The organism is Candidatus Hydrogenedentota bacterium, assembly GCA_019695095.1.
Lineage (GTDB): Bacteria > Hydrogenedentota > Hydrogenedentia > Hydrogenedentales > SLHB01 > JAIBAQ01.
The window spans coordinates 1-42,630 of the sequence record JAIBAQ010000030.1 but is presented as its reverse complement, the minus strand read 5'-3'; the positions used below and the strand labels follow the sequence as shown (position 1 = coordinate 42,630).

Annotated in this window: 35 protein-coding genes and 1 tRNA gene; 22 read left to right on the top strand and 14 right to left on the bottom strand. The window is 57.3% G+C overall.

From position 1 onward, the window contains the following. From K1Y02_07515 to K1Y02_07480, 8 genes are all read left to right on the top strand, one after another. Positions 1 to 266 (top strand): hypothetical protein (locus K1Y02_07515; GenBank protein ID MBX7256195.1); only part of this gene is annotated, 266 nt, incomplete at its 5' end. Positions 267 to 350: 84 nt separating this feature from the next. Then, positions 351 to 1,277, top strand: coding sequence for a radical SAM protein (locus tag K1Y02_07510; protein MBX7256194.1), 927 nt, complete (start codon positions 351 to 353; stop codon positions 1,275 to 1,277). Positions 1,278 to 1,390: 113 nt separating this feature from the next. Next, the gene (locus K1Y02_07505; GenBank protein MBX7256193.1) at positions 1,391 to 3,766 is read left to right on the top strand and encodes a hypothetical protein; all 2,376 of its coding nucleotides are present in this window, start codon (positions 1,391 to 1,393) and stop codon (positions 3,764 to 3,766) included. Positions 3,767 to 3,771: 5 nt separating this feature from the next. After that, complete coding sequence (locus K1Y02_07500; GenBank protein MBX7256192.1) at positions 3,772 to 4,680, top strand: metallophosphoesterase; 909 nt, start codon at positions 3,772 to 3,774, stop codon at positions 4,678 to 4,680. 154 nt (positions 4,681 to 4,834) lie between these two features. Further along, complete coding sequence (pgsA, locus tag K1Y02_07495) at positions 4,835 to 5,452, top strand: CDP-diacylglycerol--glycerol-3-phosphate 3-phosphatidyltransferase (GenBank protein ID MBX7256191.1); 618 nt, start codon at positions 4,835 to 4,837, stop codon at positions 5,450 to 5,452. Continuing rightward, complete coding sequence (gene alr / locus K1Y02_07490) at positions 5,452 to 6,585, top strand: alanine racemase (protein ID MBX7256190.1); 1,134 nt, start codon at positions 5,452 to 5,454, stop codon at positions 6,583 to 6,585. The genes pgsA and alr overlap by 1 nt, the downstream gene beginning before the upstream one ends. Beyond that, entirely contained in the window at positions 6,582 to 7,118 is a 537-nt protein-coding gene (locus K1Y02_07485; GenBank protein MBX7256189.1) for an NYN domain-containing protein, read from the top strand. Before alr ends, K1Y02_07485 begins: the two co-directional genes overlap by 4 nt. 6 nt (positions 7,119 to 7,124) lie before the next feature. After that, positions 7,125 to 7,946, top strand: a complete 822-nt coding sequence (locus K1Y02_07480; GenBank protein MBX7256188.1) for a DUF72 domain-containing protein — start codon at positions 7,125 to 7,127, stop codon at positions 7,944 to 7,946. On the opposite strand, the gene K1Y02_07475 is transcribed toward K1Y02_07480, so the two are convergent. From K1Y02_07475 to xseA, 11 genes are all read right to left on the bottom strand, one after another. Then, the gene (locus K1Y02_07475; protein MBX7256187.1) at positions 7,929 to 10,097 is read right to left on the bottom strand and encodes a glycosyltransferase family 39 protein; all 2,169 of its coding nucleotides are present in this window, start codon (positions 10,095 to 10,097) and stop codon (positions 7,929 to 7,931) included. The genes K1Y02_07480 and K1Y02_07475 overlap by 18 nt on opposite strands. A 14-nt stretch (positions 10,098 to 10,111) precedes the next feature. Beyond that, positions 10,112 to 10,948, bottom strand: a complete 837-nt coding sequence (locus K1Y02_07470; protein ID MBX7256186.1) for an NAD(P)-dependent oxidoreductase — start codon at positions 10,946 to 10,948, stop codon at positions 10,112 to 10,114. A 6-nt stretch (positions 10,949 to 10,954) separates the two neighbouring features. Continuing rightward, on the bottom strand, positions 10,955 to 11,191 hold the full coding sequence (locus K1Y02_07465) for a CDGSH iron-sulfur domain-containing protein (GenBank protein ID MBX7256185.1): 237 nt from the start codon (positions 11,189 to 11,191) through the stop codon (positions 10,955 to 10,957). Between the two features lie 13 nt (positions 11,192 to 11,204). Beyond that, positions 11,205 to 11,771: a hypothetical protein gene (locus tag K1Y02_07460; protein MBX7256184.1), complete on the bottom strand. Its 567-nt coding sequence runs from the start codon at positions 11,769 to 11,771 to the stop codon at positions 11,205 to 11,207. A 55-nt stretch (positions 11,772 to 11,826) separates the two neighbouring features. Further along, positions 11,827 to 13,227, bottom strand: a complete 1,401-nt coding sequence (locus K1Y02_07455; protein MBX7256183.1) for a PDZ domain-containing protein — start codon at positions 13,225 to 13,227, stop codon at positions 11,827 to 11,829. Beyond that, a complete protein-coding gene (locus tag K1Y02_07450) occupies positions 13,217 to 14,590 on the bottom strand; it encodes a trypsin-like peptidase domain-containing protein (protein ID MBX7256182.1) in 1,374 nt (457 codons plus the stop codon). Before K1Y02_07450 ends, K1Y02_07455 begins: the two co-directional genes overlap by 11 nt. Before the next feature lie 167 nt (positions 14,591 to 14,757). Next, on the bottom strand, positions 14,758 to 15,228 hold the full coding sequence (locus tag K1Y02_07445) for a helix-turn-helix domain-containing protein (GenBank protein ID MBX7256181.1): 471 nt from the start codon (positions 15,226 to 15,228) through the stop codon (positions 14,758 to 14,760). Positions 15,229 to 15,333: 105 nt separating this feature from the next. Next, positions 15,334 to 15,909, bottom strand: a complete 576-nt coding sequence (locus K1Y02_07440) for an RES family NAD+ phosphorylase (protein ID MBX7256180.1) — start codon at positions 15,907 to 15,909, stop codon at positions 15,334 to 15,336. 28 nt (positions 15,910 to 15,937) lie between these two features. Next, complete coding sequence (locus tag K1Y02_07435) at positions 15,938 to 19,234, bottom strand: hypothetical protein (protein MBX7256179.1); 3,297 nt, start codon at positions 19,232 to 19,234, stop codon at positions 15,938 to 15,940. A 141-nt stretch (positions 19,235 to 19,375) separates the two neighbouring features. Further along, positions 19,376 to 19,693 (bottom strand): exodeoxyribonuclease VII small subunit, encoded by a 318-nt coding sequence (locus K1Y02_07430; protein MBX7256178.1) that lies wholly within the window; start codon positions 19,691 to 19,693, stop codon positions 19,376 to 19,378. Next, entirely contained in the window at positions 19,686 to 21,038 is a 1,353-nt protein-coding gene (gene xseA / locus K1Y02_07425; GenBank protein ID MBX7256177.1) for an exodeoxyribonuclease VII large subunit, read from the bottom strand. The genes K1Y02_07430 and xseA overlap by 8 nt, the downstream gene beginning before the upstream one ends. A 147-nt stretch (positions 21,039 to 21,185) precedes the next feature. Here xseA and K1Y02_07420 point away from each other — a divergent pair, with 147 nt between their 5' ends. Next, positions 21,186 to 21,992: a flagellin FliC gene (locus tag K1Y02_07420; protein ID MBX7256176.1), complete on the top strand. Its 807-nt coding sequence runs from the start codon at positions 21,186 to 21,188 to the stop codon at positions 21,990 to 21,992. 132 nt (positions 21,993 to 22,124) lie between these two features. On the opposite strand, the gene K1Y02_07415 is transcribed toward K1Y02_07420, so the two are convergent. Together K1Y02_07415 and K1Y02_07410 are read right to left on the bottom strand one after the other, a co-directional pair. Beyond that, positions 22,125 to 24,071 carry a protein kinase gene (locus tag K1Y02_07415; protein MBX7256175.1) on the bottom strand — a complete coding sequence of 649 codons (1,947 nt, stop codon included), beginning with the start codon at positions 24,069 to 24,071 and terminating at the stop codon, positions 22,125 to 22,127. An 87-nt stretch (positions 24,072 to 24,158) separates the two neighbouring features. Next, positions 24,159 to 24,503 carry an STAS domain-containing protein gene (locus tag K1Y02_07410; GenBank protein MBX7256174.1) on the bottom strand — a complete coding sequence of 115 codons (345 nt, stop codon included), beginning with the start codon at positions 24,501 to 24,503 and terminating at the stop codon, positions 24,159 to 24,161. 229 nt (positions 24,504 to 24,732) lie between these two features. Here K1Y02_07410 and K1Y02_07405 point away from each other — a divergent pair. From K1Y02_07405 to K1Y02_07365, 9 genes are all read left to right on the top strand, one after another. Continuing rightward, positions 24,733 to 24,808, top strand: a tRNA-Ala gene (locus K1Y02_07405). A 202-nt stretch (positions 24,809 to 25,010) separates the two neighbouring features. Beyond that, positions 25,011 to 28,046, top strand: a complete 3,036-nt coding sequence (locus K1Y02_07400) for a LamG domain-containing protein (protein MBX7256173.1) — start codon at positions 25,011 to 25,013, stop codon at positions 28,044 to 28,046. Positions 28,047 to 29,135: 1,089 nt separating this feature from the next. Next, positions 29,136 to 29,300, top strand: coding sequence for a hypothetical protein (locus tag K1Y02_07395; protein MBX7256172.1), 165 nt, complete (start codon positions 29,136 to 29,138; stop codon positions 29,298 to 29,300). 198 nt (positions 29,301 to 29,498) lie between these two features. Further along, on the top strand, positions 29,499 to 30,377 hold the full coding sequence (locus tag K1Y02_07390; protein MBX7256171.1) for a radical SAM protein: 879 nt from the start codon (positions 29,499 to 29,501) through the stop codon (positions 30,375 to 30,377). A gap of 33 nt (positions 30,378 to 30,410) precedes the next feature. Continuing rightward, positions 30,411 to 31,703 (top strand): radical SAM protein, encoded by a 1,293-nt coding sequence (locus tag K1Y02_07385; GenBank protein ID MBX7256170.1) that lies wholly within the window; start codon positions 30,411 to 30,413, stop codon positions 31,701 to 31,703. 479 nt (positions 31,704 to 32,182) lie between these two features. Beyond that, positions 32,183 to 33,154 carry a zinc ABC transporter substrate-binding protein gene (locus tag K1Y02_07380; protein ID MBX7256169.1) on the top strand — a complete coding sequence of 324 codons (972 nt, stop codon included), beginning with the start codon at positions 32,183 to 32,185 and terminating at the stop codon, positions 33,152 to 33,154. 2 nt (positions 33,155 to 33,156) lie between these two features. Continuing rightward, positions 33,157 to 33,945 carry a metal ABC transporter ATP-binding protein gene (locus K1Y02_07375; protein ID MBX7256168.1) on the top strand — a complete coding sequence of 263 codons (789 nt, stop codon included), beginning with the start codon at positions 33,157 to 33,159 and terminating at the stop codon, positions 33,943 to 33,945. After that, the gene (locus tag K1Y02_07370) at positions 33,942 to 35,279 is read left to right on the top strand and encodes a metal ABC transporter permease (GenBank protein ID MBX7256167.1); all 1,338 of its coding nucleotides are present in this window, start codon (positions 33,942 to 33,944) and stop codon (positions 35,277 to 35,279) included. Before K1Y02_07375 ends, K1Y02_07370 begins: the two co-directional genes overlap by 4 nt. Further along, entirely contained in the window at positions 35,276 to 36,187 is a 912-nt protein-coding gene (locus tag K1Y02_07365) for a metal ABC transporter permease (protein MBX7256166.1), read from the top strand. Before K1Y02_07370 ends, K1Y02_07365 begins: the two co-directional genes overlap by 4 nt. A gap of 32 nt (positions 36,188 to 36,219) precedes the next feature. Here K1Y02_07365 and K1Y02_07360 read toward each other — a convergent pair whose 3' ends face one another. Beyond that, complete coding sequence (locus K1Y02_07360; GenBank protein ID MBX7256165.1) at positions 36,220 to 37,458, bottom strand: MFS transporter; 1,239 nt, start codon at positions 37,456 to 37,458, stop codon at positions 36,220 to 36,222. Positions 37,459 to 37,916: 458 nt separating this feature from the next. On the opposite strand from K1Y02_07360, the gene K1Y02_07355 reads away from it, so the two are divergent. From K1Y02_07355 to K1Y02_07340, 4 genes are all read left to right on the top strand, one after another. Then, a complete protein-coding gene (locus K1Y02_07355) occupies positions 37,917 to 38,705 on the top strand; it encodes an SGNH/GDSL hydrolase family protein (GenBank protein ID MBX7256164.1) in 789 nt (262 codons plus the stop codon). 104 nt (positions 38,706 to 38,809) lie between these two features. After that, the gene (locus K1Y02_07350) at positions 38,810 to 40,180 is read left to right on the top strand and encodes a DUF1573 domain-containing protein (protein MBX7256163.1); all 1,371 of its coding nucleotides are present in this window, start codon (positions 38,810 to 38,812) and stop codon (positions 40,178 to 40,180) included. Positions 40,181 to 40,199: 19 nt separating this feature from the next. Then, positions 40,200 to 42,065, top strand: a complete 1,866-nt coding sequence (locus K1Y02_07345) for a carboxypeptidase-like regulatory domain-containing protein (protein ID MBX7256162.1) — start codon at positions 40,200 to 40,202, stop codon at positions 42,063 to 42,065. A gap of 237 nt (positions 42,066 to 42,302) precedes the next feature. Continuing rightward, on the top strand, positions 42,303 to 42,630 hold a 328-nt coding region (locus K1Y02_07340; GenBank protein ID MBX7256161.1), incomplete at its 3' end, for a hypothetical protein.

Sequence of the window (42,630 nt, the reverse complement as noted above, 5' to 3'; positions counted from 1 at the left end):
GAGTGAACATCCTCGAAACGGTGTTAGGTGCGGCCGATCTCGTGCCGGGCGGAAAAGAAGTTGCCGACTTTCTGCGTCAAGGCGGACTTCGAATACGCCTCAAGGGCCCCATCGACAACCCGACCCCCACCTATGACTTCAAGGGCAACGTGACGGGGATTGCTCAGGAGGTCCTGAAGGCAACGGAAAGCGGGAAGAACGCCGTAAAAGACGAATTGGTGAAGGGCGCTACAGAAGCACTCAAAGGCATTCTCCAAGGCCGTTGAAAGCGGCGTTCTTTTGGAATCCCGGCGGTGTCTGTGATACCATTTCGCTCGAAAACCCCACGCTTTTTATAGGAGATCGCTTCGGTGAGGCACCCATTACCCGAAATGCCCCCGCGTGTCCAGATTCAGACGCAAGCCGGGTGTAACGGCCGCTGCATCTTCTGCCCGAATGAGGAAGTACTCAAGTCGGATTTGGAGCATGGCCGCATGCCTCTCGATCTGTTCAATAAGATTATTGACGAGTTGGCGCAGCATCCCCCGCGGCGAGTGGGCATGTACATGCAGAACGAACCGCTGCTCGACAAGCGCATGCCGGATCTTGTGCGTACCGTGACCGAGAAGATACCGAGCACGAAGTCGCAAGTAATCACCAACGGCACCTACCTGTCGAAAGAGAAAGGCGAAGCCCTCATTGACGCGGGTTTGAAGCAACTGAAGTGCAGTCTTCAGTCTCTCGATCCGGAAACCAACCGCGAGATCATGGGCTACGACAGCACGAAGGTGATCGAGAACTGTATCGAGTTCCAGAACACGATCAAGCGTAAACGGTCTGACATCGATTTCCGCGTTTCGATGGTAGTCACCAACAAGAACATGCACGAGATTGAGAAGGCGCGCCGATTCTGGAAGAAGCACGGCGTGCGTCTGGTCACTTCGGCGTTGGAGAATCGGGGCGGAAACATCAAAGATGCTGACCAGCTTAACGTGGGTGAAATGCGGTCCATGGGGAACTGCATTCGTCCGTCGCGCGACATGATGATCCTCTTCAACGGCGACGTGCCCCTGTGCTGCGTCGATTGGCATCGGACCGCCATACTCGGCAACGTGGAAAAGCAGAGCATTCGCGACGTGTGGCACGGCCAGTTCGTCGAGAAGGTTCGCGACGGCCTGGGAGAGGGCAAGGCCGAAATGCTACCTGACATATGCGTTGGGTGCGGCGAAAGCGCGTGTCCCAATCTTCATCGCCGCGGGTTGCGCGGCATTCTCAGCCGCATTGCCGCGGCATTCTGACCCAATCCCATCCATCCAACGATTTGCGTGAGCTTTCCTTGTGCGTGTGACTCGGGGTATTCTTCACCGGCCAGTCGTTGCGCCACTCAGATGCGCTTGAAAGGAAGGCTTCTATGCACGTGCTGATACTGTTGGCTTTGGGAACAGTCATACAGGGCCCCGGAACAGTCTGGTCGGACGCCTTCGAGGCAAGAGATACCGGAATTGCTGTGGCATCCTCTGGCGATTACCACATCTGGGTTTGGGTCAAGGGCGATGCCGAGGGTGTCGTGAAGCTCGGGGACTCGCAGCTTAAACTTGCAAAGACCTCCAGTTCGGATTACGTCTGGCAGAATCTTGGCCTTGCTCCGTTACCCCAAGGAACGGTGAAGGCAGAGTTTCCCGATAATGTGGCTGTCATCGTCGCCACGACTGACGCCGCTTACGACCCCAAGGCCATTTTGCCGTATCTACGCGTTAAAGATACTCCCGAGACTGTGGGTGACTCGCGCGCGGCTATCGAGCGTTTTACAAATACCGTTTTTACGATGACCCCCTTCGAAGGAAAGCAGCAGTGGGAAGGGTATGCCAAAGGTCTGCGGCGGCGCTTCAAGGTTTCCTCGGGGTTGTGGCCATTTCCCGAACGTACGCCACTCAACGCAAAGGTCTCCGAGGTTGCCCGTCACGATGACTACATCGTGGAGAAGGTTGCCTTGGAGGCGTGGCCCGGATTCCTTGTAACGGGCAATGTGTATCGCCCTGTGGGTGATGGCCCCTATCCGGCTATCGCGTGCCCGCACGGCCACTGGGATAAAGGCCGGTTCGAAAACGACGAGAAGTGCAGCGTGGCGGCGCGCTGTATCACGTTCGCGCGCATGGGCATGGTCGCGTTCAGCTATGACATGGTTGGCTACAACGACAGCCGCCAGTTTTCCAAGGATTGGGGCCACAAACCTCCCAGCGTGCCTATCGAGCAACGCCGGCAAGAGGCCCTCTGGGGCATTCACCCGTTTGCGCTCCAACTGTGGTCGAGTGTGCGCGTGCTCGACTATCTTGAAGCCTTGCCCTACGTTGATCCCATGCGCTTGGCCTGCACGGGCGCTTCTGGCGGCGGCACCCAGACCTTTGCGCTCTCGGCTATCGACCCCCGTGTAAAAGTGTCCGCGCCTGTCAACATGATTTCGCACACTATGCAGGGCGGCTGCATGTGCGAGAACGCGCCCATCATTCGCTTTGACGCTTCCAACATGGAAGTGGGAGCCCTTGCGGCGCCGCGTCCGATGCTGATGGTGTCGGCGTCTGGTGATTGGACGAAGACCACGCAAACGGTCGAGTTCCCCGCCATACGTGGCGTCTACGAGTTTTACGACGCGGCGGACCGCGTCGAGAATGCGCCGTTCGATTTCGGCCACAACTACAACAAGTCCAGCCGAGAAGCGGTGTATCGTTTCTTTGGTAAGTGGCTATTGAACGAGACCGAAAAATACGCTTCATTCACAGAGCCTGCCTACGAGATGGAGCCCATCGAAGCGCTCCAGAATTTCCCCGGAAAGGATGCTCCCGCCGGCTATCCCGACGCTCAGACCGTCGTGAAGACCATCATCGCCGCGGATAGAGCCAAGTGGGAAGCAACGCTTCCCAAGAACGCGAATCAGTTTGAGGGTTTCCGCTCATTGGCGGCGCCCGCGCTCGACGATATCGTCGGCGGTCAAGTGATGACGGACAATCGCGGCGGCATCAACAAGCTGAACGTTGAGAAACTCGGAGTTGTAGAAGGCGACACATACACGCTTGAACGCCTAATCGTTCGCAATGATCTCATGGGCTCTGTGTTGCCTGCGCTTCTATACCGGCCCAAGGTAGATAAGCTGACGGGTGGCGTGCTGGCCGTGCACAGCGACGGCAAAGCCGCCTTCGCAAATACCGGACAAGGTGGACCGGGAGACCTGATCAAGGGACTGTTGGCAAAGGGTCGTGCCGTGCTGACACTTGATGTGTTCCTCACCGGTGAGCACAATTCCCCGACTCAACGTACCGTTCGCGTCGAAAAGAGTTTTCCGGATACGTTTCTGCCGACTGACACGGCCTATCGTATCCAAGACGCCACCGTGGGAATTGCCTATCTGCGGTCGCTTCCCGAATGCGCTGCCAACGTAAGCGTTATCGGTTTGGGCGATGCCGGCGTGTGGTGCCTGTTTGCGACAGCGCTCGCGCAGAGCCGCGACGAGGGAAGCGTGCGCGCACTGGTCGCCGACGTTAATGGGTTTAATCCCGAAGACGACACCGCATGGGTGAAGGGTCCGTATATGCCCTGTATTCGTGCCGTGGGTGATGTAACGACGGCCGCGACGCTTGCGGTTCCCGCCCAGCTTACGCTCTGGAATGCGGCGGCCACGGATTCGTGGAGCAAGGCGTTGGCAAGCTATTCCGCCGCGACTGGCAAAGAGGCCGCGTCGCTTCTTAACGCGGGCAGCCCCGCTGTCGATGCCGTAGTGGCTGCGTTGCAGTAGGCTCAATGGACACGCCGGTACTCCAAGCAAGCGATGTAAGTGCAACGGACAAAGCGCGGGATACTCTGCTGCAGGTCGCGGACCTCCATTTCTGGAGCCTGACGGCAAATCCATTGCGTCTGCTGAACAAGCGTGCCTTGGGTATACTCAACGTGGCCTTGCGGCGCCGCCACGAGTTCGATGCGGAGCGTGCCTACGCGCACATCGAAGCTTTGGTGAACTGCTCGTGCGGACAGTTGTTGTTGACGGGTGATTTCGCCTCCACCTCGCTCGACGAGGAATTCGAACAGGCACGCTGCTTTGTCGAAACGCTCGTCAAGCGCGGGTTCAAACCCTACATACTTCCCGGAAACCACGACGTCTATACGTTTGAATCGGTGCGCGCGCATCGTTTTGAACGTCACTTTGGCGAATACCTGCCTCGAAACGGATATCCTTCCATGCACGTGTTGCCTGGCGGGACTTCCCTGCTGCTGGCGCCGACCGTGTGCCCCAATCTGATCTCGTCGAGAGGGCGCGTCGAAGACCATGTTGTGCGACGTCTGAAAGAGATGCTTGCCGATGCTTCCGATCCGGCAATCGTCGCGGGACACTATCCGCTGCTCCTTCACACGCCTGGCTACACACTTTCCAAGGAACGTCTGCTGCGAAACGCACAGGCACTGCGGGTGGTGCTGGGCGAGTGCCAAAAGCGAGTACTGTACGTCTGCGGCCATGTTCATCGCTTCTCGTACGTCCGCGATGAAATCTACTCGAACCTCTCGCATTTGAGCACAGGAACCTTCTTCGGAAAGCACCATCACGGCCCCGCCAATGGTAGCTTTTCGGAGATTGTCGTGTACCCCGATAGCTTCGGTGTCTACAAACACACGCATGTGGATGAGTGGACACGAAAATCCGTCTCGGCCGGATAACTGCACCGGACGAATGCGAAACGGCCAATCCCTTTGGTAGAATCCGAGTGTATCAAGGTCGAGACGCCGTACCATCGGCGACGGGGAGTATGTAGCCATCGCATCCGAAGTACCCAAGCACGACGCCAACCGGACTGTGTCAACAGGGACGGGCATGAATCTGCCCAATCAGCTCACGCTGGCGCGGGTAGTCATGGTGCCGCTGTTTGTCCTGTTGCTGTCGATCCATCATTGGTCTTGTTACTCGCTTGGCTACGTTGTCTTCGCGGCCGCCGCCATTACGGACTATTGGGACGGCAAGATAGCGCGTTCGCGAAATCTCGTAACCAACTTTGGCAAATTACTCGACCCTGTGGCCGATAAGGTCCTGCTGACGGCGGGATTCCTTATGCTTATGGTCTTGCCGACGCCGCAGGATCGATCGGTTATGAGTCTGCACATCCCAGGTTGGACCGTCGTGGCGATCCTCGCCCGCGAGTTTCTCGTAACCGGCGTGCGTTCGCTCGCGGCCAGCGAAGGCGTCGTTATCGCCGCAAACAAATTCGGCAAAGCTAAAGCGGCCATCCAAATGATCTATGTGTTCGTATTCCTGTTCCTGGCTATCGCAGAGCAGTTTGTTGTGTGGTGGTTGCCCGGACAGGCAGATCTATACCGTACCGGATTGTTCTGGTCGTCCTACGTCGCAATAGTCGCGGTGGCCGTGTACACGGTCTACAGCGGTTTCCAGTTCATGCGTATCAACTGGCGCGAACTTCATTTGGGGAGGCTTTAGTGTCCATACCTTCGCCCTCAAGGGCAATCGTCGATCTCGGCGCATATGCGCGCAATCTCGCCTATGTCCGCACGCTTATTCCCAAGGAGTGTGCCTTGATGCCGATTGTGAAGGCCGATGCATACGGTCTTGGCGCGGTACCTATCGCCAAAAAAGCCATCGAGTGCGGCGCGGCGATGCTGGGCGTTGCATCGGTCAGCGAAGCGGTCGAGTTGCGGGAGGCGGGGATCATGCACCGTATTCTCGTCATGGTTCAGCCCTCCGATGATGCGCTTCCGGCCGCCGTCGAATACGAATTGCGGCTGATGATTTCCGAAACTTCCTGTGCCGAACGCGTGGGCGAGCTCGCGCGCCGGGCCAACCGCGTTGTGCCGATTCATTGCAAGATCGATACGGGCATGGGCCGGCAAGGTTTGAACGCGGACACGGCCGTTTCGCAAATGCTGTATCTCACGCGCGTGTCGCACGTGGATCTCGAGGGAGTGGCAACGCATTTCCCCATCGCCGACTCTGCCCGCGATCCGTTTACCGCGAACCAGCTTCGCACCTTTCGCCACGTGCTTCGCCAGCTGGAGAAAGAGGGCATACCCTACGAGATGGTGCATGCGGCAAACAGCGCGGCTATCGTCAATCATCCCGCCAGCGTGTTCGATATGGTACGGCCCGGTCTGATGACGTACGGCGTCTGGCCGACCGACACGCCTCCGGCCACGTCGCCCCTTTCGCAGGTTCTTCGTTGGGAATCCGAAGTAGTCCTTGTTAAGGATCTTGAAAAGGGCGTCACAATCGGCTACGGACGAACGTATACCGCTGATGAAAAGATGCGTATTGCGCTTGTCCCGGTGGGCTATGCCGACGGATTCAGATACAGTCTTTCGAATCGCGGCCACGTGCTCATCCGAGGTAAGCGTTGCCCGGTACGCGGAAGCGTGTCGATGGATCAGATTGTGGTGGATGTCACGCAAGTGGCCGGTGTGACTCTGGGCGATCCCGTAACGATCATTGGACGCGACGGATCGCTGACGATCACCGTCGAAGACGTTGCAAAGCAAGCCGAGACCATTCCCTACGAGATTCTCACGGGAATTGGCCGGCGTGTTCAGCGCGTGTATGTCGACACGCCGCATGCATGAGCACGCTCTATTGTATTGACGGCTACAACGTCATCCACTTTTGTCGAAAACTGAAGCCGCTCACCATGTCAAACTTTGAGGCGGCGCGCGACAGCCTCATCGAACGGGTTTCCCGGTACTGCACAATTACCGGAGACCGCGCCAAGATTGTCTTCGATGGAAGAAACCGTCGTGGCGAATCCGAGCTTCCTCTTCACGGCGGACAGGGACTGGAAGTGCTCTTCTCACCCGGTCACCTAACCGCGGATACGGTGATCGAACGGTTTGTGCATGCCTCCGCCAATCGCCGCGAGATTGTGGTCATTTCCGGCGACCGTGGAATCCGCGATCTGTGTCGCGGGTTGGGTGCGCTAGTCTTGACTCCTGAGTCATTCTTATCGTCGATGGACACGGCGTTGACGCAATCACGAGCATCGCTGCAACGTGAGGCAACAAAGTACAGCAGTAACCCTGTGGAAGAACGGTTGTCCGACAAATCCGTCAGGCGGCTGCAGAAACATCGCGATCGCTTGCACAAACGCCCCAAGGACTGATTGCGCATGCCTCCATCCACTGGCAGTACATCGCAGGTACGCCTCGGAACCTGCTCGTGGAGCACTTCGGATTGGGTGGGAAAAGTCTATCTGCCCGGCACAAAACCCGTCGACTACATCGCGCAGTATGCGCAACGATTCAAGACCGTCGAGGTCGATTCGTCGTTCTACGGAACACCGCGAATTGGGACTATCGAAGGGTGGCGTGATCGCACTCCCCCCGAGTTCATCTTCTCCGCGAAAGCCCCGCAAGTCATCACGCACGACAAGATGTTGCTGGACTGCCAACGAGAGCTTCAGGAATTCCTGAATGCGATGACACTCTTGGGCGACCGGCTCGGTCCGCTCGTGTTTCAATTTCCCTACTACTCCAAGAAGACCGGTGTTGACGAGAAGACTTTCCTGACCCGGCTTGATGCATTTCTTCCGCTTCTGCCTCGCGATTCGCACCGATTCGTCGTTGAAGTTAGGAACAAAGCATGGATCACCAAGCGGCTATTGGCCTTGCTTCGTGAACACCACGTGACGTTGGCGTTCATCGACCATCCGTGGATGCATAGCCCGGAGTGGTTCAGCCGTCATGAGGAACTCCTGACCGGAGATTTTGCCTATTTTCGTTGGTTGGGTGACCGATACGGGATCGAGAAACTCACGAAGACTTGGGGAGAACATGTTATTGATCGACGTAACGATATTGCGCGATGGGTTCCTGCTATCAAACAGATTCTCGACAAGGAAATCCCCGTCTTTGGATACTTCAATAGCCACTACTCCGGATACGCTCCCGGCGATGTCGAGATCTTGTCGGAGCTATTGGGGTTGAGGTGATTGCGCCGGAGAGGGTGGCGCGTCCGCGGTTTCGATGCCGAATGTCAGCAGTGACCCGGCATTCCTCAGGGGTTGACTGGTCTCCATCGGGAAACCCCGACCCCCTTGCGGGCCGCCACGCACGCCGGCTCGCGGTGTTTCCAATACGTTATCGAATGTGAGTGATAGTGTATTTAATCCTTGACGCACGGCGCTCTCGGGAACCGTGAGCGTCAATTCCGAACGGGTGTGCTGCTTCAAGACAGCCGCGCCCAGCGAAACCCCATTTACTGCAAAGGCGACTCCTTGGTCTTTCTCGAGTCTCGACGGAGGCACCATGGCGAGCTTGATTCGGTACGAGTGCCCCCATTTTAATTGAAACAGCAGCGTACACACCTTCTCCGTCGCGACGAATCCACCGTCGTTCTGGGCGGCGATCTGCATGCTCATCAACCATCCTTTGCCCAGGAATGGCTTCTGATCGAGGCCTTCCACATACATGTCGGGGCGCGGAGGGACTCCTGCCACGTAGTCGTATTGCGACAAAGGTGTATCGTGCTTGAATGCGAACCACGCGTTTGCGGGAAACGAGAAGGGATTGCCGATCATGTCATGGAGCAAGGTTGCGGAGTGCGACCATATCCGCTGAAATGTCACGGGCAACAACGAATCCGTGTACCCTTCGCGCATTTGCTTCTGCAACGTAACGTTGTAGAGAAATGTCAAGACAACAACAAACGCCGCGGGAATGAAGGGCCTCTTGCGGCAGAATCCAACGAACCAAACGCCGAATGCGGCGAAGCCCGGCGCCATGAAGGGCATGTCTCCCGCAAACCGACGCATGCCAAATGATCCACCCGCCCACCATGCCTGGATTGCGGCATTCATGTATACGCTGAGGGCAAGAATGACCGCGCAGACGACAGCTATGTAGCGCGACCGAGGCCATAATGTGAGTACCCCAATGAATCCAAACAGAAGCACCGGGTGCCACGCGAACAGGCCGTGATGAGCCGAAAACAGCACTTCTGTGATTGCCGGATGCGCCCATTCCATAGGACTTCCCGGTGGAAAGTGAATACCTTTGTGCGCCCAATCCTCACGGACGGCGTGCGTGATGATCTGAGGCAAGAACGTGAGAAGCATGGCGCCTGCGCAGAGCAATACGCCTATTGCCGTCTTGGCGCGAGCCCCGCTAGAGGCAACAATGACTTCCGAGATGGGAATGATTATTAGCGTGATGTGATTTGGGCGAACGAGTGAGGCCAGTCCGATCGTCGCGCCAAAACCTATCCAAGTCCAAAGTGTCCATCGCTCCCGAAATCGTAACCAGAACCAAAGCACGAGCGCGACTGCAAAAAAGTCAGGTGCGTGCGACATCCAAGGTTGGTCGGTGAGGTACCAAATCAACGGAGTCGACGTCCACAGAAACAGAATCGTTATCAGCGACGCCCGCACCGAAAACCACTTGCGAAGCGTTGCGTAAATCAGGGCCATTCCAATTGCGGCGGCGACATGGCTGCCGAATGCAGCCGCCATCGCGTATGGACTCGACATTCCATTCAGTGGTACAGCTACCCCAAGCGCATTCACGAGGTGCAGAAAGACCAATGCGGTCAAATAGAAGGGTAACCAGATAACAGCGCTTCCAATCGGCGCGACGTTGTAGTCCGGTCGCTCGGGATGGTCTTCCTGCATGGATTTCCACGTATTCGGAATCTCACGATATTCATTCTCGAAGCTGAGATCGTGATCGAAGACCCAGGAATGTAGGTATGAGAAGTATTGAGGCTCATCGTGGCCAATCAGAATGCCCCAATGATTAAGACCGCGCGCTACCGAAATGAACGCGCAGACTCCGATGAGAAAGAGGGCGAAGATGGCGAAATAGGACCAGCAATCAGCGCTCGAACGTCCTTTGCCGCGGCTCGATATCCAAACGAACTGAGCGGCAAGTACGATGAGCATTCCCGTGTGAATCGGTAGCGCATTCGCGCCGATGAAACCACCGAGAGCACTCTTGTATAGCGGCGCTGCCAGCACAGACAGAAAGAACAGTAGAGAGAAAAAAACGATCAATAAGAGTTGCATGGCGATTACGCCGCGCTGAAATGGAATCGGCGTTGCACCTGCCTCGTTTTCTTCACGTTGCTTTTTGTCTGAAGTCGACACAACTCCCCCTCACACTACCGAACCGGAATACCTCTCTCATCGCGATCCCGAAGCTCTTCCAAGAACGTCCCGAAGTTGTACTTGGGAGCGTATCCCAGTACTTCCTTTGTCCTCGAGATATCGCTCAAGATTGGATGCTCAGGAAAACGCAGCGCGTACTTGTCAATTAAGTCGCCATATCCAGGCCAATACGATTCAATGATTCCCTTCGGATCGTTGGCGAACCGTTCACAGTCTTCCAGTGAGAATGGATGATCTTTCCCAATTTCGAAGCAGTCGAAATCCAGAGTCCCTTGACTCACAAGCTCTATCAGGCGAAGCGTTGCCCCGATTACGTCTCTTCGGTCGACACCCCCAGTAAGGAGTCGTTCTCCGTATCGCACGAAGTCATCGCCAAAAGGCGTGAAATCCCACGGACGAAGGATCCCGATTCGCAACCCATGAACTCGATGATAATACCCGCACAGGTGTTCGCCTATGAACTTGCTGAAGCCATACTTGTCCCGTTCCCAGCCGGCGATCGCGACACTGGAGACCCATACCATCTGATGTACGCTGTGTGCCAAAGCCGATTGAAACACATGAAACGATCCGTCGACGTTCAATTGCCAGTATTCGGCCTCATTCTTCTGTCCTCCGTGCATCCCATGCCAAGCGGGCGTGTGCACGATTAGCTCGCATCCCTCCGCAATGGGAAGAACTTCCTCTAGCTTTCTCAAGTCGGCTTGACGGAAGGTATGGGCGGTGCGCATGTCGCACACGTCGGACAGTACAAGCTCGTGGTGTCCTTCGAGTTCTTCAACGAGTCCGGATCCAAGGTTTCCAGAAGCTCCCGTGATGAGTATGCGCATCGATTGCTATATGCGCTTATGTGTGCCGTCGCAGAACGGGGACTTGTCGCTATGCTTACACTGGCACATAGCGTAACTGCGCTTCTCCGCGATAGTCACTTCCAACGGGGAAAATTCGGAGCCCTTGTGCGATCCGTCGCACCATGGCTGATCTTTCGAACGCCCACATCGGCACCACCAGTATGTGCCCGGCTCCAGTTCGAGAACCGCAGGTTTCCGATCGGCGATGACGGGGTCCGGCATGGCGATTCCTCCTTTATGCTGCCTTACGGTGCGTGGCTAGGGACGGTCTCACAAAAGTCGTTCGACTCACGTTGTTGTCTGGGCGCGACGGATTCGACCGGGGCCGGTAACGCAGTAGACCCTTTACTTCGCTTATGCGTTCATAGAGTGCTTTCACGTCCGGATCGTTTGGAGCGATCTCTCGGGCTGCAGCATATTGCTCTTCCAGCCCCTCCACCAATTTCTCTATCGCAGATCCCCGATCAACCCCCAACTGGTTCTGGGGAAGGTCCAACACGTTAACGATCAACCGTAAGTAGACCTTCGCGAGATTAATGTGGCAAATCATCTCAAAGTACGTCGCGTTGTTGAATCGGGGGATGGGATTGACCTTGCCCTGCTCCTTGAAGAGCGCCAACGCGGTCTGCAATTCCCCCTGTGCGATGCCCAGCCATCCGTTTTTCGGCGAATTCAGGTAGCACGTCCCAAGATAAAAATGCGCGCCCGCATCCTTTGGATTGCGGATAAGATGCTGCTTCAACAATGTGATTGCCTCATCGTAACGCATATCCAGGTACAACACTTCCGCTTCGGCGAACAAGTTCCTCTCCGGTTCCTTGGGGCAACCGGAGAGGACTGCGAAAATCAGCATCAGACTAATTGGTCGTACCATTGTTCCAGCGGGGGCGTATGCGGTAGAAGCCCGTACGCGCGCCAACCCTGCAGAAGGCTGAAAACTCGTTCGGCTTGGCTTCCGATACCTTGGCGACTGCGTCCTGGAATTCTTTCAGGTTCGTCACGGGATAGTCCCCGAAGTTGAGAATGATAGTACCGGGGATGATTCCCGCGAGCTCTGCCCAGCTACCCGATTTCACGCGACGCACTATGACACCCTGCACATCTTCGGACAAATTGAGCAGGATACGTACGTCGGTCGTGATCTCTCGCACGGTCAGCCCGAAAGTCTTGTCTTCGAACTCACCGGCATCTTTCGCCGACTTCGGCCGCGGCGTCAGGGTTAGCGATATCTCAAGCGGTTGGCCGTCGCGAATCAATTTCACGGGCACAGGCTTGCCAACTCCTGTGTCGCGCACAAGCTTCGTGAATCCGACAATGTCGCGATCGAGCTTGGCCGTCACGGGAACGTTGTTGAAACTCACAATCACATCGCCAAGCTTCAATCCCGCGGCCTCAGCCGGCGATGCCGCGATAACAGTGCCCACAACCACACCTCCCTTTTGAGGCAGGTTCCAGTACTCCGCCAAATCGTCCGTTAGTGGCTGGGTGAACACCCCCAGGAAGGCATCTTCCTTTGAGCCTTGCTCTTCCCCTTCAACGGGCGGATTCTTGATGTAGCGCTCGAAGAGATCCGTTTGATAAATCAGCGGATGTCCACTGCGCACATACAATTCACCGCCTTCGTTGGGCGTTAAGTCAAAACCGATAACGCCTATTACTTTGCCGCTCGCATTAATGACCGGCCCGCCCACGTACCCAAAGAGCAGACGTTCGTCTATGCAATAGGTGGTGCGCGGCTTTTCCAGAATCGCCCCGACATGGCGCACAATGACGGATTTGCTGAAGTCGAGCGTCTCTCCAAGCAGTCCTATAATCGCCACTTCCTCGCCCAAGTTGAGCTTCTCGGTAGCGAAGCTTGCGAATGGAAACTGGGTAGGCGTATCAGTCTGAATCTTCAAGAAGCAGATGTTGACGTCCTCCGGTTTCTTCAGCAACTTGGCGTCATATTCCTTTTCCAATTCTCCGGAACCCACCGTCACTTTGATGTTGAATGGTTCCGAGTCCTCCAACTCCATGTGTCCGTGCGCCATCACCATCCCGTCGGGTGACACGAGCAACCCGAGGGCGCGGGTGTTCCGCTTTGAACTCTGTCCGGTGGAGGGATTCGTGATATCGGACGAGTAACTCACAATACAAACTGCAGGCGAAATTCGCGAGTAGGCATCCTCTACCAGCGAAGCCGGCAACGCTTGCGACTGCGCCGTACCTGCTAAGGTCACCACTGCGAAACAGAACGTGAGAATTCGTTTAACCTTCATCGGAGCTGCCTCCGTCATCTTCGTTGTCTTCTGGATTGGGCGTGCCGCCGCCTTCCATCTGCTTTACCAGTACAAACCGGGTTAATGCACCGCTTTTCACTTCGAACAACACAAGTGCCTGCTTGCTTTCGATGCGCTCTTTGTACAGTTCCTTGAACGCAGTCATGCTCGCCAGGTCTTTGCCATCGACCTTTAGCACGATATCTCCTTGGCGCAGGCCCGCGTTGGCAACTACACCGCCAACCTGGCAACCCGATATGAACATGCCTTGCGTCGACGGCAATTGCGCGGCGCGAGCTATTGATGGCGTCACATCCGATGCAGTGAAGCCCCACTCCGCGAACTCGACTTCTTCTCCCCGCACGTCGCTCTTTTCGATTGGTGTGATGGGAATGTCAATCGATTCCGTGCCGCGTTGAACCTTGGCTGAGACCTTCTCGTCTATCGGAAGATCCGCGATCATCTTTCTCACCGCAGGTAGCGCTTCTACATACCGCGCGTCCGTTGCTTTTCCGTTAATCGACAGCAATACGTCGCCGGGACGCAGACCCGCTTCGGCGGCGGGGGAGAGGGGGTCCACGTCAGCAATGACGACGCCGAGTTGCTTCGGGTCGTCTGTCTTGCTGGTCACTTCCTGAAGCGTTACGCCGATCCAGCTTCGTTGCACTCGACCATTCTTGATAATGGCCTCGATGACTTCCTTTGCCGCATCGATGGGGATGGCAAATCCCACATTGTCCGCGCCACCCAACCGGCGCGCGTTGACGCCGACGACGACACCCTTCAGATTTACCAGTGGCCCGCCGCTGTTGCCGGGGTTGATGGCGGCATCGGTCTGAATCCACGTGTTGTAGGGCGAAACCATATCGTCGTGGTCGCCCAGGTAGCGATCCGTCACGCTCACGATACCCTTCGATACCGATCGGGCCAATCCATGTGGACTGCCGAGCGCAAGCACTGTCTCGCCGGTTTGGAGCCGGCTTGAGCTGCCCAGCTTCACATAGGGCAGTGACTTGTGGTCTGTTTCTAACTTAAGCACGGCCAAATCGGTCAGTTTGTCCGTGCCGACGACCTTGGCCTCCACCTCTTCTTTGTTAAAGAGCACGCATCGCACCAGCGTGGCTTCGCCGGCTACGTGCTCGTTTGTAACCACATACCCATCCGGGGAAATGATGAAGCCGCTGCCTACGACCGACATCTCCTCGCGTTTACCCCCTGTAAAGATCTCCTTCACAGGACGGACGTGGACCAAGGCGGGCGCAACTTTGTTCTTTGCCCGCAGTACGGCGTGCTCGCCGCCCATCGTTACGCAGCCGGAGCAGACGATGCCGCACACGACCGCCAAAACCGACACGTATTTCAATCGGATTCTCCTTAGCGTTGCGCAGGTTCAGACCAAGGCAACATTATACCGGCGTCCCATAGGGAACAAAAACAGGTACAGGTTTATGCGAATGTCTTGAACAGCGTGTCCCCTGGAAATGGATGCAGAGCTCCTTCGCTTTGTCGTGGCGTGTTTCAGTTGCACAATTATTCGAGCGGAACGCCGTCTTGAAGTCGCCAAATCAACCGCCAGACCCGATCCGACTCGCCGCGTTGGATGACTTGGATAGGGGTTAGTCCCAGGAAATATTCGTTGGGTTCCTGAAGCCATTCGCCGATGGCGTCGGCTTCAAGGATGTGTGTCAATTCAGTCTGCAATCGTTGAATCTCGTTTATCCTGCGCAAATCGTCGCGGTCAGGTTTGTGTTCTCCTCGTTCTATTCCGGAAATCTTCCGAATCGAAATACCCGTCAGAGAACTCATATCCTGCTGAGTCAGACCGAGTAGCTCCCTAGTTTTGCGGAAGTCGTTTTGGAGAGCGTTCCGCGTGCGGTTGGGCAGCCCGCGGTGAGTGAGGGCGATCTCTTCGTAGTTTCTCGATGGCGGGCCGTAGTGTGCGCGGGCCTCTGCCACGATGGACTGATTCTTGTAGTCGTCGGCTGCTGGTCGCTTTGTCATAATTTGTCTCTCCGGGTAGACAGTCTTAGTATAACCGAATGCTCCTTCGTTTGCAAGCAAATTAACCTGCAAATTTGCGTGTAGATGGATAGGCTGTCGACAATCTCAGGATAGCACCCTGCATTTTTCGCTTGGAGTCTGGGCATTTTCGATGATCAGCACGACGTTAAAGTCTTCGCTGTGTGGCTTCAGAATCGAGGGGGTCAGCAGAATCTCTACCCCTGACGTAAATGCTGCCCGGCCAACAGCTTGGCAAAGTGACTCACGTCCTTCATCTATGGCTACTTTCCACCGATCTTCCTTCAATTGTCGCAGGGAAAGTGAGAGTTGAGACAGAATTCCGGTGTCTCGGAGGTCGAGGGCCGTAGCCCCGTTGACCTCCAATGCTTTTCCCGTGACTGGGTGGGACCTGCTGAGGGGAATTCCTGCAATCCTATACGTCGAGAGATACTCCGCGTGTGCGAGCCCGGGACTCGATGCGCAGTAGACAGCGTGAAAAGTATTAGGGGGATTCCAGCGGCCACCTGCCCGATACGCCCCAATACCGCTCAGAATCTTTACGTCAGATGAATACTTGCTTGATGCGTAGCGGTAGACGACTCCACTCCACGGGGTCACGCCATGCTTGAGTATTCTTAGAATTCCTTGAAGTATCTCTGTGTATTTTGGATGTGGATTCATATGCCCGATACTACTGAACCCGAATCTGCTACATCGTGATGCTTTCGTCGGCGCTGTTCCACGCCTGAATGACTATTCTAGTGGCCTCCGGTATCAAACCCAAAATGTTCTCCTCGCGCGCGACTCCCACCCGCTTGCTTTCCCCCGCGTCGAGCCAGAAATAGGCATCCTCATATCGTAGCGAATCGGATGCTTCGGGACACTCGAAGTGGACGGCCACCGCAGGAAGCGCGCCCGTATTCGTAACGACAATCGCATCGCCGTCTCGCTTTGCTTCGAGTGTCGTCTGGGGCAAGGAAAATAGGCACCCCGGCTGTGCTCGGAAGTTGAACCAATGGAATGCGCGGTCGTTGAGGTCACCCGCAACCAGGTCCGCTGTGAGCAGGAATGGCCCCTGAGATGTTGATGGCACTTCCAGTGACGCCGTGCCCAGATCATGCACCCGATTGTGACTCACTGATCGTGTGAGTTCCTGTTCCGAGACGACCCGTAGGTTTCCATCGAGCAGGCGCAACTTAACCTGCACGGATCCTTCCAACTTTTCGATATCGTCCACAATTCGTATCACGGGCGCGAACGCTTTCCCAAGCTCAATGTCCAGAGAATCGTACAGCACGCATACGCGCAACGGCGCGTAGCAATCCTGCACGACGTAGTGGGCGATCTTTGGCACGCCGAAGTAATCGACCGTCGACCATGAACACCCCGGAAAGACATCCGTCAGTTTGTAGAAGACCATCGCCGTCTTGTTCGGCCAGCCAGCCCGCATTCGTTCGAGCACAAGGCGCAAACCTGTTGCTTGCGCCAACTGGGTGCCGCGGGTGAACCCTATGAGGTCGTTGCAGGAATCGAGTTCTTTCGCGTGACGGTTGAGGTGATCCATGTTTACCGGCGTGAACGTCGGCGTATGGTGAATGAAGGCACTGCTGTCCTTCGGGGGCCACGTGCCTTTCTCCTCTTCAGGAAGAAACTTCAGTGTACTCTCGACAGCGCACGCGGATGCGAGGCCCGTCTCGCCAATGACCGGTGCGCCTTCGTTTAGCGGAGTCAACTCGATGTTCTTCTCATAGGGGCCTTTCCCCCAATACACATCGTAGTTGTGCACGCTTCCGCCGAATGGGTCGGAGCGATGGTAGGGCCGCGTGCCATCGAGTTCGAGACACCGCCTTCCCAACAGTTCGATCAATGCGCCCTCACCCGAATGCTCATTGCCGCCACACCACATCACGAGCGATGGATGGTTCCGAAGACGTTGGACGTTGCGCACGGCGATCTCGTCGGCCACCGTCAGCGGGATCACGTCGAAGTTCTGCCACGTAAGTGGAAACTCCTGCCACACCATGATCCCAAGCTCGTCGCAAATATCATAGAACAGATCCGTTTCAAGCAAGCCGCCGCCCCAGCTCCGCATGATCTGAATGTGCTCGTCCTTGGCCATCGTGAGGAACCGCCGATAGCGCGATTCATCCAGTCGCAAGTAGGCATCCGTTGTCGCCCAATTGCAGCCCTTCAAGAACGTGGGGCGGCCATTCACTACGAAGGTCCAATTGTACCGGTCGGGTCGGGCGCCGCCAGGCGTGGGCTGCATTTCGACGGTTCGAAATCCAAAGCGTGCGGCTCGAGCATCTACTGGCACACCGTCTTTTTGGAACGCGATGTGGAATTCGTACAGATTCGGTTCGCCAAGGTCGACCGGCCACCACAGTCTTGGATTGGGAACCTCGAACTGAAGGTGAATCGGAGTCTCCGCTATTTCCGATTTCATCGGCGCCACAAACTGATACGCCTCTCCCTCGAAATTCACCGGACGAATGACTCCGCAGAGGACTCCTTCGACGCCTTCTTGCGGACCACGTAGTACGAGATGTGCATCGAGCGTTCCCTTCGCGACGTCTTTCGCGGCCACGAACAACTCCGTAATTTCAACGTCGGGTACGCGCTTGATATGGACCGATTGCCAGATTCCTATGGGCGGGCAGTTCACATAGTGCCAACCGTAGACACAGTTGAACTTGAACACCAGCTTCCAGTCGGGCGGCAGCGGATCGACGCGCACGACAAGCGTGTTCTGTTCATGCACGAGGGCGGACACGTCGAATTCCGGCCCGCCCGACGGGCCTTCGTGCTCACCAAGCCTTACGCCGTTGAGCCAGAACGTCGCGCTGTAGTCGACGCCATCGAAAACCAGACGCGCCCGCTCGCCCGGAGTCCAATCGAACTCTTTGCGAAACCACCACTCCTTCTCCGCTACTTCCTTTCGCGCAATTTGATCGTTGAATCCCACAACCGGATCGGGAATGACACCTGCTTTGAACAGCGCGGTCTGCACACTGCATGGGATCTCGGCATCGACAGCGTCTTCCCACTCCTTGCCGTTGGTCAGGACACGCGCGTCGCCTTGTCCAATAGGCAGTCCCAGCATCTGCCATGTGCCATCCAGCGAACGCGCACGCGGAACATAGGGCGCGCCTGCCTGGATTGGCATCAGTTTCATCCGAGTCTCTGGCGTATCCAACGGCGCAACGCCAGGTTTAAACACCTCGCGGTCGACATCGTCCAATGACTTACCTGCCAAACCCTCCTCTACCATCAAGTCCATCAAGGTCGTCGTGTGCAACGCCCCAGTCTTTGCCGCACGGATAACCGAAACAAACGATGGAATCACGTAGTCGCGTACGCTCTTATCCATGCCCCCTTCGGGTCCTGCTCCCCAATGCACAAGCCAACCCTTGCCGTACGGCGCCGCCGACAGAATCGGAACGTACGCTCGGTCCCACACAAGCACGGCACTCAAGGGGAAGTTAAGGGATCGCGCTGCCTTCGCATTGACTCCAACGGGTTTGGCCAATCCAATAGTCGCGCCCTGCTTCGTCAAACCGAACGGACCTCTGCCCACAACGCTATTTCCGTGCAGGCCGAAGAAGTCGTCTGCATGCCCCTGATCGACTTTCCCCGTTTCCACGTCGAGACTGGCCCAATGCGACATCCCCAGCGACATGCAGTAGACTCCGCCTTCATCCACGTACTGCTTAAGCGCCTCCGCGACGGGTCCTCCCCACGGACCGCGCTCGGGATACATGTTGTCAGTCGCGACAAGCAGTGCATCGAACCGGCGGAACGACTCCACGGTCAGATCGTCTTTAGTCAGAAGAGTCGGGTTGGCTCCGCTGGATTCCAGAATCCGCACGATCTCCATACCCGACCACACCGCCGCGTATGGCTTCGCCCACTGCGAGTACTCCACCAATCCGTCAGCAATGACGCCAATGGAAGGCCCTGAAGAGGCTGCCTGAATGATCAACGAAACTGCGACAATTGCCGACATGCTGCTGCCTCCAAAATGGTGGTTTAGAGCGAACCCGGGAAAAGCGTCAAGCACACCCGATTCACTTCGAATGGAATGCCGACTGACTTGAAATGACTTGCAGGCAGAAGGCAGGAACCTGCTGCTCGAAGCACGATGAAGCTAAAACAGCAATTCGCCTTCTTCTGAATCGCTATCGGCGTTCTTCTTGGAAGAGGCGGCCTTGCCCTTGGACGATTCTTCGGCGTTGTCTTCCTCGTCTTCGCCAAATGGCTGCGCCTCCAGCTTGCCATCGGCGTTCTTCGTGAGGATTTCGATCTTCTTCTCGGCTTCCGACAACGCCTTCTCGCAGCGCTTGGCCAGCTTGATGCCTTCTTCGAATCGCTTCAAAGCCTCATCGAGCGGCAATTCGCCTTCTTCCAGCGCCGACACGATTTCCTCAAGCCGCTCTAAATCTTTCTCAAACTTGGGCTCAGCCATCCGCTACATCCTCTGTATGTTCCACCAAGGCAGTCGCGCCGCCCTTCCCAAACCGTAACCGGATCCGATCGTTCGGAGCAAGCTGACGTGCCTCGCGCACCAGCGCATTATCCTCAACCTTCCAGGCCAGCGCATAACCGCGCGCCAACACCGCCAACGGACTCAGCGCGTCGAGTTGTGCCAACAACGGACCAAAACGCGATCGCGCACGCACAACGCACTTCATCGCCCCCTGCTCAAGGCGCTGCCGCTTCATGAGCAAATGCTGCTTGGCGCGGCCAACCTGGTTCGCCGGCGATAGCAGCACCAACGACCGCGCGGCATGGTCTAAACGGCGTCGCGAAGTGCGCACTCCGTCCGTGACAGCATCCTCGATGCGCATCCGAAGATCGTCCACCTGCTGTCTCCGCTGGCGGAACAACTCTTCCGGCCGGCGGAACACGAAGCTCGACATTGCCAGCGTGTGACGCGTGCGCGCCTGCTCGATTAGCCGCCCCGTGGCCTTGCCCATGCGATGGCCCAGCACGCGCACCTGCTCCGCAAGCGCCTCCTGTTCTTTGACCACCACTTCTGCCGCTGCCGACGGCGTCGGCGCGCGCAAGTCCGCAACAAAATCCGCCAGCGTGAAATCGATCTCGTGGCCGACCGCCGAAATGATGGGCGTCTGCGCCGCGTGAATCGCGCGCACCACGATCTCTTCGTTGAACGGCCACAGATCTTCCAGCGACCCGCCGCCGCGTCCGACAATCATCACGTCAATGCCCATCTCGTCCAGGACGCGGATGCCTTCGACGATCTCCTCGGCGGCCTCTTCACCCTGCACACGCGCGGGATACAGCAGAATATGTACATTTGCGAACCGCCGTTTGATGACGTGCAGGATGTCGCGAATCGCCGCGCCCGTAGGTGACGTAACGATACCGATGCGGCGGGGGAGAAGCGGCAACGGCTTCTTCAACTCCGGCGCAAACAGCCCCTCTTCTTCCAGCTTCTTTTTCAGTTTCTCGAATGCGAGTTGCAGTGCACCAACGCCCTTCGGGTGCATTTCCTCGCAGACGAGCTGGTAATTGCCGCGCTTCTCGTAGACCGTGACCAGTCCAAAAGCCACGACTTCAAGTCCGCCTTCCGGTCCGAACGGCAGCTTCATCAGCTTGCCACGAAACATCACCGCATCAATCTGGCTGTCCTTGTCCTTCAGCGTGAAATACGCGTGTCCCGCCGGAGAGACCCGCCAATTCGAAATCTCCCCGCCGACCCACACGTAGCTGATTTGCGTCTCCAGCAATCCCTTGACAAGCCGGGTCAACTGACTGACGCTCAGAATCTCTGGTTTTTCCACGGACATACCGCGCGCATTGTAGCCAAATCAGGAGGGAAGTTGGAATGGGCGTGTGCATCCGGAGGAGCCCTCTCGTGCATTGCCGAACTGCGCATTCTGTGGTAGACTTACGGCGTACGCTGCGATGGCAGCAAACGCGGAGGTGCGCCGCGCATGGGACTGCAAATCAATACTAATCTGAGCGGACTCAACGCTTTACGCCAACTTCAGAAGACCAACACCGTGCTCAACCGTGGGTTGGAGCAGTTGGCAACGGGGTTGCGTATCAATCGAGCCGCCGACGACGCCTCGGGCTTGGCGATTGCCGAGCGTTTCCGGGCGGAAGTGCTCCAATACTCCCAAGAAGTGAATAATCTGCAAAGCGGCGTGAGCGCTGTGCAGACGGCCGACGGTGCATTGAGCACCCAGGCCGATGCCACGCAACGGTTGCGCGAGTTGGCGCTCCAGGCAACCAACGGCACCCTGACCGATGAGCAGCGTTCGGCCATCAACCAGGAAGCGCAGCAGCTTCTTTCGCAGATCGACGAGACAGCCCAGAATACGGAGTTCAACGGGACTCAACTCTTGAATGGCTCGCAATCGTCCGTATCGTTGGGTGCCGGCGGTAATCAAGTCAATCTCAGTTCTTCTACAACGACTGCCCTTGGGCTTAACGGACTGGATCTGAGTACGCAAACCGGGGCTCAAAACGCCTTAGGCACCATTGACACGGCGATTAGCCGTATCGACCAGAACAGATCGAGTCTCGGTGCACAGCAGAACCGGTTCGAGCGTGCAATCGAGGTCCGCGAGACTGGTATCGTGAATAGCACGGAGTCCGAGTCGCGCATTCGCGACCTGGATGTCGCGCGTCAAACGATCGAGCAATCGCGCAATCAGATTTTGCTGCAAGGCGGTCTGAGCGCAGTGACTCGATCGCAAATTACAGCCCAAACTGCCGCCCGGTTGCTGGGCGGTTAGCAGCCTTATTACAAGTGTGCTCTTAGCGCGCTTGTCAGAAGGCTGAATGGTGGCGAGGTCCCCTCACCGCGCAAGGGTGAGGGGGTCTTCGTTTTTGGCGGGGCAGAACGAAGGACACTCAGTTGTCTTCGCTTACTTCGACTCCAGTTCGTTACCCTTGCTCATCCAGAACCACGTTTCGTCGCGCGACAAATGACGCGGCAACCGGTTCGGATACCCCAGCAGTCGCGCCAAGTCTCCGTAGGTGATTCCCTTGCACGGACTCACCGTGCCCAACTCGGAGAGCCCCCCCAATGCGTCACTGAGCCACGCCATCTCCGCCGACAGGTCGGGGTAGGCATCCAGATCGGGCCATACGGCATGAGTTGCGCTATCGAGTGCGGATAGGTCGTACTCCGGGGCTAGCGCCGCCATGACTTTCTTCAACACGTGTACGTCGCCGTCGTACTCCCAACCCACCGGCGAGTCGGATTCGATACTATCAAGGTCGGACTTAATCTCGGAGATTGCCTGGTCGACTTGACCTTCAAGAAGCGATGAAAGTTCTTGGATCTTTCCGGCTTTTCGCAACACGCGGGCGCGCAACATACTGATTCGCCAATTGGGCGTGAACGCCTCCAGGAGTTTTTCCGCTCCCGCAAAATCACCCTGCGCTACGCGCAGATAGACATACGGTTCCAGACAGCGATCCAAATCGTGAGGATGCGCCAACAAGAAGTCGTTTAATAGCCGTTCGGCTTTGTCCAGTTCGCCGGATTGCACCTGCAATTCACCCAATCGCCGGACAACTTCATAGCCCTGATTGGGGCCTAACACGCGCAGGGCCTTTTCAAGCTGACGTCCTTCTTCCGCATACTCTTCCGCGCAATGGAAGAACGACGCCAATGCCAAATGGAACGCATAGGGGCTGGCGTCCTGATTCTCGCGAAGATTGCGCAAGCGCACGGCACGGTGATAACCGTCCAGCAAGGTCAGCGATTTTTCTTGGATGTCGATTTGTGCGCGAGTCGGCTCGGGCATGGTGCGCGACACATACGAACTGCCCAGGGTGCGTTCGTACACAAACAGCAACCGCTCGCGCACTTCCTCAAACGTCTGCCACCGGTCGCCGGGATCCTTCTCCAAGCAACGCATGATGACGCGATCCAGTTCTTGCGGGCATTCCTTCACGCGGTCATGCAACGGCACCGGCGGTTCGCTCTGATGAAACCGTCGCATCGCGAGCAGGTGCTCGATGGGGGTATCGGTACGAATCGTGAACAAGCGCTGCCCGCTGATCGCCTCGTAGAAGCAACACCCAAAGGCATAGATGTCCGCAACCTGGCTGACGCTGCCCGCCTCCACAAACTGTTCCGGCGCCATATAGGCAGGCGTTCCAAACGCTGCCCCAACTTGTGTCAGGTCATCTTTACCGTTGCCCTCGACCACGTGATCGAGCTTGATTTCCTCGGCAATGTGACACCGAACCAGTCCGAAGTCCGTGATTTTGAGAGTGCCGTCCGCGGCGATCAACAGGTTCTCGGGTTTGAGGTCGCGATGCACCAGCCCCGGCACCAGCTTCGTCGCGTGAATCATGCCGTCACAGCATTGAATGGCCAGGTCCAGCGCATCGCGCATTGAGAGCGAACCGTCCCGAAGATTGTCCGCCAGCGACACGGTCCCGCGCGCATTCGATTCGACGTACTCCATGAACAAGTAGGGGCACGCCTCCACAATATCGATGAAATACGCGTGCACGATATTCGGGTGAAACCCCGTCAGTATCCAGGTCCGCGCTTCTCTGAGGAAACGTTCGATAAGCGACAGGTTCTGCGAAAATTGGTGCTGGAACGTCTTTGCCGCGAATCGGTTTCCATCCGACTCGACGACGTAGACAACGCCCATGCCGCTCACACCGGGACCGCCCCGAACATCGAGCACTTTGTAACGCTCGTCCAGAAGGTTGCCCACTTTGAGGCACACGTCGCTCGGCGGTTCGCGCGGAGTCAGGACCGTCGACTGCGCGTACGTCGGCGGTTGCGTCGTCAACGGCAACGTCGCGGCGTATTGCGGGTCGTCTTCTACGAATTGTTCAGCCATGACTCAATTGGTCTATTCATTTGCGGTATTTGGGAGATGCAACGGCGCTCCGTGCAAGCCGGTGCGCAAGATCGTCACACGTATTGCTTACGACTCCGCCCGCAACGCCCTAATGGCATCCTCGCAACTCGGGAGTATGCGATAGCGTGTCGCCAGATTAGTGATTTCAAACACCTCGGATACGAACGGATTCATTCCGCTCAGGGCCATCTGCCCGTTGTTTTTTTCAAGCGCCTTGGACAGCATGATAATCACGCGCAGTCCGCCGCTGCTGATGTACTCAACACCTGAGAAATCCACCACGACCCGCTGCGCGCCTTCCTGAGTCAACTGCCTGAATACGGTCTCCGCGTCCGGGGCCGACGGCGCGTCAAACCGGCCGCGCAACGAGACAACCGTGATTCCATCTTCGATGCGATGCGCTATTTCCATGCTGGAGTCCAGTCCACGCTAGATTGATTTCTGTCTCCGACAGTCTACTACACAGAATCCAAGATCCCCGGCATCCGATGCTTCGGGGTTTTTCAAGTGTATTCCACCGGCCTCACTGGATGCTACCCTCGCTGACCTTTCAAAGAGCCTCCCTATTTTGACGCGCCGAGCTCAAGTTGAGTTTCCGGCTGTTCCTCGGCTATAATCGTTCTTCGCAGTAAGACCCAATGGGGATGTAGCTCAGTTGGGAGAGCGCTTGTCTGGCAGACAAGAGGTCGACGGTTCGATTCCGTTCATCTCCACCATTTGATCGTTTGCGCCGCAATGGCTTGAAATAGGGGCCGGTGCGGCGCTTTTTCTTTTGTCATTTCCCTTGCCCGATCCGCTCGCGACTCCATCCATCTATTCGCAAACTGGCCGAAGCGATGTCGATTCCGCGTATTGTCCCCTCCGATGTTGATAGAATGGCCCCGATGTCCGCGGGGTCAAGCAGGGGAGAACGAAGCCATGCGCGTGTTACTGGTTCTTTCGGCGATTTGCGCGTCTCTCGCGAATGCAGCCGATTCGGAAAATCTGGTGGCCCACTACCTCTTCGACGATGCTTCCGGGCAGACGTTGCATGACCGGTCCGGTCACGGCCACGATGGCGCCATCTCCGATGCGCAGTGGGTGCCGCCGTCCGAAGGCGGCGGTTTGCGCTTCGGCGGTTCCGACAAGAGCTACGTGGACCTCGGCGACAATCCGGCCCTCAAGATCGCCGGCGACTCCACCCTGTTTGCGTGGGTGAGACTCGACGCTTCACCGTACTTTGACGATGCTACCAACTGGACCATCGTCGATTGCGAGCGCTACCGCGAAGAAGGCTTTGTTTTGCGTGTGGATGGCGGCAGCGGGCGCGTTATGTACCGCGAAAGTCAGCATGAGGCCGATCGATACGCGTTCGGCTCGCAGGTGTTGGAGAATCGCGCCGTTCATTTCATTGCGGTTGTTCGGCGCGGCAACACCGCGACCATCTATGTGAACGGCCTGCCCGACGGTACGCTTTCCTTACAGCCCGCCGCATATGGCGAGGCCCCATTGCGAATCAGCGCCCCGGGTCAACCGTTCCGAGGGACTATCTATGAAGTAGCCTTATTTAATCGCGCGGTCAGCGCCGACGAGATTGCGGCGTGGTACTGGAGCGGCGCGGAGAAGTATCGCAAGTCAGGCGCAAAACAGGGCGATCTCTCGCTCCAATCCTATATCTATGACGACGACAAAGAGGCGCGCGCCAGCGTATCGTTCCTCGGCATCATGCCGCTGCGCGATGGGGAAGAGGTGCGCATAGCGCTTGCGCGGCGCGACGGCGACGTGCTTACTTCGCAAACCGTATCGAAGATCCCCGTTGAGGGAAAGGGACAATACGTATTCTCGCTCGATGCGCTCAACGACGGTGACTACGAACTGCGCGCGGAACTGACCGGTTCGTCTCGATCCGCGCGCGTTGCCGCGCCGTTCCACTTCCCAGCGCCACCGCCCGTCGTTCCGTCACCGGGAGAAATGACGGTCGCGCAATTACCTTCTCAACCGGCAGCTCCCGAATGTCGCGTGGAGCCAACGCCCGGCGGTGGTCTCATATTGAAAGTGGGGGAGACGCCGTTCACACTCGAATCGTCGTTCTCAATCCCGAATGGCGGCGATAACCGCTTGACCTGTGACGACGGAACCAACGCAGCGGGCGAACCCGAATGGCATGTACTAACGTCCGTCCCAGGCGGCATCGCCGCTTCCGGCAAGCACTACGAAGTAAAGCGCGTGTTCCGCACCGAGCCGGGCCGCATCGTGGTGACGGATACCATCACGAATCGGACCAACGAACCGCTGGGTCTCATCTTTCACAATCGCCTCGCTACGAGCGGCGAACCCTTTCAGAAGGCGCTCATCGCTGCGAAAGAAACGTACAGGCCCGTAGAGGACCGACCACTAAAGTTCTGTCCGACGGCATTTCTCGTCAAGCCGGGATTGGGCGTGGGACTCGTCGCCCTTGACGATGTCTATATCGTCCAGAGCCGTGGCGCATCGGACGGACAGACCTGGGTGGATCTGTCCTCGCGCGAATTCGCGTTGGATGCCGGCGCATCGTATACGCTCGAATGGGCCATCTACGCCAACGCCACCGGCGACTACTACGATTTCGTCAACGCGATCCGCCGCGACGAACACCGCAACGATGTCACCATCGAAGGCGCTCTCGCATTTGTACAAGGCACGCAACAACGCCGCGACGCTTCGCTCGTGCCCGGCCCCGAATACTTCGCCATGCGCAATCCCAAGTATGCCACGCTTTTCTGTCTCTCGTGGTGTACCGACGACCCCGCGATCTCTGTCGAAGGCATCGAGTTTATCGAACACCCGCAGGAACGCAGGCAGGTCCGCGCCATGATGGATGGACTGCGAGCTGTCGCCCCCGAAGTCAAGGGCATGTTTCACGTCGCGCACCAACTCTTTGCAACCAACCGGCCCGACGAGCATTTTCGCGACTCGAAGGTTATCGGCCCCGACGGCAAACAGGCCGTATACGGCCACGAATACGTGGGCAGCTCGTATTTCTCCGCCGAACGCGTCGCGGACAATTGGCGCTGGTGGATCTACTATCCGACGCTCGAGAACTCCTTCGGCAAGGCCATGCTCGACAGCGTCGACGTGATGATGGACGAGATGGGCGCGCGTGGCGTGTTCGCCGACGGCTTTCTCTTCGGCTACGGCGGCGAATACACCTACGACCGTTGGGACGGTCACAGCGCCGACATCGATCCCGCAACCCACACCATCGCGCGCAAGAAGACCTCCGTCATTCTGATTACGCAAGACGCCATGACCGCGTGGTGCAACAAGATTCGCGGCAAAGGCGGCGTCGTAATTGCCAACGGCGTCGTACCCACGCGCACGTTGTGCGCGATGCCTGTAATCACCGATAAAGAGGTCACCGAAGGGCCCGATGTCGCGCTGCTTCCCGCGCCGGTTACGTTGGGCAACCCGGCGGTGTGCTCCACCGACGAGGGCGCCTACGACGACGTACTCAGCAAGCTCCGCTACGGCAACTTGTACTGGTACTACAACGAGCCTGTAAAGCTGGCCTACGAATCCGTGCCCAAGCAAATGTTTCCAATAACCGTGCAAGAGGTGCACTCCGGCTACGTGAAAGGCAACGAACGCCTCGTCACCATGCACAGCGCCGTCTACGGGTGGTCGGAATCGCGCGACTTGCACCTCGCCTACCGTTACGACGGTCGCGGACATCTTGTTCCCGCGAACTACACGACCACAGTCGACGCCGGACCTGTCCGTACCCAAATCGATCTCAACGACCGCGAATGTGCGGTACTCGAACGCATCCCGGTGCAGATCGAATCGGAGACCCCCGTCAATGTCATCGCGGACCGTGACGTTAACGGACACCTGCGCCTGCGCCTCAACGGAAAGGGTGTAGTCCGTATCGTTACTGCTGGCACCGCGCCCAGAGAGATAACCTTGGACGGACCCGGCGAGATTACGCTGGACTGACCGTCGCACTCGGGTTGCACCAAAAGGTGTGGCAGGCATCCTGCCTGCCTCCCCGGCGGGGACTTCCTGTCCCCAATTAAGAGGCAGGCAAGATGCCTGCCACACGGAAGACGAAAACCCTCGGGATGCATTTCGTAGCGCCCGGTCTCCGCAGACATACTTGTCGGCAGCCGGGCCTTGTTGTGGCGGAGTCTCCTGATCTGCCGCGGCGGACCACTCCGCCGACATACTTGTCGGCAGGCGACCGTAAGGTCTCCACTTCTCTTGTTACTCTGAGAACCCAGTGAGAAGTCTCGGGCACTTCCCGTGACTCCGCCGGGGGACACCCCCCTCCGCGCAATTTGACGGGGCAAGGGGGTCGCCCCGGAAGAATGGTCACTCGCGCAAGCCGTCCGGGCGACGCAACCGGCGCAAATGCCGGCGGACATGGTTCTACCTTTCGTTTGATACCCCTCATATATAGGAGCAAGTTCGTTGCACTGGGAACGCGGTGAGGCGAGGAGCGACCGGATCACGCCGAGATTGGGGACTGGGTTCTAACCGCAATTCGTATGGACAGGATTTGCAGGATTAACACGATGAAGATCGGAGTTGACAGACCGAAGTCTGGTCGGCTACCACTGGATCTCCATCTTGTGAATCGTGTCAATCCTGTCGAATGACTCTCTGAGAACGGCTGGTCTGCTGAACGATCTTGCGGTAAGGGCAATCGCACTAAAATCGCTTTGGATTTCGACTACTTGGATAATCTGCTCTTTCGTCTCCCCCGCGAAAGCGGGGGTCCATCTTCACGGATTGGGCGCCTTTTCAATACGAAGATGGATTCCCGCTTGCGCGGGAATGACGGTGTGGGTGTTTTTGCTCAACTTTTGGTTCGATTGCCCTGATGCTACGGCCCATTGCGGATTGCGTACCGATTCAGTACTATCGAATGAGTGGTATGCAAAAGGGGTTATTGACGACTGGGTTCTAGCGTAGGCGGGACTGACACAAGCGAATCGCAGTGGAGCCGGGTCTGAGGGACTGACCCATGCGAAACGTATTGAAGACGGGTCTGTCCCGATCCCCAAGCCACGAAGGACGACGAGGATGACGTCACCCGTATCCGGCGACGGACCTACACGGGCAGACCGTGCGGCGCGCCCGCAGTTCCTCACGCGGATCGAAGCCATCCTTAGCCACAACCTCAAGCCGGGCCAGCGCGGCAGGAAGCGAAAACCGCCCGACAGCGGAAAAAAAGGCGACAATTCGTAGTCTGTTATTTCCCTCCTTTATTTCTATTTATTTCTATTTCCTCTTTATTTCCGCTCAGGAATAGAGGTCGAAAAGCCCTACTCTTTGACACAGGCAGCACGTCGAACACTAGATTTAAATAAGATTGCACCACAAGGAGTGCTATTATGGACGGGGAGGAATTCTCGGGAACGATACGTTTCCAATGTAGGGGCATTTATGAACGCCGCGTGGTACGGACTGCGATTTGTTGCCGGACGTGTCCTTTCCCAGCGGAGCCCACCGTTGATACGCGGACTGGTTCTGACGAACCGCTGCAACTTGCGATGCGCACATTGCCGAGTACACGAACGTGGCCACCGAGATTTGGACTTCACGGACGTTGTTGCAGCGATCGACGACTTCCATCGTGAAGGTGGCCGTTGTCTGTATCTGGAAGGCGGCGAGCCATTTCTTTGGCATGACGGGGAGCACGGCATCAACGAGGTCGTGGATTACGCGCATCAAGTCGGGTTTCTGACGGTTGTCATTTACACGAACGGCACACTGCCTATCCGGACCGCTGCCGACACCGTTTTCGTGAGCGTCGACGGCCTTCGAGAGATACATGATGCCCTGCGCGGCAGATCTTTCGACCGCATTTTCAGAAACATTCAGGAATCGCAGCATCCGTCCCTGTTCATCAACTACACAATCAACAGCCGCAACAAGAATGAGATAATTGCGTTTTGCGAATACGTGCGAGGCATCAACGCCATACGCGGGGTGTTCTTTTACTTTCATACACCCTACTACGGGTACGACGACCTCGTTATTGACCGCGCTGAAAAGGGCCAAATCCTGCAAGAACTTCTTAGACTTCGCAAACGATACCGGATATTGAACTCTCGCGCTGGATTGCTTTCGGCGCTCAGAGACGACTGGCGGCGTCCGCTGAATATCTGTTCCGTCTATGAGAAAGGCACCATTTACCAATGCTGTCGTTTTTCGGGCAATGCCGAGTTGTGTCGAGATTGCGGATATCTCAGTTACGCCGAAATCGATCAGACTCTGAAAATGAAGCCGTCGGCGATTCTTAACGCGCTCAAATACTTCTGACGGGTGGCCGCTTGGCCGGTAAGGGAGAAAGTCATGGAACGTCTCCTTCGACAAACGCTTCTCAAGTGTTTGACCGGCGAACGGCAAATTCTACTCAGGAAACGGGCCCCGTCGCGTGACGAACTCCATGAGAAATTCGACAAGATCCATTCACTTGGCATCTACGTGCATGTCCCGTTTTGCGAGCGGATATGTCCGTATTGCCCGTACAATAAGGAAATATACCGGGACGGTCTTGCGAAAGAGTACGTTCGCGCCGTAAAGAAGGAGATTGACTCCTATGGCGAACTCCTAGATGGCAAGCCGGTCACGTCGCTGTATATCGGCGGCGGTACTCCCACAACAATGCTTCGCACCGGTCTTGTTGACCTAATCGGACACCTGCGCAACGGCATCAATCTTCAGTGCGGCATTCACATGGAGAGTCATCCCAACCACCTGAGTTCCGACAATCTGGACGAGCTCAAGGCCATGGGGGTGAGGCACCTCAGCATTGGCGTGGAATCGCTTGTAGACAGGCACCTCAAGCTCTTGCAGCGACCCTACACCGTGGAAGAAGTCAAAGCGGCCGTGCGCCGTGCGGTATCGCAAGGATTCGACTGCGTCAATGTGGACGTGATGTTTGCGTTACCGGAACAGACGTACCGGGAAATCGAAGAGTTGGGGTACCGGGTCGTGGATTTGGGTGTCGATCAGGTGGCTGCCTATCCGCTGTTCCGATTCTCTTACACTCCTTTAGGACAAAACGGCAGCCTCAAGAATCATGGCATGTTTTTAAGCTTGAAGCGACGGCGCATGCTGGCCATCTTGGAGAAGATTTTCTACCAAGCCGGATATGAGCGTAGTTCCGTCTGGGCGTTTACGAAACGCGGCGTACCCCGGTACTGCTCGGTGACTGTGCCCTTGTATATCGGTTTGGGTGCGAGCGGAGGTACCTATCTTACCGACCTGTTTTATCTGAACACCTTCGGCGTCGCCGAGTACATTAAAGCCATGGATGAGCGCGAGACAGCCATCGCGCTGTCTTTGGAACTGTCCGAACGGATGCAGCAGGCCGGATGGCTGTACTGGCGGATCTATGAAACCCGCTTCACCCGAAGCGCCTATTTTGACCGTTTTGGCGAGGATATTGAGACTGCATTTGGGTCGTATCTGCGACTTTTCAGAGTCCTCGGATTCCTTCGCGAGTACGGCGACCAGATTGTCCTGTCGGACAGGGGTTCCTTTTGGCTCCACGCATGGGAAGACGTCTTATCCATCGAATACATCAATAAACTGTGGGGCGCGTCGAAACGCAACCTGTGGCCGGAAAAGGTTGTGCTGTAGATTGGCGAAAATCGTTGAGAACCTTAGGGGACATCCATGATAGGTACAAGTCAAGATGCCGAGAGGGCGTTCGGCATGGTTGACTACGAGCGGGAAGTCCTTCCACTGTAAATCGTCTACTACACCAGATTAAGGCGGGCGCGGGATCGCACGCGGGTATAGTCAATCACCTTCCTTCGATTCTTTGATGGGCTGACGAGTAGGGTTCTCGCAGCCAGACATCCATTTGCAGAAACGGCGCGTTGACCGGTCCGATGTCTGCGTTTGAGTGAGCCGCCGCGCCCGAAACAGACTACGGGAGCATCGGGAATCGCTTCCTTCGCCCAGTCCCCGAATGACGGGATACGGCGGCAGGAGAACTTCGAGAAACCAAGTTGCGACCTTGCTTTTCCGTCCCAAAGACGGTATTATTACCGTAAGTTAATTTTGTTAATCAATGTTATAAATTATAGTAAGGACTGCATCTGATGAGCGACACAATGTCCACAAATCTCCGCAGGGCCATGGGTTCGATTGCCCTGCTCTCCGTACTTGTCGCCTTCGCGGCCGGATGCGGCGGCTCCCCTGCTGCCCACGAGGCTCCGTCAGGTTCCCTGCGTCAGAAGTCGCATGGTGGCACCATGAAAGTCACAACCACGACCGGTATGATTGCCGACACGGCCAAGAATATTGGCGGTGAATGGGTTGAAGTGACGGGTCTTATGGGGCCGGGTGTCGACCCCCACCTCTACAAAGCCTCCCAGGGAGACATCCAGAAACTCACCGAGGCGGACTTGATCCTCTACAATGGCCTGCACCTCGAAGGCAAGATGATCGAAGTCCTTGAGAAGCTTGCGCGAACCGTATCCACGGTAGCGGTGACGGACAGCATCCCGCAGGACAGTCTGCGGAATCCTCCGGAGTTTCAAGGCCAGCACGACCCTCATGTGTGGTTCGATGTTGGCTTGTGGATTCACGTGGCGGAACGAATTCGCGACGCAATGGTGGCGGTCGATCCCGCGCATAAGCCCGAGTTCGAAAAGAATGCGGCCGCGTACATCGAGCAGTTGCGTCAACTCGACGCGTATGCGCGCGAACAGATAGCCACAATACCCAAAGAACAGCGCGTGCTGGTTACCGCGCACGACGCATTCGGCTACTTCGGGCGCGCGTACGACATCGAAGTCAAGGGACTCCAGGGAATCAGCACGACCGCCGAATTCGGCACGCAGGATGTGGCCCGGCTGGCGGAGCTTATCGCATCGCGCGGCATCAAGGCCGTCTTCGTGGAATCGTCGGTGCCGCAACGATCCATAGAAGTTCTCGTTAACGAAGTAAAATCCCACGACGGTTCCGTGACGATTGGCGGCCAGCTATTCAGTGACGCCATGGGGGAGGCTGGCTCACCAGAAGGCACGTATATCGGCATGGTCCGTTACAACATCGACACTATCGTAAAGGCTTTGCGTTAGTCATGACTACCCCGGTTATAACCGCACCTCCAATCGACGTTCACGACTTAACCGTCGCGTATCAACACCGCCCCGTGCTATGGGATATCGACGTGGCCTTCCCGGAAGGGAAGCTCATCGCCGTGGTCGGGCCAAACGGTGCGGGCAAAAGCACGTTGATCAAGGCCGTGCTGGGCCTCGTTCCATTGGCGTCGGGCCGCGTGCAGATTTTCGGCATGCCCATTCATCAGGGCAGGCGTCTCGTCGCGTATGTCCCGCAGCGCGAATCCGTGGATTGGGACTTCCCCACGACCGCCCTCGACGTAGTACTCATGGGACGTTACGGGCATCTTCCTCTGTTTGGCCGGCCCCGCAAGCGCGATTACGAAATTGCCAAGAACTGCCTGGAGAAAGTGGGCATGGCCGACTTGGCGAACCGTCAGATCAGCCAGCTGTCGGGCGGGCAGCAACAACGGGTCTTCCTTGCGCGCGCCCTGGCCCAACAGACTCAGGTCTATCTCATGGACGAACCGTTTGCGGGCGTCGATGCCGCCACCGAGAAAGCTATCGTAGAGCTACTGCGTGAATTGCGCGCGCAGGGAAGCACGGTCGTCGTGGTCCATCACGATCTACAGACAGTCCCCGAATACTTCGATTCGGTGCTGCTTATCAATCTGCGGATGATCGCCTTCGGAGACGTACAGACCGTATTCACGCCTGAGAATCTGAACAAAACCTACGGCGGACGTCTCAACCTCCTCACGGAGGTCGGCGAAAAGCTCCGCCGTCAGGAATGGAAAGCGCGCCAATGAATGCGCCGCTTCCCCCCTGGCTGGAGTTCTTCACGTTTTCCAGCGCGAACGCGCGGCTGGTGTTCATCGGATGCGTGCTGCTCGGACTGACGGCCGGCGTCATCGGGTGTTTTGCGTTTCTCCGCAAACGGTCGCTCATGGGCGATGCGCTTGCGCATGCGGCCCTTCCCGGCGTGTGTGCCGCGTTCCTTCTCACCGGCACGAAGGAACCCATCGTGATTCTCGTGGGCGCCACGCTGGCCTGCTGGCTGGCGGCCCTATCCATCGACCTGATCGTCCGCCACACCCGTTGCAAGGAAGACAGCGCCCTCGGAATGGTCCTGTCCGTCTACTTCGGGGTCGGGATTCTGCTTCTCACGTATATTCAGCGCAGCGGCAACGCCGCACAATCGGGACTGAACCGCTTTCTCTTTGGGCAAGCCGCGGCAATGCTCCATCGCGACGTATGGACGTTTGGCATCCTGTCGGTGTTGCTCCTCGGGACCGTGGCGCTTGCGTATAAGGAATTCAAGGTCGTCTCCTTCGACCCGCAATACGCACGTACGGCGGGTGTTCCCTCGCGCTTCATCGAAACCCTCCTGGCCACGCTGATCGTGTTGGCGGTTGCGATTGGCCTTCAAGCCGTAGGCGTCGTGCTCATGGCCGCCATGCTCGTGACCCCCGCCGCCGCCGCGCGGTACTGGACACATCGGCTCAGCACGATGCTGGTGCTGGCCGGGGCCTTCGGCGCCGCCAGCGGCGCTATCGGGGCCTATGTATCTTACCTGGGACCGCGCATGCCGACCGGTCCGTGGATGGTGGTCAGCATTACGAGCCTGTTTCTCCTTTCGCTGCTCTTCGCGCCGCGCCGCGGCGTATTCGCGCGCATACTGCAACTGCGGAATACGCGCAAGCGAACGGCTATGGAGAATGTCGTTCGGACGCTATACGTGCTGGGCGAAAAGGAACAGCGCGTGAATGCGGCGCGCACGCTCGCGGACTTGCTCAAACATCGCCCGATGACGTTGCACGCCATGGACCGCACCTTGGCATTGCTCATCGACCAGGGCCTCGTGGAGGAATCGCTCCAGGGACGATATTCGCTGACAGAGGCCGGTATTGAACGCGCCGCGCATCTCACGCGTATCCACAGGCTATGGGAACTGTATCTGACGCGTAAGCTCGACCTCGCGCCAGACCATGTGCACGACGACGCCGACGAGATCGAACACATCATCACTCCGGAACTGGAAGCGCGCCTTATCGCCGCGCTCGACAACCCCGATGCCGACCCACACGCGAGCCATATCCCGGCGCGTGCAAGCGAGGACATCGCCAAGCAGGTATCGCTATGACGATCGGCATGTGGATTGTCCTCATTGGGTGCCTAGCCTCCGCATCCTGCGCGCTGGTGGGCTGCTTTCTCGTTTTGCAGCGGCAAGCGATGATGGGCGACGCCATCAGTCACAGCGTCTTGCCCGGCATTGTAATCGCGTTTCTCCTTACGGGCAGCCGGAATACGCTGCCCATGCTCGTGGGCGCCGGAGCCCTCGGGCTGATTACGGCCTTCCTGACGAACGCTCTAGAGCGCCATGGCAAATTGCAGTCGGACGCGTCGATGGGCGTGACGTTCACGTGGCTCTTTGCCATCGGAGTCATTCTCGTATCCGCATTCGCGGGGCAAGTCGACTTGGATGCCGAATGCGTGCTCTACGGCGAAATCGAAAACGCGCCGCTTAACGTGGTTTTCATGGGTGACACTCCGATCGGACCGCGCGCGGCATGGATACTGGGAGCGATTGCCATTGCCAACGTGGCATTCATCACGCTGGGGTACCGCCAACTCAAGCTCTGCGCATTCGACCCGGCGCTCGCGGCAGCCATTGGCATCAACGTTTCCCTATGGCATTACCTGCTCATGGGTTTCGTCTCTTTGACGACGGTGGGAGCCTTCGAGAGCGTTGGCGCCATCCTCGTCGTCGCACTCCTTGTCGTTCCACCCAACACGGCCTATCTGTTGACCGACCGTCTTTCGCGCATGCTCGTTCTTTCGGTTCTGGTCGGCATGGCCAGTTCCGTCGGCGGATACTTTCTCGCGGCATGGCTCGACGGTTCGACGGCAGGTGCCATCTCGGTGGTCAGCGGGTTGCTCTTCGTCCTCGCGGCACTTTTCTCACCCGCGCACGGAGCTATTCCGAAGTACTTTGCGCGGCGCCGCGCAATTCGAGGTATAGCGCCGGAACTCCCGGCCGCCGGCGCTTAGTTCGCCAGCGCATATTGTGGGTCAGCGCACCTTCATTCATTTGCTGTTTCGTTGGCAAGGTTGAGATACACCGCAGCACGGCTCCCATCGAACGCCGTCAGCAGTGCCAAGACCACATAACACGCGGGCACGAGATAGAAGGCTGTGCCAAGTCCACTGTGATTGCCGACGACTCCCATCAGCCACGTGAAGAACCCGCACCCAGGGACGCCTGCGCATGAGAGGAGGATGAATAGCATCGTCGTGTCGCTTTCGTGCAAACGATCCGCACAATGGCTTTGCAGGCTGGGCCAGAAAGGGGCTGACGCAAGCCCCGCAAGAAAGACCATCCCAAAGAACAACCACAAATTAGTGACCGCAGGCATAAACAGCGTTATCCCGGCGCCGGCAATGGCCGAGTACAACACCAACTGCTTCAGATGGCGTTGTTGGATGAGGTAGCCCCACCCCGTTCTGCCTATCACCATTCCTCCGGCGAAGAACGCGGTGCCGACGCCGCCCGCCCACGCGGCTGTGGTGAAATTCAGTTGAATGTAGCTGGCGCACCAGAATGTAAGGCAGAATTCTCCACCTCCCGCTACAAACATCGCGGCAAAGAACAACCAGAACCGCGGCGTGCGGCAAATAGCGTAGGCGTGATTCCACGTCGTCCTCCAGTGAAGAGGCTCGATTGACTCTTTATTCTCCGCCGCTCGCGATTCAGGAAGCAGTAGCAGAAGCGCAGGGAACAAACCAAGAAGCGCCACACAACCCGTATGCACTCTCCACGACACGCCCAGGGATAACAACACCCCCGAGACGAGAACGGTGGTCAGGACGCCAACGGACCAGAATCCGTGCGAGAAGTTTATGTACCGGCCAGGTTCCTCAGGATGCTGTTCCTGCACCAGCGGCGTCGCCAAACCTTCGATGACTCCTTCACCGATGCCTGCCACCATGAGCGCGGCAAAGAGCATTCCATACATGGGGGACAGCGCACACAGGCCCATTCCACACGCCATCAGCAGCACCGACCATCCCAGGGAGCGCTTCACCCCCCAGCGGCCTGCCGCAAAACCGCACACCAGCATCGATGCCACCATCGGAATCGTACGGCCCAGATGAAGGGCTCCGCCCGCGCTCATCCCGCCCGTCTCCAAAGAGAAACCCAGGTCGCGTGCCAACTGAACAAGCACGACGGGAATCACGACAGAACCCGCTGCATACGTGAAAAATGTCAGAAATGCGGCATAGTCGTACCGGCCAAAATTCATACTCCGTGAAGATTGCATGTTCTTTCTTGACATCCCCTCGATCAAGGTGAGATTTGAAAGCGGAATACACGTACAGTCCCGCCGTGAGTAACTGTAGCGCACATTATGCGGTTCATCAAAAACGCACGGCAACAGAGCGACAATACGCTTGGATCGGTTTACTAGCGAAAACCCATTGACAAAATCAATAGTCCTGCCGTATGGTGCAACTGCGTCTTGGGCTAGGGGCATGGCAGTTGAGTCATTCACTGCCACGTGATTGGGTAGACCCGCACGGTTGAGGGAGGTGATATCGGGGAACAAGCTCGGTGTGTGTCGGGCGGGTAATCGGGCTCCATTCAGACTCGCCCTCTCGTTTCGTATCCTCCTTCTGTCCGGTGCATGATTGTGCCTCTTCGTCTTTCCGGACAGAAACCTATTGGTGGAAATGGCTATATCACGTCGAGATAGGGGTCATGCCCCTAGAGGAGTAGACCATGCAGACCAAGACTCTCTTGATTCTTCTGGCCGTACTTTCGTTGTCTATCGCTCTGCCTCTGAGCGCATCCGCGCAGACATATCCCGCTTCTATGGCGACAATCGGCGATAGTATCTCGCGCGGCGCGCTTGCCGACGACACGATTGACGATGACCAACCGGAACACGTATGGAGCACCGGCGATTCGTCCAGCGACGCATGCTACAGCCACCTGGAACGTATTCGCGCGGCAAATCCCAGCACGGTCGCTTACAACAACGCATGGAATGGCGCTCAATCCGACGATTTGCTTGCGCAAGCCAACAGCTCGGTGAGCCAGGGCGTCCAGTATGTCACGATTCAAATGGGCGGCAACGATGTGTGCGGTGACAGCACCGCCGAGATGACCCCGATTGCTACGTGGGAATATCGGTGGAATGAAGCCATCGACGTGCTTCAAGCGGGCCTTCCTGGAGCAGACATCCTCGTGACCGCCACGGTGAACGTACGGCGTGTCTATGATGTAGGCAAGAGCAACCTGGGTTGCCTCCTGAAATGGAATGTCTTCACGTGGTGCAAGAACATGCTGGTCAACGGTTCTACGCAGCGGACCGAAGCGACTAACATGAACATCGCGTACAACAACTCGCTCTCCTCGATAACGACTGCCCAAGGCGTGTGGTACGACGCCGATTCATACGGCATTGCGTTCTCGCGCGGCCAGTTGAGTTCGGTCGACTGCTTCCATCCGGATATCAGCTTGAACAACGACATGGCCAACGCCACGTACGACGCGGGCCGGTTCTAGCTCATCCATCTTTGCTTGTTCTTGGCGCGGGCCTGTGGGACTACGGTTCCACGGGCCCGTTCCCCCCAAAATGTAACTTCGGCAATAAGGAAGCTCAGTCGTCTATGCGCTCACTATCGATTCGTCGTCAGCACTCATTACTTGTTCTACTTTTTGCCGCCGCCGTACTCACCGACTTCTGCCATGCGGCACCCAAAGCGGTCTTCGACAAGGTCAAGCTCGACTACGGAACCCTCCGACAAGGCAAGATCGGCGAGGCCGTCGTCAAAATCAACAACACCGGCGATCAGCCTCTCGAAATCCAAAATGTGCAGTCCTCCTGCCCATGCGCGACAACTGACTTCTCTCCCAAAGATGCCAAGCCTACCGTTGCGCCAGGCGCCCAACATGAGCTTACGTTGAAATACGATTCTAAGGACGTTGTCGGGGATCGCGTCGCCACAATCGTCGTAACCACCAACGATCCTCAGGAACCCATGACCGCCATCGATATTGCCGTCAAGGTCGAGGCCCTTGTGCTTACCATGCCCGACAAAGCGCTGTCATGGGGAATGGCGCCACGTGGCGACGATATTGGAAAAGACCTGACGTTTGTCTCCGGCACTTCAATCAAGGACATTGAGTTGCTGGACATTCACATGGCCGCGCCCACGTTAAGCGTCACTGCGACTCGAGAAGAAACAAAGGACGGCTCCCGCATCAAAGCGCGCTTCCGGATCTCCCCCGATGTCCCGTTGGGCTCCATCTCCAATTCCGTTACGGCACGGCTTCGGGTCGGCAACGAAGAGGCCACTCTGAAGATCCCCGTGCAGGGTGAGGCCGTCGGCGACGTCCTGGTAATGCCGCAGTCCATCCTCTGCGCGCCAAAGCTCGCCTACATTCAGAACCAGCCGCTCTCGAAAGAAGGAATCATTGTGCGCGCCAGCCGGCCCAATCAACCGTTACCCGACGTTTTGGGCGTGGTAGCTGTTGGACCGATTTCATGCATCATTCACAAGAACGTCAAACCCGAGTGGGGACAACAAATCGACCGCCACATCATCGAGGTGCGAACAGCCCAGAATGCGCCGCCCGGCGCGCAGTCCGGCACGGTACACGTGATGACCACGAGCAAGGATCAGCCCATTGTCAGTATCCCCGTGTTCTTTCGCATGGCATCGCGGGTCGCGGCTGAACCGGCGCAAGTACTGCTTGAACCGTCTGCGAACGCGCCCGCCACGCAGCGGGTTGTGATGCGCGATGCGACGGGGGCCGCGCTGACGATCCGTGAAGTGAAGTTTGAGGAAGACCTGCTCGCGGTCAAGGTCGAGTCCGAGAAATCCGTAGACGCAGATCATCCCGCGGCGATTGTGCTCACGGCCTCCCAAGTCCCGCCTGCAGAGCGGAAAGCGACCATCGTATCCGTGGCCACGGACCAGCCCGGCGCCGAGCGTATTCTGATTCCAGTGCTCATTCGAGATCCGCAAACGCAATAGTCGCAAGGCGCAGACAACTATGAACACGCCGACGAAGATCGCCATGGTGCTGGTTGCGGCCATTTGCGCCGCAATCGCTCTGGCGTTCTATACCCGGCCGCGCCAGGAGGCATCCCCGAGGCCACGTGTACTCGCGCCACAATCGTCACCGCTCGACCTTTCGAAACCGGAGCCTTCCTTCAACATCGCTTCATCGTCTGAGACTCCTCCGCCGCTGACTGTGAATGAGCCCGCGATTCGCGGCTGGGTGTTGGACAGCCGCAATCAGCCTATCGTCGACGCGGCCGTCACAATCTATGACGTGGCCAAGGGACCTCGTAACACGTTCTCTGACGCGGCGGGAGCATTTGCCGTTGGCGATCTGGATAATGCGGAGTACCGCGTAAGCGCGTTCAAGGAGCATTTCAACGAAGCTGTTGAAGAGAACGTACCCTCGGGCAGTGCGGACATAACGCTCATTCTCACCGACACAAGCACCGCATCCGGACGGGTAATCGATCATCAAGGACAACCCATTTCAAATTTCGACGTGGTCTACGTAAGGCAGGTGATTGACAACGAGCCCCTCTGGAAGGAAATTGTCCGCGGTAAGCAGACCGTATGGAAATCATTTGAAGACAAGGAAGGGCGATTTGAAATATCGGATATAGCGAGCGGCGCTCCCTTTACACTCGGTGCGCGCGCTGAAGGATACGAAGCAGGTTACGTCACCGCGTCTGCAGCCGAACCCGGCACACCCGCTGTCCCCGTGGAGATCGTGCTGCAAACGGAAGCGCGCATCTCGGGCATTGTGCTATCGCCCGACCGCGCGCCCGTACCAGCGGCGACGATTCATTTCGGCTCTGATACGGAAGGACCGGTGCTCGCGGAAAGCGACGCAAACGGGACTTTCGAAATCGGTGGACTCGGCGACTCGCCAATTGAACTCACCGCAATTCATGACGAGTATCTCGCAGCTACCGCGAAAGCGGTGCCTGAGCGCGGAGCCGTCACTCCGATTGAGATTGTCTTGGGTCAAGGCGGTGAGCTTGAAGGGACGGTCTATCAAGGGGACGTGCCCGCGCAAGGACAGACTGTAGTTGCCCTGAGGCTCACGCCGCCGCGCGTCCGAAAACAGTCCACCACCGATGAAAATGGCCACTACCGTATCCCCGGAATCGGCCTGGGTCTGGTGGATGTGCTCGCGAAATGGAAAGCGGTTGACTCGAAGGCCGATCCGCTGCGCCTGCAGCGTCAAGCCGAAGTCGTGGCCGGAAAAACCACGAACGTCGACTTCCATTTCCCAGCCGGGTTCGCCGCTCTCGAAGGGACTATTTCCGCCAACGGAGAACCCGTCACCTTCGCGGAGATTCAAGGCACCGTGACGACAGACGAGGGACTTTCGTACTTTGGTTCCACGGCGCGCGAAGACGGGTATTATCGCGTCGAGAACATTGCACCCGGCGCAGCGTTGGTCGCGGTGACGGCGCGCGCGGGCCAAGCGGAGTTGCGCCGGACGTTCGATGTAGACCTTCGTGAAGGAGAAACGGCACGAAAAGACGTCGCGTTCGACACGGCATCCGGCGTGACAGGCTCCATCACCAATCTGGCCAAGGGGGAGACAGGACAAGTCCTCGCACTGCCGGGCCACGTGAGTGTCGACACCTCGTCGTTCGAAGCGATCATTGGATTGGAGAGTCTCAAGACCGGCGAATCGGATATTGACGCAAACGGACAGTTTGTAATCGGCGGCCTGGAACCCGGTCCGTACACACTGGTTGCGCTGGTCTTTTCGGAACACGCCAACACCGGCGACGACGCCCTGAACAGCGTGCGCTTGTCAATTCAAACCACGACCGTGCCGGCATCCGGCGAAGCCAGTGCGACGTTGACGCTCACTCCGTGAAAGCCTGCTTAACTACTTCTATTCCGGACTTCTCACGCTCACTCACGGCACGATCCTGTAACCGGTGTGCTTGCCAGACTTGCAGCAAACGCAGAGGCTGATCTCCAATAACAGCGTGTGTTCACGGGAGATTCTCATGGCATAAACGACGACGGCATACCCGAGCGCGACGGCTCATTTCATTCCTCGGACGCGTTTCACGTGTCTCTGTACAAGCTGCTCGCACACGAGCAATTCATGAAGTATTACAGGATAGATTTTCCATTTCGTGTTACGGACTCCCAGATCGACTTGACCGTCCGTCTAATCCTGGAATCGCAACACACATCTGCTCAGCGCTTCAATTCGCGAGACTTTTACGTCGTCCTCTGGCCAGAGCATCCCTCGGGCGGCATTGACTCACGGAGACTGATCCCGTTTCTCGAACGATCGGGCATTCGCTACTTGGACTACACCCAAATCCCGGAAGGCCACGCTCCTGGCGCGTTGACGCCCTACGACCGGCATCCTACTGCACAGTTGCATGAAGCGGTAGCGAAACGAATCGTGGAGGATCTGAAAATCG

Excerpts from the sequence above, each read along its gene's own strand:
- K1Y02_07505 (MBX7256193.1), top strand. The coding sequence starts at position 1,391 with ATGCACGTGCTGATACTGTTGGCTTTGGGAACAGTCATACAGGGCCCC.
- K1Y02_07500 (MBX7256192.1), top strand. The coding sequence starts at position 3,772 with ATGGACACGCCGGTACTCCAAGCAAGCGATGTAAGTGCAACGGACAAA.
- pgsA (MBX7256191.1), top strand. The coding sequence starts at position 4,835 with ATGAATCTGCCCAATCAGCTCACGCTGGCGCGGGTAGTCATGGTGCCG.
- K1Y02_07485 (MBX7256189.1), top strand. The coding sequence starts at position 6,582 with ATGAGCACGCTCTATTGTATTGACGGCTACAACGTCATCCACTTTTGT.
- K1Y02_07480 (MBX7256188.1), top strand. The coding sequence starts at position 7,125 with ATGCCTCCATCCACTGGCAGTACATCGCAGGTACGCCTCGGAACCTGC.
- K1Y02_07470 (MBX7256186.1), bottom strand. The coding sequence starts at position 10,948 with ATGCGCATACTCATCACGGGAGCTTCTGGAAACCTTGGATCCGGACTC.
- K1Y02_07465 (MBX7256185.1), bottom strand. The coding sequence starts at position 11,191 with ATGCCGGACCCCGTCATCGCCGATCGGAAACCTGCGGTTCTCGAACTG.
- K1Y02_07455 (MBX7256183.1), bottom strand. The coding sequence starts at position 13,227 with ATGAAGGTTAAACGAATTCTCACGTTCTGTTTCGCAGTGGTGACCTTA.
- K1Y02_07445 (MBX7256181.1), bottom strand. The coding sequence starts at position 15,228 with ATGACAAAGCGACCAGCAGCCGACGACTACAAGAATCAGTCCATCGTG.
- K1Y02_07440 (MBX7256180.1), bottom strand. The coding sequence starts at position 15,909 with ATGAATCCACATCCAAAATACACAGAGATACTTCAAGGAATTCTAAGA.
- K1Y02_07435 (MBX7256179.1), bottom strand. The coding sequence starts at position 19,234 with ATGTCGGCAATTGTCGCAGTTTCGTTGATCATTCAGGCAGCCTCTTCA.
- K1Y02_07430 (MBX7256178.1), bottom strand. The coding sequence starts at position 19,693 with ATGGCTGAGCCCAAGTTTGAGAAAGATTTAGAGCGGCTTGAGGAAATC.
- xseA (MBX7256177.1), bottom strand. The coding sequence starts at position 21,038 with ATGTCCGTGGAAAAACCAGAGATTCTGAGCGTCAGTCAGTTGACCCGG.
- K1Y02_07420 (MBX7256176.1), top strand. The coding sequence starts at position 21,186 with ATGGGACTGCAAATCAATACTAATCTGAGCGGACTCAACGCTTTACGC.
- K1Y02_07415 (MBX7256175.1), bottom strand. The coding sequence starts at position 24,071 with ATGGCTGAACAATTCGTAGAAGACGACCCGCAATACGCCGCGACGTTG.
- K1Y02_07410 (MBX7256174.1), bottom strand. The coding sequence starts at position 24,503 with ATGGAAATAGCGCATCGCATCGAAGATGGAATCACGGTTGTCTCGTTG.
- K1Y02_07400 (MBX7256173.1), top strand. The coding sequence starts at position 25,011 with ATGCGCGTGTTACTGGTTCTTTCGGCGATTTGCGCGTCTCTCGCGAAT.
- K1Y02_07395 (MBX7256172.1), top strand. The coding sequence starts at position 29,136 with ATGACGTCACCCGTATCCGGCGACGGACCTACACGGGCAGACCGTGCG.
- K1Y02_07390 (MBX7256171.1), top strand. The coding sequence starts at position 29,499 with ATGAACGCCGCGTGGTACGGACTGCGATTTGTTGCCGGACGTGTCCTT.
- K1Y02_07385 (MBX7256170.1), top strand. The coding sequence starts at position 30,411 with ATGGAACGTCTCCTTCGACAAACGCTTCTCAAGTGTTTGACCGGCGAA.
- K1Y02_07380 (MBX7256169.1), top strand. The coding sequence starts at position 32,183 with ATGTCCACAAATCTCCGCAGGGCCATGGGTTCGATTGCCCTGCTCTCC.
- K1Y02_07375 (MBX7256168.1), top strand. The coding sequence starts at position 33,157 with ATGACTACCCCGGTTATAACCGCACCTCCAATCGACGTTCACGACTTA.
- K1Y02_07370 (MBX7256167.1), top strand. The coding sequence starts at position 33,942 with ATGAATGCGCCGCTTCCCCCCTGGCTGGAGTTCTTCACGTTTTCCAGC.
- K1Y02_07365 (MBX7256166.1), top strand. The coding sequence starts at position 35,276 with ATGACGATCGGCATGTGGATTGTCCTCATTGGGTGCCTAGCCTCCGCA.
- K1Y02_07360 (MBX7256165.1), bottom strand. The coding sequence starts at position 37,458 with ATGCAATCTTCACGGAGTATGAATTTTGGCCGGTACGACTATGCCGCA.
- K1Y02_07355 (MBX7256164.1), top strand. The coding sequence starts at position 37,917 with ATGCAGACCAAGACTCTCTTGATTCTTCTGGCCGTACTTTCGTTGTCT.
- K1Y02_07350 (MBX7256163.1), top strand. The coding sequence starts at position 38,810 with ATGCGCTCACTATCGATTCGTCGTCAGCACTCATTACTTGTTCTACTT.
- K1Y02_07345 (MBX7256162.1), top strand. The coding sequence starts at position 40,200 with ATGAACACGCCGACGAAGATCGCCATGGTGCTGGTTGCGGCCATTTGC.